Raw genomic sequence first — 57,671 nt, forward strand, 5'->3', positions numbered from 1 at the left:
GGTATCATCCCACTGATCTTATTCGCAATCTCGTTGTACATTTCATTTAGTTTTTCTTCGAAAGTCATGTTATCGCCCCTATATTTTCAAAATAGATATTAGTTTCATTTCCGTTAAATAAAAAGCACTAAACAACACCTCTACGTCGCTTAATGCTTCTTCAAATTAATATTACTCATTTCATACCTAAATTCACTAATGGAACTAAAATAACTGCAACTATTGTTACGATAACTGGAATTCCAAATAATTTCGAGTCTTTTTTAGTATTATATTATTTGTAAATAATAACCATAAAACTCCTGCTCATTATTTTGTCTTTCAATTTATTTAACTATTTATAATTATAGTAAAAAAGATATTAATAGTATATACTTTTTTACCATTTCGTAAATAAAAATTTACCAACACCTATATGTAATACAATTATAATAATCTTGATAAAATCATATTCAGAATAAATAACCAACAACTGAAAAACATTAGATTTATTACAACAAAAGCAAACGTTCCTTTTCTAATTCTAATAATCAAATCCCATTAATATCAATCCACTCAAATTCTTTCACATCATTGAGTAAAAAATAATGTGTTGAAGTTGATTTTTTATATAAGTATACTCCAACAGTAATTTATAAAATTATTTAGTCATCATCTTCAGTGTTTAATTCAAAAATATAGAATCTACTGTATTGCATAATAAATTGAAAGGCTACAAATTGTGTACAAGCAATAATAATGATACTTACCATTATGACAAACTTGGATTCTACGACATTGGGAACCAATATATATTCGATAATTCTTTCAATATATATAAATGCGCTCAACGCGGTTAATAATAAACCGAAATGTGTTTTAGTTTTACCACCCCAACGTTTTGTTACTTTAGGTAATTTTAATAACGTGAACATTCCGCCAATTACTAATAACAAATAGCTAATTATGATTGAAATAGTACCCATTAACCAATAATTAAATAAATCATAATGATTTTGCACAGCAACAAAATAGTAAAGATTACATGTTGCAAATACTGCGGTGATAGTAGTTAGCACATTTATAACAACTAAAAATCGGGCATATATTTTTTTATATTTCTGTGCGCTTTCCTTTTCGAAATCTATAAATCTAATCCATTGAAGTAAACTAATTACAATAATTATTAATTCTATAATTGTCGTTATCTTTAAATAATTTGGAAACCTTTCATAATCTAAACCAAAAAAGAAAGTTAGACATGAAAAAAGTATCATAAATAATGATGCTAAACTTAAGGCTTGTCCACCTGGCTTTCGAAGAATGTCTATATTTTCCTTAGTAGTCATATTTACCTATCTCCTATACATTGATTTTGTAATAGCATATTAAGTATTTAAAGCTATAAACTTAGATTCTTTTCGATTAAAAGTATGAAAACCTAAAATTATCTTTATATTATTATTTGATGAGCATCAACTTTACGGTCTCTATTGCTTTTTACTTAACCGCTAAAAAAGACTAAACAAAGCTTTATTGTTTAGTCTTACATTAAGATAGTTTATTCTTCCTGTTCTTTAACATATTGCTCGATTTGTTTAACCTCCTCCATTTCATATTCCGTTTCTGGTAAAACACCAAATTTTTTGTACATATAATAATTTTCACGGCCTAATTGATCAAACTCTGTATTTATCCAATCAATATAATCAAATGAAACTTTTAATTTACCTTCGCTCGTAAAATCAAATTCACATGATGTCCATGGTTCAAGACCTTCTTCTATAAATACTTCTCTTAGTTCCTCAAATTGATCATGCAACTCATATACTGAATCCATAAAGCTTGATTTCAATAAATTATACTTCTTTATCACACTTGTATAGTAAAATAATTCATCACTTCTTGGTTCAGTATAATTGTAAAACACTTCTCCACATTCTTCATCGATATATGCCATTGCATATACTTTTTCCCACTCTACCGGTATCATGCTACTAATCTTATTCGCAATCTCGCTATACATTCCACTTAATTTTTCTTCGAAAGTCATGTTATCTCCCCTATTGTTCAGCTTCTTCTTGCTCTATAATATATTGTTCGATTTCTTTAACTTTATTAATTTCATATTCCGTTTCAGGTACAATTCCAAATTTTTTGTACATATAATAATTTTCTTTTGCTATTTGTCCAAATTCTGAATTCATCCAATCTATATAATCAAAAGATACGTTTAATTTACCGTCGCTTGTAAAGTCAAATTCACATGATGTCCATGGTTCAAGACTTTCTTCTTTAAATATATTTCTTAATTTTTTAAATGATCTATAAAGTTCCATCCATAAATCATCAAAGACTTCTTCTAAAACATTATAATCTTCAACGATACTCGAATAATAATACAGCTCATCATTTCCGGGCTTGGTATAATAAAATATAACTTGCCCACCTCCATCGTCCACATATGCAATTACATATACCTTTTCCCACTCTACCGGTATCATTCCATTGATCTCATTCGCAATCTCGTTGTACTTTTGACTTAGTTTTTCTTCGAAAGTCATGTTATCTCCCCTATATTTTCATTACCGTTAAATAAAAAGCATTAAACAACACCCAAATGTCGCTTAATGCTTCTTCAAATTCGTTTTACTTATCTTAAACCTAAATATGCTAATAAATTTAAAACAAAAGCAATTATTGTTACGATAATTGCAATTTGCAATAACTTCGAACCTTTTTCAGCATCGTATTTTTTGTAATTAATACTACAAACAATACTTCCAATACCAAATAACGGTGTAACTATTGTTAATACAATAAATACCCATGTTGCAATTTTTAAGCCATTGCCTTGATTTTGGTTTTCCATCTCATTAACTCCTACTCATTATTTTGTCTTTCAATTTATTTAACTATTTATAATTATAGTAAAAAAGATATTAATAGTATATACTTTTTTACCATTTCATAAATAAAATTCACGCATACCTATATGTAATATCATTATAATAATCTCGATAAAATCATATTCAGAATAAATAACCAACAACTGAATAATATTGGCCTTATTACAACAAAAGCAAACGCTCCTTTTCTAACTCTAATAATTAAATCCCAAACAGCAAATATAACAATGATAAATAAGCTGAGTATGAAAAATGAGATACTTAAGTCACGTGTTTCCGCAGTAATTTGAGGTGTTGACTTTAATGTCATTAATACCGTTAGTACTATAGCTACTATCAAAGAAATAATCCCTTTATACTTAGCTATTTCAATATTTATACGTAAGCTTTCAACTGAATTGTATTCAGATTTATTAACTATTCCACTTGAACTATCTGTAATATTCTTATATTTTAATAATAATGGTCTGTTCCAAAGATTTCTAAAAGCCATCCATGCATAAAACAAACTCCCCATATACAAAATCACATTGAAATTTGTTAATTGATCATAGCTGTCGCCTATAAAGATATAAGTGATACCAATTATTACAAACACAATGGCATAGATGATTATAGGCAATACTACTATTTTTTCAGAATACATCACAGCAGTTAAATATATAATATAATACAGTCCGGCTACGACAATTAATAATAAGAACTCCATATTCGCACCTCAATATTCCATAACTTTTACTTTAATATCAATCCACTTAAATCCATTCACATCATTGAGTATAAAATAATATGGTGATATACGTTGAAGTTGATTTTCTTATATAAGTATACTTCACAGAATTTACAAAATCATTTAGTCATCATCTTCTGTATTTAATTCAAAAATATAGAATCTACTGTATTGCATAATAAATTGAAATGCCACAAATTGTGCTCCAGCGATAACCAACATGCTCACAATAATTATAAACTTGGATTCTACGACATTAGGAATCAATATATATTCGATAATTTTTTCAATATATATAAATGAGCTCAACGCAGTTAATAATAAACCGAAATGTGTTTTAGTTTTACCACCCCAGCGTTTTGTTACTTTAGGTAATTTTAACAACGTAAACATTCCGCCAATTACTAATAATAAATAGCTAATTATGATTGAAATCGTACCCATTAACCAATAATTGAATAAATCATAATGGTTTTGTACAGCTGCAAAATAATAAAGGTTACACAGTGCAAATACTACAGTGATCGTAGTTAACACATTTATAATAACTAAAAATCGAGCATATATTTTTTTATATTTCTGTGCACTTTCTTTTTCGAAATCTATAAACCTAATCCATTGAAGTAAACTAATTACAATAATTATTAATTCTATAATTGTCGTTATCTTTAAATAGTTTGGAAACCTTTCATAATCTAAACCAAAAAAGAAAGTTAGACATGAAAAAAGTATCAAAAACAATGATATTAAACTTAAGGCTTGTGCACCTGGCTTTCGAAGAATGTCTATATTTTCCTTAGTAGTCATATCTATCTCCTATACATTATTTTTTAAATAGCATATTACGTATTTAAAGCTATAAACTTAGATTCTTTTCGATTAAAAGTTTAAAAACCTAAAATTATCTTTATATTATTATTTGATGAGCATCAACTTTACGGTATCTATTGCTTTTTACTTAAACGCTAAAAAGACTAAACAAAGCTTTATTGTTTAGTCTCTCATGAAGATTGTCTATTCTTCTTGCTCTTTAATATATTGCTCGATTTGTTTAACCTCCTCCATTTCATATTCCATTTCTGGTATAACCCCAAATTTTTTGTACATATAATAATTTTCACGGCCCAATTGATCAAACTCTGTATTTATCCAATCTATATAATCAAATGATACTTTCAATTTACCCTCTCTTGTAAAATCAAATTCACATGATGTCCATGGCTCAAGACCTTCTTCTTTAAATAAATTCCTTAAATTCTTAAACAAGTAATACAGATTCATCCATAAATCATCAAATATTTCCTCTGAAACATTATAATCTTTAGATATATTCGTGTAATAATTCAATTCATCGCTACCTGGTTTAGTATAATTAAAGAATACTTCACCTCCTCCATCATCTATATAAGCCATTGTATATACTTTTTCCCACTCTACCGGTATCATACTGCTAATCTCATTCGCAATTTCATTGTATATTTTGCTAAGCTTCTCTTCAAATGTCATACTAACACCTCTATATATTTTCTATTGTTTTAACTTTTCGTTCATTATTAATCTCATATCCAACCTTAAATATAGTTGGCCTTTGACTATTACCTTTATATTTAACTTCTATTTTAATATTTTCTATTGGTTTTCCAGACTTGATTGCCTTTTCCCATAGTTTTTCCAACTTGTACCAATCACCATTTTCCTTAAATGAACGGTTGATATATTTACTTTGTGCTACAAGGTTATCTATGTCTTTTGACCCACCAAACATTCTAGCGATTAAGTGACCTCCATCATCGTCTGGTAATCTATCCTCTCCCCCCACAGTTCTTTGTGCATGGTTATTACGACCGCCATCTTTTAGAGAAAGATTGTCTACATAAACTTCTTTTATGCGCCCTTTATGATCGGTCCGATATATGTGACCAGTTGGTGTTGTATATTCTATATTTGCTTTTAGTTTCTTAGGTCTAAGTCTTGCATAGTGTTCTCCGAATTCAACCTTGGTGTAGTTTGGTGATTCAACATATTTTGATGAATTTATTTCATGGCTACTTACACTATGTTTACCTTCACTTCTCACCATACTATCTTTCGGACCATGTGTCACGTGATTTTGTGGTGTAACAGCACGTTTCATTTTTTGACCCATGTTTCTCAAAGTAGTTGTTTCAGCAAATTTTATACCACCCATTCCCGCTGGTGCAAGTTGTTGTTTAAATGGATGTGCTATTTCTTTATCAAGTCCATTATTCACTATTCGCTTGACGTTTTGTGCTTGTTGTCCAATCCAATTTCTACTTTGTTGAACAGTATGAGTTGCTTGACCACGCATGTTACTCAGCATTTGTCCAACATGAGTATTTTGAGCAAAGTTACGAGATTGATTCAACACACTGTTTTTCATCATTCCCATTTTAGGTGAAATACGACTAACTGCTTGTTGCATTGTCTTTTGCAATCCTGTTTTAACTGCAAATTTTTCTCCGCCTTTGAAGCCTAATTTCATTAAACTTTTCCCAGCACCTTTGAGGAAGCCCATACCTGGCAATGGAATAAGCGAAAGTCCTTCCATGATTCGTTCTTCTTTAGATAGCTTTCTTCCAGTTACAATATTTTTTCCTGTGGCTGCATTTGCTGCTGAATAGGCGGAATAAGCACCAATAGCTACTGCTCCAGCAACAGGATTAATACAAGATAAAACTACCATACCAGCTAGTGCTGCAATCTCTATAGCTTCTTCTTTTTTCTTTTGCTCCTCTAGCTCTTCCGCTTCAGCTACTGTCATGTAATCACAAGAAGCGCCCTGAGTCATCATTTTTTCAAAATCACTCTTAGATAATTTCTTATCTTCTTTTTTCATTTCTTTGTAATGCTGATCAATTACTTTTACAAATTCTTGATCCGATTTTAATATTTCATCGATGCTATAAACATCGCTGTCACTTTTCTTGGCATCTCCCTTTGCAATTTTCCCAGAAGCCCCATAGGTATCTCTACCATGACCACCGCCATTTTTTATTAATATATTTTCCAATTTAACATTCGTTATACCTTTGAATGCTTTATCTATATCTTCTATAAATGGCGTGTCAATAATTTCTTTCATTTTCGAATCTAATTGAGATGCATAATCATATAGCTCATTTTGATAATAACCCATTAATTTAGATCCTTGTGGACCTACTACACTACTTGTTAATGATATTGCGCCATCTTCGTCTAAAGAACTGACATCGCTTACCGCATCATCCATTGTTGTATCTACATCTAAGAAGTCTTGCCCCTCTATTGCATCTATTACACTTTGGATAGATGACTTTTCATTGTCATAATCAGCTGTTAGATATTCAATATCTTTTGTCATGTCATGCACCTATCCCTCAATATTATAGTAAAGCTTGGCAAATTCCGTACCCCAATGTTCATCTGCTTCAAAGAACTTTTGTGCTGAATTCATGACGCCACCACCGAGTGTGCTCAGTGGACCTTTGAGACCACTAATGACTGTTGCAGCACTACTATAGCCATTTTCCATAGAATGTGCAGCTTTTTCACTACTGTAATAATTTAATTGCGCTATTTTTCCAAAGTTTTGAGCTATTTCATCATACTTTTGACTAATGCTTTCTAATTCTTTTACAACATGTGCAATCGTTTCAGCTTTAACACTAATTTTCCCACTCAACGTCATTACTCCTCTGTCTTATTAATATGATTTTCATCAGTATTGAATCCAAATAATTCTCGTATAAATGTATTAATGACACCAATATGAACATTCAGTACTTTATCTTTTAATGGGTATCGAATGAGTAGCAAATCATTTTGTTCATAAATGTTATATAAACTTTGTTGAGGGTCACCTTGATGATTGTAGATTTCAATTTCTAACACACGCTCAATCGTATCGATACTTTCATTATTTAAGTTCTCCAATGTTTCATCGTCAATTTGTTTAAAGTCCCAATCATTGGACTTTTCTTGTCTCATTAATAAAGGATATGATTGTACAATCGACCACCATGCAATGTCTTTACTTATAATTCGTATTTGAAATCCATTATTTTTAAACCGGCTTAACAAAATATATTCATCTATTTCATAGCTAAATGGTGCAAAATACATATCATTAATTCGAATATTTACAATGGCGCTAATATACTCTCTTACTAATGTCGCCACTTTAAAACCTGCATCAGTTAACTTGTCATTCTCTGTTACTAATTCCTTTTCAATTAAAGCAGCTTTAGCTTCTTCAAAATTTGATGGATCAAACAATTCAAAATTTACGAGAGGCAATTTACTACCACCTAAAATTGTTAATTCTTCGTAAGAAAAATAATCTATTCGCTTAACATCTTTCATCATGGGTTCACCCTATCAAGCCCTTGCTTAATTGATAATGTATCGTATTTCGCTAGATTTTGACTTAAGTTATCAATTGCTTTTTGATGGTCAGCCATCGGTTGTACTAATTCTTCTTGAAACTTTGCCATAATGAGTAACACATCTTTCACCTTATTGGCGAACTGTCCTTCCCAATCACTACCTTCGATATACTCAGCGAGCTGTTGCGTTTGCTTTTGACATACTTCAATATCTTTAGCTGTTTTTGCCGCTAATTGTTTCGCTTGATCAACCTTGCCACCATCTGCTTTAATACCTTTATATCCACCCATATCTTCACCTCAATATTAATTCATTGCTTTATTAAAATATTCACTTGCCTTTTCGCCAGCAATTTCCTTAGCTTTTTGGAGGGATTCTTTATTTTTATCGATATCTTCACCCAACATTTCAAGCTTTTGTTTCATCAAATTTCTTTTTTCAATATATAACGTATTGGGCGCCTTTCCCTTAACAGTTACACTGTCCTTATTAGCACTAGATTTTGCAGTTTGTACGTCCTTTGCTGTGCTTTCAATATCATCTAGTGCAAAACTCAAATTAAATTCTAATCGCTTATATTGTTCAGCTTTTCTTAAATATCCAGAACGAACTTCAATTTCATGCGCAATCTCTTCAGCATGCTTTTTAATATCTTTAAATTTCGACTTAACCATTGTTTCAATATCATTAAAATTCATAACATACCTCCCTCCTATTTAATTCATTGCTATTTAAACCATCTAATCTTTTGATAAGCTTGGTTTGCGACCATATATGCTTCATTTTCTTTAATAACAGGTTCTCGTTGAATAAATCTAAATTTAAAGAATTGTTGGTCTGAAATACGAATACCTATACTAAATTGGTTAATCATTTTACGTGCAACATCAATCTGTTTATCATAAGCATCTATTAATTCTTTATGAATGCCGACAAATAAAATGTTCAAGCCAAGTTCTGGTCCTTTTGTAATAAGTTTTTTAACATCATCTTCCGGAATATACGTGCAATCAATAAATGTTTTAAAATCATTGATAATATAAAGTGAATCTTTTTCAAATGGGCCGTCCACTTCTCTTTGTTTTAAGTCTTCAATCATTAGTTGATGAATCGCTTTAATGTCTTCTCTTTCTTCGGCAAAGTTAGCCACTTGATGCCTATAAGCTTTAAACTCTCCACTTGAGTCTGCGATACAAATCGCATATTTTTCATTTAATATGTCAATTTCTTTCATCATAATTTCAGCAATATGCGCAATTTCTCTCGGATTTTCTGATGAAATCATTGCTGGTTCAGTTAATTTAATTTTTTGTAGTGTAACACCTTCATAATCTAATCCAATTGGTAAAGCACCATTTGCAACTATATCCGGTAAGCTTAATGATTCTCTGTAATCTTCATATTTAATTTCATCTGGCATCATAGGAATATCACTTGGTGTTTCACCTTTATAAAATTCTGTCATCGCCGATACTTCATCATTAATTTGATCATTATATGATTTGGTCTCATCATGTTTAAATGGTTGGCCAATATGGAATGATACGTTGTCATCGCTACTTAACAATGCTCGACCCACTACATCTTTAACCGCAAATTTTTGCTGTCCTACTACGTTCGACACCTCTGATTTATCATATAAAAACATGGCGATACGCGTTTTCATATTAATGTACATTGGTGTTTTCATAGCGTTAGCTCTTGAGGCAGTTAAGGTTACTTGCATGTCTAATGCTAGCCCTTCACGTGTCATTTTAATCATCATATTTTCAAAAACTTCTTGGAAAGGTGAATCTTTTACTGCGTCAAAGTTATCAATAAGAATAAAGACATGCGGAATTGTTTCACCAGTTAATTTTCGATATTCAGAAATACTAGTGACACGATACTGACTTAAAATCTTCTTACGACGATCAATTTCATCATTAAATATACGTATCGCCTTCGCAATCTTGTCTTCTTGATCTACTGTAAAGTAATCAGCGACATGTGGTATGTCTGTGACTGGCATCAAACCATTAGTTCCGAAATCGAACAAGTACATGTGTGCTTGATCAGGACGATGGTGTCTTGCAACATCGAAAATAATGTTGTGTAAGAACGTTGTTCTACCATATCCTGGACTTCCGATTAACGCGATGTGACCAGCTTTTTTCAATTGCAATACCATCGGCCCTTGATATTGTTCTTCTGGTACGTCTTTAAGTCCTAATGTTAATTCCACTTCTTTTGCATCATCTGACCATAATTTTCTAAAATCTGTTTCTACTAAATCTTCTTGATATACATTTTCTGGTAATGGTGGTAACCATGGACGCTTAACTTCTTCAATTTCTAATCGTGTTGTAATAGATTCGATATGATCGATAACCGCTTCTAACTCAGTTTGGTTTTCTTTCGTTTCTTCATCTTCAAGTCCACTCAAGTCTTTGTTGATCGCTTGCAGTTGACCATAGTCATTAATCATGTAAATCGTCTTATCTTCAACTTCTAATTTATCGCCTTCGATGTCATATGTTGCTCCACTCCATGCAGATTGGAACAATTCATAAATTTCATTATTACCAACTTGTAAATACGCACGACCTGGTAATGTAATGTCTGCTGCATCTGGTGTTTTTAAAATTTCATTACTGTCTTGTCTATCTTGTACTTTTAATGCCAACTTAAATTTAGAGTTAGACCAAATTTGGTCATCAACAACACCCGATGGTTTTTGTGTCGCAAGTATTAAATGAATACCTAACGAACGTCCAATACGTGCCGTTGATACAAGTTCTTTCATAAAATCAGGTTGTTCTGATTTTAATTCGGCAAACTCATCGGAAATAATGAATAAATGTGGCATTGGTTCTGTCGCAACACCTTCTTTAAATAACTTATGGTATTGATTAATATGGTTAACATCATGCTCTCCGAATAAACGTTGACGTTTTCTCAATTCGGCTTTGATTGATGTTAAGGCACGCATCGCTTCATCGCCATCTAAGTTTGTAATCGTACCAACTAGATGGACTAAATCTTTAAATAAGTTCGCCATACCCCCACCTTTATAGTCAATCAATAGGAATGCAACTTCATGAGGGTGAAAATTAATAGCTAAAGATAAAATGTATGATTGGATAATCTCAGATTTCCCTGAACCAGTGGTACCAGCAACTAAACCATGTGGCCCGTGTGCTTTTTCATGTAAGTTCAATGATAAAATATCATCTTTACCTCTTACGCCTAAAGGTACTGCCATCGTTTTGTATGTTTCGTTTTGTCTCCATCGATTAACTACATCAAGCTGATCTACTTCTTTCACGTTATACATCTCTAAAAATGTAATACTATCAGGAATTGCATTTTTCAAATGTTCGACGTGTATCAAATTCGCCAAACGTCGCGCGATATATTCTTTATCGACGTTATCAATATTTTCCGGTGTAAATTTCAATTGAACTAATTCTTTTTCTTTTGTAATCAGTTCGCCTTCAGTACGAGACTTGATATCAATAATGGTATCTACATGCTCTGGCAAACTTTCAATCACATCTTCAACAAAGATTAATGAAATACCATATTCTGATAAATCTTGGTTTACATATTCTAAAATGACGTGATCAATAATTAATGACATATCTGTAATGACAAACACTAATTGCGGTGTGAAAATAATTTGCTCATTACTTCTGCTGCGTTCACGCACAGCTTGGATACGTTCTTTGATCATGCTATAGATTGACGTTAAAATTTGGTCACGTGTTCGTTGATTGTAAACAAATCCTCTAATGTTTTGCCCTCTCAATGTCATATGTGGCAACCAACGTGCCCATTTCAATGTTTCAACTTCATCTTCACGTGTCACAAATAGAAACTCTAAATCATGATAACTATGGAATGTTGACAATTGGATTAGCATTTTCTCCAATTCTTCTAAAATGAGATGTCGTGCACCAATATATGCAATTGGTCCATGATTTAAATCATTGATTAATGGTGCTTGTTCTACATCTGTGTAAAATTCATACAATTCTTTAGCATCGTCGAATAGTTCATCACGACGTTGGTTAAATTCTTCTTCTTGGTAATCTAATTTGAATGACTTTTCTACATTCGCAATACCTAACTTATAATGTAAGAAATCGTGATGATGCGATGTTTTTTCATATATTCTTGGTGCTTTCGTTTCAACGATATCTTTAATTTCAGCAACCGTTGGATAATGGTAATTCAAACTAAAACGTTGTGCTTTAATCGCTTTATTAATTTCTTTAGATTTATTATCCAAATAAGCTTTGTAATCTTTCTCTCGTTTTTCAACATCTTTGTTATACTTTTTCTTTTCAGAGAAATACGTTGTAATACCAAATACTATCGTTACTGTACTCATACCAATCATCATTAAAATATAAATACCAATTGGTCTCACTAAAAAGATGACAACAGTTAAAGCAATCATTACTAATGGCGGTATAATGGAACGCCATATCACTGTATTGTTCTTCTGTATTGGCTGTGGTGGTCTTTCAATCTTAATATCATCGGTCGGTTCACGGTGAATAATCCTTGGCGAACGATGGTACGTATTGTAATCATCTGCCTGTGCATGTGGCATCTCTTGTGTTAAGCGAATTAATGACGATGCCACTGTATTCTGACTCAATACATTTAAACCATCAGCTTGTACTTCGAGCCATATCCCTTCAACATAAATATGATCACCAATGTAAGCTTTGTTCGTTAGTTGCTCTTGTAGTTCATAGTTAATATACACATCTGTATTTTTATCGTGCACAATGCGTACGTATTGTGATTCTTGTATTGATTGAAAATCTTTAATAATGATGGCATTCATCAAGCTTTGAATAACCATATCATCATACGCATTTGGCCCAATTGTCATCGTATCTTGAATTGAAGGATAAGCAAATGATGCATAATCAGCTTCTGTATAAAGCTGTAATGTAATGTCATCAAGGTCACCTTTTCTAACAAGCACCTTATTAATAGAAGTATGATTCGCTTGCCAAGTACCTTGATTATTTTGTTCTAAATGAATGACTTCGCCTAACGATTTCAACGTAATATCTGCACGCTCGTCTTCGCTAATAGTATATGTCTTACCATCTCGCAAATTGAGCATCTTCAATTGTTTGTTATATTTTATAATCAATTTATGCATTGTCTTTGCCTCAGTCCTATACTATTTTTTTCTTTCAGCCTCTTGACGTTTTTCTTTATCTTTTTGTGCTTGTTCTTTTTGTTTCTTTTCGTTCTCTTCTTGTTGCTTTAATTTCTCATCTTTTGCTTTTGCTTTCTCTTCTTCAGATTTCGCTTTTTCATCTTTAACTTGTTTTTCTTTGTCTAAAATATCTTGCAATTTATCGTTATACTTTTTCGTTTCTTCAGAACGTTTATCATTCGATAAATCTCCGTTATTTTTAATCTCATTTAATTTATTAATCAACGCTAACTTTGTAATATCGTTATCATCTAAATAAGTGGCAATATTAATCGCTTCATCAAGATGTCCTTGTCCTAATTCCATCCAATATAATAAGTAGTCTTTGTTTGAATTTGGTGTCACGTTATTAAGTAAATTTTCTTTCTTATCTTTTTCTAAACCTTGTTTATTTGTTTGGATATAACTTTTGGCATAAATGTAAAGTGCCTCTTTATCTAATTTTTTACCATCTAAATCATCATACGTATTTAGTACTTGCGTATAATCATCCTTTACAAATGCTTGGTATCCTTTTTCAATGCGCTCATTATGCTTCATTACTGAAAAATATAAAAAGGCTAAGAATGCAATTAATAAAACACTTAACGTTGTCATACCGATAGCAACCCATTTGAAAACGGTATGCCCTACTTTGCGTACATATGCATAATTTTGACTATAATCTTGTTCTTGTTTCTGATACTGTTCATCTAAAAATGCCGTTAGTAAATCTAACGTTGCCGCTTCAATAACTTTAGTTTCAAATGGCGTTCCTTTATGTAGTTCTAAGTTTCCTTCAACTAAAGCATCAAATGATTGTTTCTCATTGAATGCACAGATAACCAGTGCTTTATATCTTGTTAAAAATTCAGCTTCTGACACCGGTAATGGATCAACAACATTTTGTAAACCTCTTGTTTTAGCAATTGGTAATCCATCTCTTGTGAAAAATAACTCATCTGGTGCCAAAACAAATGTGTAACGTGTACGATTTACTTCTTCTAAATTTTTGATATTGAGTAAGTATCGTAATTTTTCATTTTTAGTAAATGATTTAATATTATCAAAAGGTGTATGATTGTCATTAATGTCATAATGTATTTGGAAACTGTCACGTAGTTCAGTTAATTCAGCATCTATAAAATATGGAGAATGTTGTTCTAATAAGTACATTAAATGAAAATGTTCTGGTTTAATTGAAGACTTAGGAATCTCTCTCATATCTAAGCGTAATTTTGTTTTAGCTGCTTCTTCAGCATCTAAAGGCGTTAACATATCTTGCATTTCATTTTTAGGGTTATGATTTTTAACCATCTATTTTTCCTCCTATAGTAACTTCAAAATATCTCCATCAGCGATTTGATAATCAATGAGTCGATCATTTTCAACAAGTAATTGACCTTTCGTCATCACTTTAATTTGTGTATTGACATCAAATATTGAAATGTCCAAACTATCCAATACTAAAGCTATTAAATTTTTTATCGGTAAATATGCTGGTACTGCTAAGTCATATGTGCCGTAATTATAATTAGTAAAATCAAATGTTACTTTTACGTGCTGATTCATTTTTCGTTCGTCTCCCTTTATGAATTGAAAAAATGACAAATCCTAAAGTCAAAAAAGCCCCTACAGACATCAAAATGTACGGGAATATTTTTTTCTCCTGCTTGTTTTGAATATAGGGGCTTTTATCACTCTCCGAAGTCTTTTCTAAGTTAGATTTGGAAAATAACACTTTTTTAGTTTCATTCAAGCGAGTCGAGTGACTCGCTTGATTTTGAAACATATCATTTTTTATTTGTTGTTGTCGTTCTTTTTTCTGCTTAGCAATCGCGTCGTTGACTTCTTTACTATCTTTATTAAATAGCGTTGTATCATATTGATTTAAATCATTATTGATTCGCTTTTCCTCTTCTTGTTGCACATCAATATTAAGTCCGCCATTATTGCTAGATGCTGTTAAAAAAGTTAAAGCAATCACGCTATTCATCAACATTAGATTAATCTCTCTTTCTTAAAGTGTTTTATAAACATGTTCAGTACAAAACCAATAATCACAAGTACTGTTAATATTACTAGTGCCAAGCCTATAGGATGCTCTGCATTTAAATAATTGAAGAACATGTTATCGATATAAGACAATGGTGAAATTTTATTAGTCACACCTTGTCCAGCCGCTTTCAAATTATTCATAGCTACAAAGTATAGACCCAATGCAGCAATCATTAAGAACATACCGATAGATTTTACCTGTCTTAGTAAATACGTATTAATAAGTACAAAGACCATCATAGTTAAAATCACCATTAAGATGAATTTCGCTCTATAGCCAGCTAATACATGGAACTTATTCATTGCAATTAAACCGACAATTAATCCCTCTACCAAACCAGTTGTACCAATAACACCTGACGTAATGACATTATTCCAAAGATGGTTTTTACTACTATAATCATCTTTAATGAAATTCATTTGACCTTTGGCACGTTCATAACTATAGAAAATATATGCTGTAATCATTGATAGTAAATACATCAATAATACGAATAATGTCGGTGAAATCACCTCTGTATTACCATTATTAGCTAAAACATTTTCTAAGTTTTTCTTTTGAACCGGATTACTCATAAATGCTTTTAATGCTTGGTTTTGTCTGTCGCCATCTTTAGAATTTTGTAATACTTTTTTAAACTCTTTAGCGAATAACTCATTATCTTTATCGTTTTTAGCCATTTGACGGTTCAAATCATTCGCTCTTACGCCTAATGCTCGACCTGTCGCATGTAGTTTATTCACATTATTATCTAATTGATTTAATTGTCCACTAACTGAATCTGCAATTGTTTTTGATTCTTGTGTATCAGATAGCAATTGCGTGCTCTTTTCAGAAATTCTGCTAATTTCTTTATCTAAGTTAGAAGACATTGTGTTGAATTCATCATTTTTGCCTTTGTCAATTTTTGGTTCTTGTGGTTCTTCAGCAAAAGTCTTTTTAACGTTTTCTAACTGATCAATCAGCTTAGAAATATCTTCTTTATTTTTTGTTGTATTCTTTTTGTTATTTAAAATGTCATCAATCAGTTTGTCTGAGTTTTCTTCCATTGAATCAATTTGATGTAACACAGCTACTTTATCGTCTTTGAAACTTTCCATGTCATTGATAACTTGGTCAACCATCATATCAATTAAACGTTTGTTATCGAATGGTTTATCTTCTCTGCCTTTTGTATCTGTGTACATTTTATAATGTGCATCAAACCTAGATAATGCACTCAATTGCTGGCTTAATGCATCTTTCGATAAGCGACCATCAAGGTTATGATTCAATGTTACATCCACAACACTCGTTGCTTTCTTATCATTTGGTTCATCTTGACGATTTGCTTGTCCAAATAACAATTGTAAATGCATTGTTTTATCTTTTAAGAAATCTTTCTCAGCATCCTTTTTCAATTTAGCAACGCCATTGACTTCAACTTTATATTCCTTGTTAGATGTATCGAGTTGAACACTTTGATCCTTAATGTCATATTTTTTACCATTAATTTTAATGTCGCCTTCAAAGTTAAAATGAGGATCTGTTGCAACAGTTAATTGATTAATATCATTACTTTTAATCGTTTCAGTACGTTGCACTTTGACACCATCATTAATCAAACTACTTGTGTCTTGCGCAACTTGGTTATCGTAATCTGTTAAATTAATGTGTTCTGCTAACGGTTTTTTCAAATTATATTCGTTTTTATAACGTTTTGCTTCTTTGACAATTGCTTCGTATTTATTAGCTTCATCCTCATTTAAACCTGCAGCTATAAAGTCTTGTTTAGACATGTTATAGATAAATGTTGTATCTGTATCAGGTTCTTTGACAATATCATCATGAAGTTGTTTTTCTAAGTTTTCAGCGAATTGAGCATTGTTCATTTTAATGCTATTTAGCGCATCTTGTAAGTCTTTGTTATTTGCAAGCTCATCTTGCAGTGATTCTGTTAATTGCTTACGGTAGTCTTCAATCATACCTTTTGAAAATGGTGACTCTTGTGATTGAATGATTTCTCTTAATTTATCTAAGTTTTCTTTAACAGTTTGTTTATATTCTTCTTTACCTGTATCTTGCATACTTGATTGTTGATCAATTTGGCTGTCCATCTGTTTTAATGCATTGATATAGTTATCAAGTTCCACACTATCTTTTTGCGATTTATAATCTTGTAACATTTTATCCATCGCTGTATTGTGCTCGTCAAATAATGAATTTTGTTTTTCAATTAAAGTCGAAACATTATAATCTGTGTTCACCCTGAACGTATCTGAATTCGCACTCAATAATGATTTATTGTATGTTTGGAACCATTTTGTAATGTCTTTGTTTGCAGAAATTGAATTTACAAGCGTATCTGTAAATAATTCCGGGAAGTCGTTAATTGGATTTAATAAGTAATTCGAGAATTTACTATTCACACCATGTTCACGCGTCATAATAGCGCCAACATTTTTTTGTGCATTATGTAAATTATCAATGATGCTTGTTAAATAAATTTCGACTAAGTTTTTGTTAAAGTCGTTAAGTACATTACTTACAACTTTTTCTGTGTTTTTAGCTACTTCTTCTTTTTGTCCTACAGCTGTTTTATACTGTAGCGATATTTTCGATGGTGTTTTAGCGTCTAATTGCATTGCCAATTTTGAAAAGTTTTCTGGGATAACAATCATGACTTGGTATCCACCATTTTTCAAACCAGACTCAGCAACGTTTCTTGTTACTGTTTCAAATTTATAGTTTTTCTCATTTGCTAACCTTTTAATAAATGCTTGACCCAGCTCAACTTTTTTACCATTATATGTCGTTGGTTGATCCTCGTTAACAATTGCGATATGTATTTTATTATTTTTATTACTTACACTTTGGGATCCTTTTTCTGATTGATCTCCATATTTTGTTTGAACAAAAAATATCATACTAACTATGGCAATTATAATAATTAAAGTGACAATTAATGCATAAATCCAATTTTTCTTTTTCATGCTTATTTCCTTTCAGTTGTTTTCTTAAAAAATGATAAGCAAAGCCACATTAGAAAATGTGACTTTGCCAATTTCAGAATGCTTATTGCAAACCGAAATTATTAGAAAGTTGTTGGTCTTGTTCTTGAACGGCATCAGCAGTGCTATTCAATTGTTGTTTAATTTCTTCTAATAATTGTGCAAATTTTTCTACTTTAGGACTAAGTTGTTGGAATTGCTCTTCGAAACGGCTGAAAGCTTGACCTTCCCAGTTCGCTGCAATTTCACCTTGTGCACGTGTTAAATCAGATAAAATTTGACGGATTTGGTCTGAACCTTGCCCGTAAGATTGCGATTTTGCTCTGATTTCCTCTGGACTCATCTTAATCATTGCCATAACTAGAAACCTCCTGAATATTTTAAGTTTATCAAAACTTTTTAGGGACACTATTTTTTTGAAAAAGTGTTCCTTACTCAAATAATATATAAATTATTAGTATATGTATATAGTTTTTTAAGTATTTTTAGCTTTTTTTAAATAAATATATTGAATATACCCATATATTTTTAATTAACCATTCATTTTTGTAATATAAATGTGTATACTAAAATTAAATTAAATACATAAAGGATTAAATGGTTATTATGAAGAAAACAATTTTACTGACGATGACAACTCTTACTTTATTTAGTATGTCGCCTAACTCGGCTCAAGCATATACGAATGATAGCAAAACATTAGAAGAAGCAAAGAGAGCACACCCAAACGCACAGTTCAAAGTGAATAAAGACACCGGCGCGTATACTTATACATATGACAAAAACAACACGCCAAACAACAATCATCAAAACCAGTCACGTACAAACGACAATCATCAACACGCAAATCAACGTGATTTTAACAACAATCAGTACCATTCTTCATTAAGTGGTCAGTATACGCACATTAATGACGCAATTGATTCACACACACCGCCTCAAACGTCACCAAGCAATCCTTTGACACCAGCAATACCGAATGTCGAAGACAATGACGATGAATTAAATAACGCTTTTTCAAAAGATAACAAAGGGCTTATTACAGGCATCGATTTAGACGAATTGTATGACGAATTACAAATCGCCGAATTTAATGACAAAGCAAAGACTGCTGACGGTAAACCTTTAGCATTAGGTAACGGTAAAATCATTGATCAGCCTCTTATCACAAGTAAGAACAACTTATATACTGCTGGACAATGTACATGGTATGTCTTTGATAAACGTGCCAAAGATGGACACACGATTAGTACATTTTGGGGAGATGCTAAAAACTGGGCAGGCCAAGCTTCAAGCAATGGCTTCAAAGTAGATAGACACCCAACACGAGGATCAATTTTACAAACAGTAAATGGTCCATTTGGTCATGTAGCCTACGTTGAAAAAGTTAATATTGATGGAAGTATTCTAATTTCAGAAATGAACTGGATTGGTGAATATATCGTTTCATCAAGAACCATCTCTGCTTCAGAAGTTTCATCATATAATTACATCCATTAAATTAATCATGACATCAATAAAAAGCGACCAGTTCGCAGTTTACAATTCGTAACACTGCAAAATTGGTCGCTTTATTTTGTATGTTATTCGATTATTAAATATGATGTTTACCTTCAAAATTGCAATAACTTGTCACCTTTAAGTTAACCGACATTTTCAAGAATCATTATGTAATCAAACTATTTTTTGTAGTTTATTAGATTTTCAATAACTTATTAAACATTATTATAACTAAAATTCTATTAATTTAAACAAAATTTAAAATAAACCATTTAATAAAATGTATTGTTCTGATATGATTAACTCATAAATAATTGGGAGGAAGCAAAATGTCTAAAAAGTTAAAAATTATAATTCCTATTATTATTGTCTTATTATTAATAGGTGGAATCGCATGGGGAGTTTATGCATTTTTTGCAAACACACCGAAAAATACATACTTAAAAAGCGAACAACAAACTGCAAAAATGTATAAAGATTATTTTAATGACCGTTTTGAAAACGAAGTGAAGTTCCAAGAAAAGATGAAAGATAATTCATTTTTATCTTCATTAGAATTAAGCGCAGATGCATCAGATGAAATTGTTAAGGGGCTTGGTATTCCTAAATCTGTTGTTAATGCTTCGAAAATTAAAATGTCATATGGACATGATCCTAAAAAAGAGAAATCAATGATTAATCTTGAACCAACAATAGCAGACTCTGAATTAGGGAAATTCCAGTTAGCTGCAGATAAAGATAAGCATTATTTCGAATCACCATTATTTAAAGGGAAATATAGTGTTAATAATTCTGATTTATTATCAACTTATTCAAAACTTACAGGTGAAGATGAAGAAACAGCAAAAGAAAATGGTATTACAAACCAACAACTAAATTTAAATACTCTTTTTAGTAATGCTCAAGCACAACAAAGTGACTACAGCAAAATTGCCGAAAAATATTCCGAACTTATTGTCGACAAATTAGATGACGATAATTTTGATAAAGGTAAAAAAGAAGAAATTAAGGTTAATGGTGAAAAGTACAAAGTTAGACCTGTCACGTTAACACTTAGCAGAGCTGACACTAAAAAAATTACATTAGCTGTATTAGAAGAAGCTAAAAAGGATAAAGACCTTAAAAAATTAATGGAAGAACAAGGTGCTACAAAAGACTTTGAAAAAGACATCAAAAAAGCAATTGACGATGTCAAAGAAACTAAAAAGGATGAATTTGCTAAAATTCAATCTAAAATTTATACCGAAAAACATACGATTGTAAAACGAGAAATTACTATTACAGACAAAGAAAATAATAAAACTAAAATCAAAGGTACTAATACTTTAGAAGACGATAAGTTAAAACTAGATTACGCACTTGATTTCGATCAAGATAAATACACGTATGCTGAAGCGAAATATACAATTAAAGGCGTATCTTCTAAGGAAAAAGACAATAAATACAGTGATAAATACGAATTTGGTAAAAAGACAGAATATGATGAATCAAAAATCAAATTAGATAACCAAGAAAAAGTAGATGGCACAAAACGTCAAGATAAAGGTAAAATTACTGTCGCATTAGATAAATATAGCGACGAAAATGAATTCACTTTTGAAAATAATATAGATTCTGACGTAAAAAATAACACTCAGAAATCTACGTTAAATATCGGCATCAAATATGCTGAAGAACCAATTAATTTCATTTTAAAATCTAGCACAAAATTGAAAGCAGATATTGATTTTGATGATAGTGGTGCGAAAGATTTCAATAGTCTATCTTCAAAAGACCGTGAAAAACTTGAAAAAGAAATCGAAAAAAATGGCGGCAAAATGTTTGAATCAATTTTAAAAAAGGCATCTAAATAACTAAAATATAAAAATAAGATTGGAAGGTCATCTTGCCTTTCAATCTTATCATTGGAGGAGTGGTTAAATGAAAACAATACATTTGTTTCGCATCTACCACTCTTTTTTATTGAAAAAGTGGTATTTGATTATCTATTTACTATTTATATTAGCGGCACTCGTTATTACATTAACGACGATCCAACATGTAACAGAAGATGACAATCATTTTAATATAGGTGTCGTAGATAAAGATCAATCAAGTGAAACGAAATTAATCTTAAACTCTATTGGTAAAGGGAGTAACCTAGGAAAAAACGTGAGCATTAAGGCATATGATGATAAGCAAGCACATACTTTGTTAAAAAAACATAAACTTCAAGGCTATTTTGTTTTTGATAAAGGTATGACCAAGGCATTTTATAAACAAGGCGAACTACCAATTTCAGTATATACATATGATCAACAATCCATGAAAAGTGTCGTGCTATCTCAGCTAACAGATTCTGTTTACCAACGTCTTATGCGATCAATGGGTGGCATCTTAGCTTTTCAAGACTTAGCACCGAAAGCATCACATTCTGACAGTATCAATGTTATGACTGATTTGCTGATTACAGGATTAAACCGTTCAGGTGCATTTAACTTAGAACCGATTCATTTATACGATACGGGCAGTTATTATGCAATTACAGGATTTTTAGCAACGGTTTTCATCTTTGCACTATCTTTATTTACAGTTTTGAAAATGAATCAAGATACTGTATTGAAAGCGCGATTGAAAATGTTTCATTTTTCTAAAGAGCGTTTATTAATCATTCGTGCGTTGATTACATGGTTTTATACTATGTTATGGAGTATCGTTGGTGTAGTTTGGATTGTGTTCAGTATTCCGAATACCTTTGAATTATATAATTGGCCAACGTTAGCCATTCATTTAAGCTATTATGTTACCTTTTTAATACTGTGGTTATTACTCATCGAACTTTTAACAACAGGCTTGTTGAATAGTATTAGTAAAGTCATATTAGCTATTGTCATCCTGGTGTTATCTGGTTTAACAATACCTACGATTTTTTTACAACATATAGCAAATGGCGTTTTCAATATTCAACCGTTCGCAGTTGTAACAAATCAATTGTTAGAAATTATTTTAAACAACTACATTTTAGAACTACACCCTAGTTTCTATCTTAGCTTCATCGCACTTTTGATAATTAATTTAGCTGTATTGGTTTGGAGGTATCGTCAATGAAGCCTTATATACAACTTGTTGTGTTCAAGCAATGGTTACAATACATCTTGCTCGTAACAACCATTGTCATCGCACTCGTACTTATTGGTATCGGTTACCGTGTAGCACATGACAACTTCAAAATACCGATTACCATTCAAGATTTAGACCAAACCACTGCATCAAAATCATTCGTCAATAAAATTAAACAATCTGACTATGTAACTATTAAAAAAGTCGATGAAGATGAAAGCTATATTGAAGATGATGTTACTAAAAAGGAAGCTATTTTAAGTATGCAAATTCCTAAAGGTTTCTCTCAAAAATTAAAAGAGAACCGTTTAAAAGAAACGATACAGTTATATGGTAGAGATGACTTTATAGGTGGTATTGCTGTAGAAATTGTTAGTAGTTCATTATATGAACAGCAAATTCCTAACATTATTTATGAACACTTTGAGGATATGAAACAGCATCAATCCATCGATGCTATCAACAAGTCCTATCATAAACATACACCTGAATCTAAAATCAAATTTGTGTCGCTTACTAAACAAGCACAACACTCTATTTCAATTAGCTTAATCTTTGCGGTGATTTTATTTGTTAGCGCTGTTCAAGTAGTACTTCATTATCGTTTAAACCAACAAGCAGCATTGCAACGATTATCACAATATCATTTAAGCCGTTTCAAACTATATAGTACTTATGTAATGACACATACGATCTTGTTATTGTTGGTACTATTGGCAGTTAGTCTATATTTGTCTCAACCACTCAGCTTAATATTTTACTTAAAATCACTGTTACTTATATTGATTTATGAGATAGGTATCGTCTTTATCTTATTCCATATTCAAACAATAAGTCATCGATTATTCATGACATTTATATATGCACTTGCTATGGGTATCGTATACTTGATTATTTTCATGTAAAGGAGCGTAACTGATGATAGAAATTAATAACCTTTCAAAGCGTTACCGTAACAAACAGATTTTCAATCATTTAACCATGTCCTTTGATAGTAATCGTTTAACCGTATTACTTGGCGATAATGGCGCTGGAAAATCAACATTACTTCGTATGATTGCTGGTATTGAAAAAGCTAATGATGGAACTATCAACTATTTCGACGAAAAATGGAATCAAAGACAAATACAAAATCACATCGGTTATGTGCCACAAGACATTGCGTTATTTGAACACATGACAGTGGCTGAAAACATTAAATTTTTTAAATCACTTTGTAAAAATCCAATTAACGATACAACTATCAACGAATATTTACAGCAATTAAATTTTGATGATACGTCTGCCAAAGTATCTACATTGTCCGGTGGGAATAAACGTAAAATTAATATATTAGTAGGTTTACTAGGTCAACCTCGAATTCTCATTTTAGATGAACCGACAGTTGGTATTGATTTAAAATCTAGACATGACATCCACCAACTACTTAACATCATGAAATCTAAATGTTTAATTATATTAACTACCCATCATTTAGATGAAGTTGAAGCACTTGCAGATGATATCAAGTTAATTGGCCAAGATCCTTTTTATCAACATGTCTTAGAGGACAAGCAATGGGCTTATACCTATTATTAAAACGAAAAAATCCCAAGTTGCGTATGATATCGTAACTTGGGATTTACTGTATTATCTACTTTGCAAGTATGACGTTGGGTCTACTGCATATTGATTACCGATGCCACCAGACATACGTTGGAAGTGTACGTGAGGTGCTGTTGAATTACCCGTACTACCTGAATATGCAATTTGGTCACCAGCTTTGACTTTATCACCAGCTGAAACAGTTAAACGATTATTATGCATATACCATTGGTAGTTATTACTGTTCGCTTCTTTAATCGTTACTTGATTACCACCACCATAGTTACTCCAACCTGCTTGTACTACTGTACCATCAGTTAATGAGTAAACTGGTGAATTTTCAGGCATTGCATAGTCGACACCGTAATGCGCACCACCACCGTGATATTGTCCATATGGTTGTAGTTGTTTACGACTTGTTAACCAGCTTGCGTCTTTCGCATGACCACTAGCTGTCGCTTTACTTGCTGATCCGCCATTTTGATTAGACGTGCCATTAGGGGAATTGACCTTTCCATTACCATCATGGCTGTTATACGCTTGGTTGTTGTTACTATGTGAATAATAGCTCGCGTCTGGACCTACATTTGATTGATAGCCATATTGATTAATATGCTGTTGGCTTTGACTCGCTGTGTAGTCATTGTTATCTCCTGCTGTTGCTGGATTCACATATGTTTGGCCGCTTCCATTGGCATTTGCATTTTTTGGATAACAGTTATAAAAATAATGCGTATGTCCTTGAGCATCTACGAATGTATAGCTATATTCTTTATTATCAAACATTGCTTGATTCCAGTTACCATCAGGTGTGTGATGATAATCCCCATTAGAATCAATTGTATAATAAGTACCATAAGATACGTCTTGTGATTGTGTTGACATTTGTGTATGTGCTTGTTGGGTGTTTGTCGTTTCTGCTGCATCTGCTTGATGCGCCATTGTAAATGTAGCGAAGCCCATCGTTGCAATCGCTGCTGCTGTTAATTTTTTCATGTATAAAACATCCTCCATTAAAGTTAAAGTTAGTTTTCAATTAAACTGTACTGCACATACTAAAAGAATTAGACAACTGAGTAAAGGATTTAATTCTCATTTTCCAACTATTTAATATTCCCGAAATGTTTTACTAAACTCATTACATTGTCATTACAAAATAGCCATACATTGATATTAAAATGACATCTCTCACTGCATTCGTTTAACCTTTTATAAATTTTCAAAACTAACAACTAATCATTCGTCCATGTTCGCGCTTCAACGCTAATGTATGATAGTAATCATCCATCAAATCATATCAACCAAATTCCATTATCAATCGCTATTGATTGTCATTCAACTTTCTAATAATGATATGCTTCTCAGGCTTAAAAATCGTCATATCTTTTCTATTAATTAAATCATCTGTGAGCTTTAATGCTACTAATTCATTGCTGCCATAATACTTAATATATAACGTTCTTGTAGTTAAATTTATTACGGTCTGATACATCGTATAGTGATTGTCAGCATCATGCGGACGTACAATTCCAATCGGTATATTTACCGCATCTAATAAATAAAATGCATTCATTAAATCCATTTCTTTATCATTGTTTTGAGCAATGTTTGCTTTCATAAATGCCATTCTCACAAAGCGCTCAGTTGAAGTAAATCCACCTGGCAATCCAAATGTACCTGCTTCATTGCCTAAAGGTTCAATCGTTACACCTTCCAATAAATTTGCTGTTGCTGGATAAGGAGAAATATTGATATATTGTCTTAAATTACTATAATGCCAATTTAAGTCTGGATGATTTGTTAAGACACCAATAGGATTATCTTTTATAACCACTTCACCCTCTTTAAATGAAACTTCGACTGTATGTCCAGTTGCATCGGAAACATGATAATGCAATGGCGGAACTTCACCGATGTCATTTAAATATACAGCTACAACATGTATTTGGGATGCTTGTTGTTTCATATCTTCAATGCTTGTTGTATATCCCAAAATCCATGTCACAATTTCATTTTGCGTAATATTCATCGCGTCCGCTTTGTGTGTTGATCCATATGAACTATAACCTCGGAAATATTGTGTTGAAATGGCAACGCCATGTTCATTAACACCATCACCATAAATAAAACCTTCCATATCTGTTCCTGTGCCAATAAAGCCATATTGCGTTTGGCCTGTCGTGCCAGTGCGAGATTTCCAACGATAATTTCTAGGCGTCACTGCTGGCGAACCATCTAATGGATAATCATAATCCATCGTGCGTCCAAGAAGTACTTGATTATTTAAAGTTTGTATTGTGAATCCTGTGCACATTGTTCTCACTCCTCTGTACCTTCATTTACTTTAATCACTTTCAAATAAAGCTGTTTCACTTAAACATACTATAAAAAATCAATTATACAAGCAATTAATTGATATTCATTCTCAATAACTGTGGTATGATATGTAAGGAAATCATGACTTATGTGTGAGTGAACGATCATCTATACATCCGTTCACTTCATCTCATGACTTTCTATATTTAATTTTTACAAGGAGTGACATCTGTGAATAACACACAATCTTCACCACGCAGTAATATTATTATTGCGATTATGTTGTCTGCATTAACATATTGGTTGTTTGCACAATCATTTATTAATATAGGACCTCTCGTTGGTCAAACGTATCAAACCTCTCCTGCCGTGTTAAATTTATCTATTAGTTTAACTTCCTTCGCCACAGGTATCTTCATGGTGGCTGCAGGTGATATTGCTGATAAAATAGGACAACTGAGAATGACATACATGGGTCTCATAATCAGTATGTTTGCATCTCTTCTATTAATTATATCGGACATCACTGCACTGCTCATCATCGGTAGAATTTTACAAGGTCTATCAGCAGCTATCTTGTTACCTTCAACAGTTGGCGTGTTAAATAATCAATTTAAAGGAGAACATTTAAGACGAGCGATTAGTTATCTAATGATTAGTACTGTTGGTGGCATCGGCCTAGCTGGTGTTATCGGCGGTTTAATTGCCTCAAATTTCGGATGGCAAACGAATTTCATCATTAGTATAGTCATTGCTTTCATTGCCATATTGCTTCTAAAAGGCACACCTGAAAAAGTAAGTCAACATAGCCACCGTCATCCATTCGATTACAAAGGTATGTCGATTTTCGCTGTTATGATTGGTAGCTTTACATTATTGTTAACACAAGGATTCGAACAAGGTTGGTTTAGTACATTTTCAATCATTTGTCTGAGCATTTTTATCATCACTACGTTGATATTCATCATCATCGAACGTCGACATGAAGTACCTTTTATTGATTTCTCAGTATTACGCAACCGTCCGTTCATTGGTGCATTTTTAAATAACTTTGTTTTAAATAGCGGTCTAGGCGTAACAGTGGTCTTTTTCATATATGCTCAAACACACCTTGGTTTATCAGCTGCGCAATCTGGACTTGTTACATTGCCATATGCCATTGTGGCAGTTGCGATGATTCGTTTAGGTGAAAAAGCAACATTACGTTTCGGTGGCAAATTGATGCTCATCATTGGTCCGTTGTTCCCTGTCATCGGCATCACTATTATTAGCATGACATCACTTCAACCATCACAATATATCATTGCTGTTGTTATTGGGTTTGTCATTTGCGCAATTGGAAATGGTTTAGTCGCAACACCCGGCCTTACAATTGCAATTTTCAGTATGCCAAATGAAAAAGTTGGTTTAGCTACAGGATTATATAAAATGAGTGGTACATTAGGTGGCGCCTTTGGTATAGCACTAAGTACTACAGTTTTCAGTATATTACAACTAAACTATGCACCAAGTGTAGCGGCAACTGTAACATTTATCGTCAGCATTGTATTAATGATACTCGGCTCATTGTCTGCATACATGATCATTCCAAAAACGGTTAAATCTTAAATATAATAGAAGAATTATGTTTCGAAATATCTATATCACTTTAAAATGATATACAAGAAATTCAAGAAAAATAAGCGAACTGAATAAATAAAGATTCAATTAACGCATCAGTATTAGGATTCACTCTAAAACGATTAATAGTTTTATAAGAAGGTGTTTGATCTTGAGCTAACCACATCATTCGAATACTGTCATGAAGTAATTTCTCTATTCTACGACCAGAAAATACAGATTGAGTATATGCATATAAGATGATTTTTAACATCATCTTTGGATGATAGGATGTTGCGCCACGATGATGTCTGAATTCATCGAATTTGCTATCAGGTATCGTTTCAACAATTTCATTAACATGTCGCGAAATATCATTTTGAGGAATTCTAACAGAAGTTTCTATTGGTAGTGTAAGTTGGGCAAAGTGTCTTATTTTTTAAAAGTATTTCAAAGTAAAATTACATGTTAATACGTAGTATTAATGGCGAGACTCCTGAGGGAGCAGTGCCAGTCGAAGACCGAGGCTGAGACGGCACCCTAGGAAAGCGAAGCCATTCAATACGAAGTATTGTATAAATAGAGAACAGCAGTAAGATATTTTCTAATTGAAAATTATCTTACTGCTGTTTTTTAGGGATTTATGTCCCAGCCTCTTACTCTAATTATATTCACTATCAATTAGACAAAATGGCCATTTTCAAATATCACGCGTTGTTTCTGACCTTGAATATATTTATTATAATTGTCCTTTTGAAAATCAGTTAACATTAATTTAGAAGTACCGTATTTTAACACTTTTTGCATTGTTTCTATTCTCATTTTTCTAAATAACCATCCATCTTTTAACACAATACGATTAACAGCATCATATGATAATTCTACTGTTTCTTTAATTTCAAATGTTTTGAATGAAATAATCGTGCACATTAAAAACGTATCACCAAAGTAATAAACATCTAAATCATCACGTTTATGTTGTCCAACTAACAAACGACCATATTCGAACTCTTTTTCTGGATATTTCAATTCTAAAAAACTAATAATCTCTTCTTCTTTTAATTTGAATTGCATTTAAAAACATCCTCTCTTAATTTTTAACAAGCCTTAATTAAAAATTTTTTCAATCACATAGTTCAATATACATCATTTCGTTATGTTTTTTAATACTTTTTTCAAAAACAAATATTTTATTCTTTAAAATAATGACTTTTGTATTTTTCATCACAATAAACATTTTAAAATTCTTGTTATCATAATCATTAAAAGTTATTTAACCTTAATAATATATTCTCTCGCCTCAACCTTAATCGCATACTATAGGCGTCTGTTTGTAGACAATAAAAGTCATGCACGTCTTCATATGTCATCCAATGTTTATCATGATATGATGAATATAATAATCGGGTATATAACTGTATGATTAATTACACAATAAAGAGAAGGAATATAATATGAAAAAAGTGTCAATTAAAGATGTTGCTAGAGAAGCTGGTGTATCAGTTACAACTGTGTCACATATTTTAAATCATAATGATAGTCGTTTTTCCGCAACAACGATAAAAAACGTACATGCTGTTTCAGAACGTTTAGGCTATGCCCCTAATAAACATGCAAAACAATTGCGCGGCAGTAAAATTCAAACTATTGGCGTCATTTTACCTAGCTTAACAAATCCGTTTTTCTCAGCACTGATGCAAAGTATTCATGACCATAAACCATCTGATGTTGATTTATGCTTTTTAACATCTACAGCAACTGATTTGTATGACAATATTAAACATTTAATTGATCGAGGTATTGACGGATTAATTATCGCACAATACATATCATCCCCGGACGCCCTAAATAACTATCTAAAGAAACATCATGTACCTTATGTCGTACTGGATCAAAATGACCATCAAGGCTATACAGATTTTGTTCGGACAAATGAATATCAAGGTGGACAACTTGCAGCACAACATTTAATAGAACTCGGTCACAACAATATGATAATTGTTGCACCATATGACATGATGGCGAATATGTCGACTCGTGTCGCTGGATTTGTCGATACTTTGCGCGCGAATCAATTGCCAGAACCACAAATCGTCCATACTGAATTATCTAAGCGCGGTGGGCTAACCATTGTTGATGACATCATGGTTCAATCTGCCACTGCAATCTTCGCTATTAACGATGAACTCGCTATTGGCATTTTACGAGGACTAATTGAACATGGCATCAGTATTCCGAAAGATATCTCATTAATAGGTTATGACGACATTGATTATGCAGCGTACGTCTCGCCACCTTTAACTACTGTGGCACAACCTATAACTGATATTGGCAAAACATCTTTAACCTTATTACTTCAACGATTACAGCACTTAGATAAATCCATTGATATGATTGAATTACCAACGACTTTAAAAATTCGTGCAACAACTGGCTATCATCTTTCAAACTAACTACGTATCTTCCGAAATATACTCATCATTGTTAGGCCCTTAGCGTTGCTTTAATGCTGAGGGTTTTTAATCATAATTATTTCACTAAGAAATTAAAATAATAATGTATGAATTTTTAAATATGATTTAAACGTTTTCAGTTTTTATGAAAACGCATGCATTTTGCAAATAAAAATGGTACGATGGCATTGGTAAAACGTTTTACTAAAAACAAATCGTGAGGTGTATAACATGAGCATTGTTGCATTACTTATCGGGTTAGGCCCCTTAATTGGCTGGGGCTTCTTCCCAACAGTCGCTTCAAAGTTTGGTGGTAAACCTGTACATCAAATTATCGGTGCTACTGTAGGTACGTTAATCTTCGCTATTATATTAGCCGTAGTCACATCAAGTGGCTTCCCTACTGGAACCAATTTGCTATTCGCCTTATTATCAGGTGCAGGATGGGGATTCGGACAAATCATTACATTTAAAGCGTTCGAATTAGTCGGCTCATCTCGTGCCATGCCAGTCACAACAGCATTCCAATTATTAGGCGCATCTTTATGGGGTGTCTTTGCATTAGGAAATTGGCCAGGCATTGGTCATAAAATCATTGGATTTACAGCTTTAGTCGTTATTCTAATTGGAGCGCGTATGACAGTTTGGAGTGAACGCAAAGAAGCAAGTAACGCCAAAAATTTACGTCGTGCAGTGGTACTTCTGTTAATTGGTGAATTTGGATACTGGTTATATTCAGCTGCACCGCAAGCAACTTCTATTGATGGCCTAACTGCCTTTTTACCTCAAGCAATGGGTATGGTAATTGTTGCAGTCATTTATGGCTTTATGAATATGAAAGCAGAGAATCCATTCCGTAATAAAATTACGTGGTTACAAATTATTTCAGGTTTCTTCTTTGCATTTGGTGCTTTAACATATCTTATTTCAGCACAACCTAATATGAATGGTTTAGCAACTGGATTTATTCTTTCTCAAACATCCGTTGTGCTTGCTACATTAACTGGTATTTATTTCTTAAAACAACATAAAACGTCAAAAGAAATGGTTATTACAATCATCGGCTTAGTACTCATTTTAGTAGCCGCTTCTGTTACAGTATTTATAAAATAAGGAGTGTAGATGTCATGAAAAAATCAGCTGTTTTAAATGAACATATTTCAAAAGCAATCGCGACAATTGGTCATTTTGATTTATTAACGATTAATGACGCTGGCATGCCAATTCCAAATGATCATCGTCGTATCGACCTAGCTGTAACTAAAAACTTACCACGCTTTATTGATGTCTTAGCTACAGTGTTAGAAGAAATGGAAATCCAAAAAATATACTTAGCAGAAGAAATAAAAGAACATAACCCTACACAATTGCAACAAATTAAACAATTGATTTCATCGGAAATAGAAATCATTTTCATTCCTCACGAAGAAATGAAAAGTAACTTAGCTCACACATTAAATAAAGGTAATATTCGTACTGGTGAAACAACGCCCTACTCTAATATTGCATTAGAATCGAATGTTACTTTTTAAAAGTTATAACTTGAAAGGAGCGTACACATGACCAACAAAGTTGTTATTTTAGGTTCAACGAATGTCGATCAATTTTTAACAGTTGAAAGATATGCACAACCAGGCGAAACATTACATGTTGAAGAAGCACAAAAAGCATTCGGCGGAGGTAAAGGTGCCAACCAGGCTATTGCCACTGCACGCATGCAAGCAGACACAACATTTATTACTAAAATTGGCACTGATGGCGTTGCTGATTTCATCTTAGAAGATTTTAAAGCAGCTCATATTGATACATCATATATTATCAAAACAGCTGAAGCAAAAACGGGCCAAGCCTTTATCACTGTGAATGCAGAAGGACAAAACACCATCTATGTTTATGGTGGTGCGAATATGACGATGACACCTGAAGATGTTATTAACGCAAAAGACGCTATAATCAATGCAGACTTTGTCGTTGCACAATTAGAAGTACCCATCCCGGCTATTATATCTGCATTTGAAATTGCCAAGGCACATGGTGTGACGACAGTATTAAATCCTGCACCAGCGAAAGCATTACCTAATGAATTATTATCATTAATCGATATTATTGTGCCAAACGAAACAGAAGCCGAATTGTTATCTGGGATTAAAGTAACTAATGAACAATCTATGAAAGACAATGCCAATTACTTTTTATCTATAGGCATTAAGACTGTTTTGATTACGCTAGGTAAGCAAGGTACATATTTTGCTACTAAAAATCAAAGCCAACACATCGAAGCTTATAAAGTAAATGCGATTGATACAACTGCTGCAGGCGACACATTTATTGGTGCATTTGTCAGTCGCTTAAACAAGTCGCAAGATAACTTAGCAGATGCTATTGATTTTGGTAATAAAGCGAGCTCACTCACTGTACAAAAACACGGCGCGCAAGCATCTATTCCTCTACTAGAAGAAGTAAATCAAGTTTAAATGAATCAAACACAGCTATGATATGAAGGTTTAGCATATAACTTGCAACATTCGTATATCATGGCTGTGCTTTTTTATCTTTATAAAACATCATCTATTAGAAATAATTTTCCACTAAACCTATGCTTGATGACTCATGTTTAGTTATAAATGAAGTGACAATTTTTTGTAATCTTTTTAACTTCCAAATTATCGCATATAAATATGCTATATTAATGATAATAATTATCAATTACAAGGAGGTTATGCTATGTCTAAAGAAGCTGGTCATACATTTTTAGCTAAATTAGGAAAAACTCGTCTACGCCCCGGTGGTAAAGAAGCAACAGATTGGTTAATACAACAAGGGGCATTTTCACAAGATAAACAAGTGTTAGAAGTGGCATGTAATATGTGCACAACATCTATTTATCTAGCTCATACATATGGCTGTCACATTCAAGGCGTTGATATAAATAAGAAAGCATTAGAAAAAGCACAGGAAAATATTTCAGCAGCAGGTCTTGAATCATATATTCAAGTTCAACAAGCGAATGCTGTTAAATTGCCCTTTGATGACAATCAATTCGATATCGTTTTAAATGAAGCAATGTTAACAATGTTACCCATCGCCATAAAGGAAAAAGCATTACGCGAGTACTACCGAGTCTTAAAGCCTGGGGGTATCTTGTTAACACATGATATTGTCATCGTTAATGAATCACATGCCACACATGTAGTTAAATCATTATCTGCAGCTATTAATGTCAATGTCTCACCGCAGACGAAACTTGGCTGGTTAGATTTATATAATCAAGCTGGTTTTAATCATGTGCATTATCATACTGGTCCAATGAGTTTAATGACACCAAAAGGTTTAATTTATGACGAAGGTATTGTTGGAACTATAAAGATTATCAACAATGCTTTAAAAAAAGAAAATCGATCAATGTTTTGTAAAATGTTTAAAACGATGACTAAATTGCGTAAAGATATGAATTATATTACTTTTGTCGCTAAAAAAGAGGACTAAATATAATGCCACTAACTGTACTTTGTATCTATGTTTGACTATCACTTTAATTTCTTTGTGACACTAATCATCTACTTAACAATATCGTTATCGTTGATTAGTAAGTCATCAATTTTGGTTAAAGACTTTCATAAACACTCAAACATTAACACTATACATACTTAGTTAGTGGCATTATTTTTTTCTTAAAATTTTAACATCACGGGATTAGGACAGAAATGATAAAGGGAGTAAGACAAAAATGATATTTTCGAAAAATTTATTTCTGTCCCTCCCCAACTTGCATTGCCTGTAGAATTTCTTTTCGAAATTCTCTGTGTTGGGGCCCCGCCAACTTGCATTGTCTGTAGAAATTGCTGTTCCAATTTCTCTATGTTGGGAGCCCGCCAATATAACACTGTAGGGCCTGAGATATTAATTTATGTCTCGGGCTCTAACCCTAAAATATTTATAATATACCTTTATAATTTATCTCCATTTGATGCTATCACTTGTTGATACCAATAGAACGAATCTTTTTTCAAGCGTTCCATCGTGCCATGACCATCATTATCTCGATCAACATATATTAAACCATAGCGTTTCTTCATTTCACCGGTTGTAAATGAAACAATATCAATAATTCCCCATGGCGTATAACCGATTAAATCTACACCATCTTGATCAACTGCTTCCATCGCTGCTGTAATATGTGCTTTTAAATATTCAATGCGATAATCATCATGAATATGTCCATCTACCACTTCATCAACTGCACCAAAACCATTTTCCACAATAAAAAGTGGCAACTGATAACGATCATATAACACATTCAATGTATATCTTAAGCCATCTGGATCAATCGCCCAACCCCAATCACTCGTTGCGATATGCGGATTCTCCACAGAATGATTCAAACCACCGTTGACGATGTTGTTTTCAACTGTAGTATCAACATCATGTTTTACAGCCGTAGACATGTAATAACTAAAGCCAATATAATCAACCGTGCCCTGCTGTAAAATACTGTCGTCCCCTTCTTGCCATCCAACATCATATCCTTTTCGTGCCAACATTTTTTTAGCATAGCTTGGATAATAACCTCTTACTTGAACATCCGGGAAAAAGAAACGTAAGCGATTCGCAATTTGTGCTTCCATCATATCTTTCGGATGACACGAATATGGATAAATGGGTACATGTGAAATCATTGTTCCAATCTTAAACTTCGGATTGATCTCTTTACCAAGACGAACCGCTAAAGCACTGGCTAAAAGTTCATGATGTGCTACTTGATACAAGACTTCTTCGGGATTATCATTTTCTGTCAATGCTACTCCAGAATTCGTCCATAAAAAGATAGGATTTGATGTGTCCATCTGATTATTAATTTCATTAAACGTCATCCAATATGTCACTTTATCTTTATATCTTTCAAATACAACACGCGCAAAATGCACAAAATAATCGACAACTTCTCTATTTCTAAATCCACCATAATGTTTCGCTAAATGAAGTGGCATCTCAAAATGTGATAACGTCACAACAGGTTCAATACCTTGTGCAATTAATTCATCAAAGATACGATCATAAAAGGCGAGTCCTTCTTCATTTGGCACATCTTCATCCCCATTCGGAAAGATACGTGTCCACGCAATCGACGTACGTAAACATTTCAATCCCATTTCTTTAAACAAGGCAATATCTTCCTTATAACGATGATAAAAATCAATACCTTCATGATTTGGATAATAGTGATTGGGATCTATAGATTCTGTAATCTGACGTGCTTTGCCATGTGCACCACTCGTCATAACATCAATTACACTTAATCCTTTGCCACCTTTATCATATCCACCTTCAAATTGATTTGCGGCAAGAGCGCCACCCCACATAAAATTTTGCGGTAATTTGGTCATTATTACAACACACTCCTAGTTTTTAAATATTTTAAAAATAACATCTTCAGTCGTAATGATTTCATTCATTGTCAGTTCTACTTTTCCTAAATCGGCAGAGTTGCTAATAACGACAATAACGTCAGCATTGTAGCCTTGTTGTTGTATATATTGCTGGTCGAATTGTAACAACGTTTGCCCTGCTTCAACACGATCATTTTGCTTTACAAAGCACTTAAACCCTTTACCTTCCAAGTCAACTGTATTCACGCCAATATGAATGACTATGTCCACACCGTCTTCTGATTGAATACCAACTGCATGCTTAGTTGGTACAATCATAGATATTAAACCATTGACCGGTGCGATTACTTTGGATTCTTCATGAGCTTTGATTGCCAAGCCTTCACCTACCATTTTCTCTCTAAAAATTGAATCTCTTACTTCTTTAAGTAAAATACGACGACCAGCGATTGGTGCTTTCACTAAAATTGGTGTTGTTACTTTTACTTGAGGTGTATAACTTGTATCTTGGCTATTAATATTGTCAGTATTCGTACCATCTTCAACATTAGCATTCTTAATTAATCGCTGTAATTGCTGATACACTTCATCGACATTTCCATTTAATTTTATGACTAACTGCGCATCATTTTCTGCTACAGATGTCACATCAACTATTTGTTTCACTTCATTTGCTGTAGAAGGAATTGTATGTTGCATATGAATTGTAATGCACTTCGTATCATACGTTGCATCAACAATGTTTTCGACACCACCTACAGCTGTAAGAATGTCTTGGGCTTGTTCTTTATATTTATTGCTCATAAATATTACCCCCTCAACTTGATAGTAGAATGAAAATGTATTTACTTACCTCCAATTATAATTGTACCGGTTCAATTTGTAAACGCCGATACAATTATAATATTTTGTGCTATAATAATTACAGACAAAGTGAAACGAGGACAGAATATTGTTAAAGTATGAACATATTGCTAAGCAACTTAATGCGTTTATACATCAATCTAATTTCAAACCCGGTGATAAATTGCCAAGCGTGACGCAATTAAAAGAACGTTATCAAGTAAGTAAGAGTACTATCATTAAAGCATTAGGCTTATTGGAACAAGATGGTTTGATCTATCAAGCACAAGGCAGTGGTATTTATGTGAGAAATATTGCTGATGCCAATCGTATCAACGTCTTTAAGACTAATGGTTTCTCTAAAAGTTTAGGTGAACACCGAATGACAAGTAAGGTACTTGTTTTTAAGGAGATTGCAACGCCACCTAAATCTGTACAAGATGAGCTCCAATTAAATGCAGATGATACCGTCTACTATTTAGAGCGATTAAGATTCGTGGACGATGATGTTTTATGTATCGAATATTCTTATTATCATAAAGAAATCGTGAAATATTTAAATGATGATATTGCTAAGGGCTCTATCTTCGATTATTTAGAATCAAACATGAAACTTCGTATTGGTTTTTCAGATATTTTCTTTAATGTAGATAAACTCACTTCAAGTGAAGCTTCATTACTACAATTGTCTACAGGTGAACCATGTTTACGTTACCACCAGACTTTTTATACAATGACTGGCAAACCCTTTGATTCGTCTGACATCGTATTTCATTATCGTCATGCACAGTTTTATATTCCTAGTAAAAAGTAATAAATACATAAAAACGTCTATATCCCAGTTATAAACTGGAGTATAGACGTTTTTTTACGATAATAACAATGGCTCAAATTGCTATTATCTTGCTTAGGTTTTTCGTTTTAGAAGAATATTGCTACAAAGACAGGCACAACTGCTACAACAACTACACCAACTAACACTAAAGCTATACTTGCCATTGATTCTTCTACAGGTCCTAATTCTTTGGCTGGTGCTACACCTAATGTGTGACCACTTGTTCCAAGTGCTAATCCTCGGGCAATAGGGTTAGTAATTCGGAAAAGCTTCAAGAATTTATTACCTAGTGCATAAATAATGACACCATTTAAAATAACTGCTAATGATGTTAATTCTTTTATACCACCGATACCAGCTGATACTGGTAACGCAATCGCTGTAGTTGCTGCTTGAGGTAACATTGATAAAATAACATCATTGGCAAATTGTGCTAACTTCGCAAAAGTTAAAATAATTAATAACGCTACAACTGTACCGATACCAATACCTCCGATGATACGATGCCAATGTTTAACAAGCACTTCACGCTTTTTATATAACGGAATCGCAAAACAGATTGTTGCCGGTTCTAAGAAGAAGTAAATAATGTCTCCACCTATTTTGTAAGTCTTATACGGAATGCCTGTTAAATAGAGGAAGGCCACACCAAATACCATACTGACAAATAGCGGTGCGAATAAGAAGAAACGATTTGTTTTTTCAAATAATATGGTCGCTAAGAAAAATGGTATAACGGATAACAGTATTCCGAAGTAAGGTGTGTTTAGTGCTAAGTGGTTAATCATGAGCTTGTGCCTCCTCTATTTTGATCTTTTTTGTGACTTTGTCACCTTTAGATCTCGAAGTAACTTTCATAATAATTTGTGTGACATAGCCAGTACAAATAAGTAATAGTATTGTTGAGACGATTATTAGTCCAATGATTAAAAATGGTGCTTGGCTAATGACACCTAAAGAGTTAACAACTGAGATACCGGCTGGTACGAAGAGTAAGCCAATGTTATTTGTTAGTGTCGTTCCTACTTTTTCGACTTCGCCTAACTTAACAGCACCAGTACATAATAATACAAATAATAATACTAAACCGATTACTGATGCAGGCATAGGAATTGGCATAAATGATTCAATTATTTTCGATACAAAGAGTACTAAAGCAATTACAATGACTTGGTGAAAAAAGTGTGCTGGTTTTGATGCGTCTTTTTGTTGTTTCACGACCATTGCCTCCTACGTTTGATTTAACTAAAGTATAGATGGCTCACTTCGATTTGCGTGATTTTTAGTCCGAAATACAAAATATCATAGGTAAAATGCATAAAAAAAAGGATTACTGTTAAAGTAATCCTATCGACGCTTTAAAATCTTTCATAAATGAACGTCCAACTTGCATCTTGACACCATTTGTCAATATTACCATATAAGTGTAGTTAAACCATTGTTGCACTTCTTTAATGTGTTTCGTGTTAATAATATATGAACGATGAATACGTATAAAATAAGTGGGATTCAATCGTTTTTCATAACGATTCAATGGCTCTGTTGTTTCGTATTTATGATTCGTTGTATGTATGGTTGTAATACCATTATGTGTGCCAATCCCAATAATATTTTGTTGCTTTAACATGTGAATTTTATCGTCAATTTCAACAGGTAAGCTTTGATCAAAATTCGCCGACATATCATTCGCAATTGCACTTGCGTTATTATCATCTTTGGCTTTAATCGCACGCACTTTATTGACTGCTTGTTCAATACGTTTTTGACCAAACGGTTTCAAAATATAGTCTGTCGCATTTAATTCAAATGCCTGTACTGCGTATTGGTCATGTGCAGTTGCAAAAATAATCGCAGGTGGCTCTTTCATCTTTTGAATCTTAGCTCCTAATTCGATCCCATTTTCATCCATTAAATTGACATCTAAAAATATAATGTCATATTGATTGATCAGTAGTGCTTCCAATGTTTCTTTTACATTTTCTGCCTCATTAATTTCTTCAAAACCACCAATTTCATTTAATAAATATGTTAATTCATTACGTGCTAATGGCTCATCATCTATGATTAATGCTTTCATATTTATTCCTCCTCTTGTCTTTCATAAGGAAGTACACACCAAAAAGTGGTACCGCTCGATGTCGATTCAAATTGTAATGCTGCGGATTTTCCAAATAATCCTTTTAGGCGTAAGTTTAAATTTTCTAAAGCACTACCAGTTCCAGACTCTGATTCTACAGATGTTTCTCCCAACAAATGCATTTTATCTTTAGAAATACCCTGACCATTATCTTGTACAATAATACGTACATGTGTTGCAGTTTCTTTAATCACTGACACGTCAATATCGTTACCTTGCTTTCGATTCGTAAACGCATGTTTGATGGCATTTTCAACTAAAATTTGAATTAAAAATGGTGGTACAAGCACATCGCGATATTTGTCTTCAACATTAATATTGATATTAAATCTTCCTGGATAACGTGCTTGTTCGAGTGATAAGTATGCACGCACTTGACTTAACTCTTTATCTAAAGTAATCGTATGTTGCTTAGAGCCTTGTAAATTCGCTCTGAAAAAATAACTCAATTCTAATAGTAACTCTCGTGCCTTTTCGCTATTTATTCTAACTAAAGCTGAGATCGTGTTAATTGAATTGAAGAAAAAATGTGGACTCACTTGTGCCTGTAATGACTTAATCTCAGCATCTTTCAATAACTTACTTTGCGTTTCGGCTTCACCAAGTTCAATTTGGCTACTAAAAATATTTGCCAATCCTTCTGCAAGTTGACGTTCCACAAAAGTTAAATCATTAGGGTTTGTAAAATACATCTTCAATGTACCGACGATAGAACCATGCATCTCAAGTGGTATCACGATAGCTGCTCTAAGCGGGCAATTCGGATGACTACAACCAATCTCTTCTTTAGTATGAACTTCTTTCAACTTCCCTGATTTCAATACATCTTTAGACAGACTTGTTAATATTTCATTTGTTGGTATGTGATGATCACTACCTGCACCTACATGCGATAAGATTTCATTTTTGCTTGTAATTGCTACGGCAGATACTTTCATTAAATTTTTAATAATCATCGCAATTTGCTGTGCCGATTCTCTATTCAATCCTTCTTTAAAATACGGCAATGTCTGGTTCATCAATTGCAGTACGTCGTGTGTTTGAACCGCCTTCATTTGCTCTTCTTGCTTTAATGTTGAAATGATAATAGACATAAAAATCGCCGTACCGACGCTATTAACAATAATCATTGGTAGTGCAATTAATGATATGAGGTCAACCGCATATGCTTTGTCGTGGGAAAATGTTAAAATGCTCAACATTTGAATCATTTCCATAACAATTCCAATCATGGCACTTTTCGCAATACTCGGGTAACGCTTGCGTCTTTGAGCTTGTAAGCCAAAATAACCAGCAATTATACCGATAAATATAGATGAGATAAGATAAACTTGTGCATCCGCCCCACCCATATACACTCTGAAAATACCTGAAATAACGCCAACAAATAGACCTACAAAAGGGCCACCAACTAATCCTGCGACACCTATCGTTAATACACGTGTGTTAGCTAAAGATACATCATCATCTAAACGGAAGTACACACTTCCTGACAAACTATGTTGATGATCGATGACGATACCAGTTAAATTAGACATTAAGGCAAACAAACTGAAAATAATACATAATTGCCAACGTGCTTTCCATGTACGTCGACGATTCATTAAGTTTTTAAAATATGGAATATTCATCAACACATAGGCCAAAATAATAATTAAACCTACACGCTCAAGTAATAACATTGTTAGCGATAGCACGATAGCACCTCAGTGAATTATAATTATGTTTATTTTATCATAATAGTGCATGTAAAATTCATGAATAAATTATTAAAAAAACACGCTACTATTTAATTATCTATACCATTAAATTTTCATATCAATTTTTATGCTAAGTTGACCATTTTTCTTTTCAAATAATGCTGTTCATATCACTAAATTTCTGTTAAGTATAGCGAAAAACTGCTGACATTACTTTGCCAACAGTTTCTAATCGCGTTATTTATGATACTTTTTTAAATAAAACATGATTCTCTAAATGAACATGCTCATGTGTTAACACTTCAAGTGCTTTTAATCTCTGATAAACGAGTCGCCACGTACCACATGCCTCTATCGGTGGTTCATAGCTAGATGTTAAATCGCTCATTTTCACTAACAATTGTCCCGTTGCAATGTGATCAGATACTAAATCATCAATCACTGTATTAATATCGTTTACTACTTCACCTTGTTCATATTTAATTAGTTTTGGAAAATCAACATCATCTTCTTTTTGCATATGCTCTAACATGCCATTTTTAAATGTATCATATGTTTCTTTTAACTCGACTAAATATGGATGGTTAGGTCCATGTACTTTCGATAATTTCGTCACATAAGGTGTTAAATTTTTAAATTCTTCTCTAAGAGGTTCATGATATGCTGCTTGAATATATTGAATAAGTGACGAAACATTTAAAAATTTAGGGTTAAGCGAACCTGGTGTATTCGTTTGTTCAACGTCATTGAGACGCTGTAATAATTCGTTCAAATCTACATTTTTCTTTTCTAAGGATGCTGCTTCTATACTTACTTGTCCACCGCAACAAAAGTCTATACCTACGCTTCTAAAAATATCTGCTGCTTTCGGATAATCTGTTACTATATCTGCTACTATGTCATTTTTATTTATCATTATAGACGACCTCCTCATTTTCAGTGTATACAATTTAATGTATATGAAAATGAAAATCAGGGAAATGTCATAATCATTTCATAAATAGCAAAATAAAACCCTCAAATCATGTTAGTTCACATAGATTTGAGGGCATTTATTATTTATTTTAGCGAGTAAGTCATATGTACAGTGTTTAACTTAACAATATTTTTGAAGTCTCGCTTCTTAATATCTTTACTAAGTAAGATTTCCACTTCGTTTTCTGACGTTTGGCTTAACATCCCCATAATCATGTCGTCTTTTAGCACGACACTAGCCATACCTTCTTCAAATACATAACCACGATCCAGACCAGTTAAAATGATTTTGTTCTTACCTTTTAACTTCATTGAGATTGAATCCGTTAATGTAATAGCTGTAAAGTATAACGAAATGTTATTAAAGTCTTTTGTGAAATACGGTGTTAATCTATAAAAATCATTATTCAAATGAATTAATGCACTTGTTTCTGCAGTATATGCATATTTATTACGTTGATTACCAACACGCACTTCAAATACTTCCGTACCTATTTGGACTTCTAAGAAAACATCCCAAATTTTTTCTTTAGGTAAATACGCTTTAATATCTTCTAACATAATGTTAAAACGATATTGTTTATTCGCATTGACACTTAAAGGTACATACATTGTGTGCTTCTTGTTTCGTGAATGTAATTTAAGTCTGACATCATAATGTCCTTCGCCAATCATAAATTCATTTAACGTTAGCTCTGTAACAATTTTATGATTATCAAATTTAAATGCTGTCATTTTCACTTTTGGCTTAGCGATATCAATGCCTTCAAAGTATGGTTCGCCTTCATTGAATTGAATGTTTAATTTACCATCTACAATATCAAAACGGTAGTATTGACCTTGACGGTAACTTTCTTCTACAGTTCTATAGTTGTCTATATCTTTCGCTCTCGCGTAGTGCAACAATGGTCGTAATTTACTCATCACCAATGCATCTACACGTTCTGGAACTGCTTGTATAAAGTCTCCTAGAGCATTAATCCATTGCGGTTGATCTTCTAGTTTAACTTTAAGTGAGAAGCCATTCGTACGAGAAAAACTAAAATGACGATTTAAAAATTCTGCTAAGATTTGATCTTTATGGGCTTCTTCTAAATCTGCATTTAATATTTCTACAGCAATCAATCTCATGACTTCGTAAAAGTCTTCAGGTGAAACATACGCACTACTCATATGTTCACCTTCACGCTTTGTAGCATAATAATACGCTTTATCACTTAACACACTGATTCGATTTGCATTCAAATATGCTTTCATTGTAAATAATTGATCTTCTGCACTCTTTAATTCTTCTGGAAAATAAATGTCATTATCTTTTAGTAATGCTGTTCTATAGATTTTAGTTGGGCTTAAAGTATAGATAATTCTTGAATTTAACAAAGTAACTTCAGGTGCTGTTTCTTTAAACATAGATTGTGGTACACCACGACCATTAACACCTTTCATTTTAATCAACAAGACATCTGAGTGATGTTCATCAATAAATGCTGCTGCATCCTTTAAAGTCTCTTTGTTTATATAGTCATCGGAGTCCACAAATAATACAAATTCACCTTCTGCTTGTTTTAAAGCCACATTTCTAGGTTTACCTGGACCACCAGAATTTGTTTCGAGTTGACTTACTTTCAAGTTCAATTTATTACGATACTTTTCAACTATTTGTAACGTTTGATCTGTTGAACAGTCATCAACTACAACCACTTCAAATTCAGTTTTCGGAAAATCTTGTTTCGCAAGGCTATTAAGTAATTCTGTTATATACTTTTCTGAATTGTATGTTGGAACTATTACTGAAAATTTCATCATTATACCTCTCCCACTTTGACTACTATATAAACTTAGCTACCAAATAAATTTCTGACTAAACGCTCACTTGATCGGCCATCTTGATATTTAAAATGTTTATCTAAGAATGGAATGACTTTTTCTCCTTCATAATCTTCATTGTCCAAGGCGTCCATTAATGCGTCAAATGATTGCACAATTTTACCTGGAACAAATGATTCATATGGTTCATAAAAATCACGCGTCGTAATATAATCTTCTAAATCAAATGCATAGAAAATCATTGGCTTTTTAAATACTGCATATTCATATATTAAAGATGAATAGTCACTAATTAATAAATCTGTTATGAACAGTATATCATTAACTTCTCTAAAGTCAGAAACGTCAACAAAATATTGTTTATGTTTGTCTGCAATATTAAGTCTATTTTTCACAAATGGATGCATTTTAAATAATACAACCGCGTTATTTTTTTCGCAATATCTTGCTAAACGTTCGAAATCAATTTTGAAAAATGGGTAATGTGCTGTACCATGACCACTACCTCTAAATGTTGGTGCGAAAAGAATGACTTTCTTACCTTTAATAATTGGTAATTCATCTTCCATCTCTTGTTTGATCTGTGTCGCATAATCTTCATCAAATAGTACATCAGTACGTGGAACACCTGTAGGCACTACATTTTTCTCTTTAATACCAAATGCTTCAGCGTAGAATGGAATATCGGTTTCAGATGATACATAAGCTTTTGTATAGCTACGATGATTTAATGAATCAATAAATGGTCCACCCTTTTTACCAGTACGACTAAAGCCAACTGTTTTAAAGGCACCAACGGCATGCCATACTTGAATAACTTCTTGAGAACGTCTAAAACGCACTGTATAAATCAATGGGTGAAAGTCATCAACAAAAATGTAGTCTGCCTTCCCAAGTAAATATGGCAATCTAAACTTGTCGATGATGCCACGTCTATCTGTAATATTCGCTTTAAAAACAGTGTGAATATCATACTTTTTATCTAAATTTTGACGTAACATTTCGTTATAGATGTATTCAAAGTTTCCAGACATCGTTGGTCTAGAGTCTGATGTGAACAACACCGTATTTCCTTTTTTCAAGTGGAAAAATTTCGTCGTATTAAATATCGCTTTAAAAATAAATTGTCTTGTATTAAATGATTGTTTGCGAAAATACTTACGTAATTCTTTATATTTACGAACGATATAAATACTTTTAACTTCCGGAGTCGTTACAACAACATCAAGGACAAATTCATTAACATCGCTAGAAATTTCAGGTGTAACAGTATAAACCGTTTTCTTCGAAATGCCACCTTTTCTAAACTCTTTTAGGTAAGTCTGCAATAAGAAATTGATTTTACCATTTTGTGTTTCTAATTCGTTGTATTCTTCTTCTTGTTCTGGCTTTAGATTTTGATATGCATCATTAATCACATCTGGGTTTAACTGTGCAATATAATCAAGTTCTTGCTCATTCACTAATAAGTACTTATCTTCAGGTAAGTAATAACCATTATCTAAGATAGCTACATTGAAACGACAAACGAATTGATTCCCATCTATTTTGACATCATTCGCCTTCATTGTACGTGTCTCAGTTAAATTTCTTAATACAAAATTACTATCTTCTAAATCTAGGTTTTCACTATGTCCTTCAACGAATAACTGAACACGTTCCCAATAGATTTTATCTATATATATCTTACTTTTAACCAACGTTAATTCATCCTTTTCTATTTACATAATCCATTTTAATACTGTTTTACCCCAAGATGTAGACAGGTCTGCTTCAAAAGCTTCTGTAAGATCATTAATTGTTGCAATTTCAAATTCTTGACCTTTTAACAGCGCTAATTTATCTACAATATCTGGGTATTGAATGTATAAGTCTACAACATCTTGGAAATCTTTTGAACCACTTCGACTACTACCAATCAACGTTAGTCCTTTTTCCAATACTAGACGTGTATTAACTTCTACTGGGAACTCACTTACACCTAACAGTGCAATGCTTCCTTCTGGTGAAATGTAATCGATCATTTGATTTATGGCTGATTGACTACCGCGACCACCCACACACTCAAATGCATGATCAAATGTTAAGCCTTCAGGTATTTTATTAATAAAGAAGACATCATCAACAAATGAGAAGTGACTCAATTTATAATCTGTTTTACCAAAAACATATATTTTAGACTCTGGATATAATTTACGTAATAAAATGGCTGTAATGTAACCTAAGTTACCATCACCCCAAATACCAAATGTATTTTTATTTGAAATAGATTTCTTTTCAAAACGACGAATAGCATGCAAACTTACTGTTACAAGCTCTGTATATGAAATAATACTTAAATCAATATCATCAGGTAGTGGTACAGCTCTATCATGATTTAGCAACACAAAATCTTGCATAAACCCATCATGTCCACTTGATCTGAAGTAGCTCGATTTTAAATAGTTTTCAGCAATGACATCGTCTTTTTCTGTCGGCGTATTCGGTACCATAACTACTTTTGTACCTTTATTAAACACACCTTTACTGTCAAATACGACCTCACCAACACCTTCATGAATTAAAGACATTGGCAATTTCTGAGATAAGACATTCTCATCACGGCTACCAGTATAATATCTTTGATCGGCAGCACAAATTGACATATATAAAGGACGTACAATGACATAGTCACTGTAAATATCTACGTTGTTATACGTAACTTCAAATTGTCTAGGTGCAACTAATTGATATACTTGATTAATCATCGGCAATACCACCTCGAATAATAGCATTCGCTACTTTTAAATCGTAAGGTGTTGTTACTTTAATGTTATATAACTCACCTTTTACAAGTCGAACCGGTTTGTTTGTTTCTACAATAATCTTACAAGCATCAGATAAAATACTCTTTTGCTCATCACTCAACTGTGCATAGCTTTCTTTTAATAAATTAATATTAAACGATTGAGGTGTTTGACCTTGGTACATTTCATTACGCACTGGAATTGCATCAATCGTTTGATTATCTTTAGATGTAACAATCGTATCTATAGCATCAATCACTGTGTCTACTGCACCGTACTCTAAAGCAGCTTGAATATTTTCTTTAATAATACGATGTGTTAAAAATGGTCTAACTGCATCATGTGTCACAATAACATCGTCATCGTTAATACCATTTGTTGATTCAATATGTTTAACGATATTCATAATTGTATCGTTACGATCGCTACCACCTTGAATGACTTCAATTCTTTCATCAGAAATTTTGAATTTTCTAAGTGTATCTTTCGTATGCGTCATCCATTGTTGTGGCGTCGCGATAATAATTTTTTCAAAATCATTAATTAAAATAAATTTTTCTAATGTATGGATTAAAATCGGTTTGTTGTCTAAATCTAAAAATTGTTTAGGTAAAGGTACGTTACCCATTCTTGAGCCTATACCTCCAGCTAGAATACCAGCGTATTTCATAAAATACTTCCTCCATTCAACTATATCTATATTTAATTATTTAAATTTCGTTGCATTTTCCAATTGAAAACTCATTTTAAAATCAAAACTCTAAATGTCTGTGTATTACTTAAAATTATACATATTTTGCTTATATTTTAGCATATTTTGTTTAAACCTATATTACATTATATCAGACGTTTTCATACACAAATAATAACATACAAGCAAACATTTCGTTTATTATTTATATCACTTAACTAATTAATTTATAATTTTTTATTGTTTTTAAGTTATCACTTAAAAATCGTTTGGCAAATTCGTTGTGACGCGTGTCCATCTTCTAATGAACAGAATTTTTGATAAAATACCGTTCGTGCTTCAGTATACTCATTTGCAGTCTCATCGATTTGTTTTAATGCATCAATGAGTGCTGTTTGATTTTCAACAATTGGTCCTGGCAACTCTTTTTTATAATCCATGTAAAAACCTCTAAGCTCATCGCCATATTTATCTAAGTCATACGCATAGAAAATTTGCGGACGCTTTAATACACCGAAGTCGAACATGACAGATGAGTAGTCGGTAACTAACGCATCGCTGATTAAGTATAAATCCGAAATGTCTTCATAATCTGAAACGTCTTTCACAAAATCATCATGTTCATCAATACGTGTCACAACTAAATAATGCATGCGTAATAAAATAACATAATCATCATCCAGCGCTTGACGCAAAGCTTCTATATCAAAGTTAACATTAAATTGATATGAACCTTCTCGAATCGCTTCATCGTCACGCCAAGTTGGCGCGTACATAATCACTTTTTTATCTAATGGAATATTTAATCTTGTCTTAATACCGTTAATATATTCAGTATCATTGCGTTTATGTGATAATTTATCATTTCTTGGATAACCTGTTTCCAAAATCTTATCTCGACTAACATGAAATGCATGTTGAAATATCGATGTCGAATATGGATTAGGTGACACTAGATAATCCCAACGTTGGCTTTCTTTTTTAAAACCATCTTGGTAATTTTGAGTATTTGTTCCTAGCATTTTAACGTTACTAATATCCAAACCAATCTTTTTCAATGGCGTGCCATGCCATGTTTGTAAGTACGTCGTTCGCGGTGATTTATATAACCAATCTGGTGTACGTGTGTTAATCATCCACGCTTTCGCTCTTGGCATCGCTAAAAACCATTTCATTGAAAACTTTGTAACATATGGTACATTGTGCTGTTGGAATATGTGTTCATATCCTTTTTTCACACCCCATATTAATTGGGCATCGCTATGTTCAGTTAAGTATTCATATAATGCTTTGGGGTTGTCGCTGTATTGTTTACCATGAAAGCTTTCAAAATAAATTAGATTCTTGTTTGGCAATTTTGATAGTAATTTAAATGTCATATATATACTGTGTTCTATCAATTTTTTAATTGTAGTTTTAATCATGTCGTACCTCCGACGTGTTTTTGTAATTATATTAATATATATGAGCAAGCTCATTGTAACCATGCCTATTATAGCATTTCATCATAAAATACATTTAACCATTACACTTGTCGTTAATTATCATACGAAATACATGATTAATGTACCACTTTAACATAACAAAAAATCGTTATCCATTCATAACGTATGTGTTTACACATTTATGAATTAGATAACGATTGGATTGATTATTTTATTTTACAAAATGACAATTCAGTTGGAACAGGCTGGGACATAAATCAATGTTCTATGCTCTACGAAGTTATATTGACAGTAGTTGACTGAACGAAAATGCGCTTGTAACAAGCTTTTTTCAATTCTAGTCAGGGGCCCCAACACAGAAGCTGACGAAAAGTCAGCTTACAATAATGTGCAAGTTGGGGAGGGGCCCCAACACAGAAAATTCATTTTATTGAATTTTACATTTATGTGCAAGTTGGGCAAAGCATCTTATTTTTCAAAGTATTTAAAAGTAAAATTACATGTTAATACGTAGTATTAATGGCAAGACTCCTGAGGGAGCAGTGCCAGTCGAAGACAGGGGCCCCAACACAGAAGCTGACGAAAAGTCAGCTTACAATAATGTGCAAGTTGGGGTGGCTGAGACGGCACCCTAGGAAGGGACCCGTCATCAAAAATTCTATTTATAGAATTTTACAGTAATGTGCCAGACGGGCAAAGCGAAGCCATTCAATACGAAGTATTGTATAAATAGAGAACAGCAGTAAGATAATTTTCAATTAGAAAATATCTTACTGCTGTTTTTTAGGGATTTATGTCCCAGCCTCTTATGCATGAAAAATCAAAAGGTTATTCTCATTGTATAGTCCTGCTTCTCATCATGACATGTTGCTCACTTCATTGTCAGAACCCTTCTTGAAAACTATGCCTTATGACTCATTTGCATGGCAAGTAATATATGCCAACATTAGCGTCTAAACAAATCTTTGACTAAACGTTCACTTGAGCGACCATCTTGATATTTAAAATGTTTATCTAAAAATGGCACAACTTTTTCAACCTCATAATCTTCATTGTCCAAAGCATCCATTAATGCATCAAAGGATTGTACAATTTTACCTGGAACAAATGATTCATATGGTTCATAGAAATCACGCGTCGTAATATAATCTTCTAAGTCAAATGCATAGAAAATCATTGGCTTTTTAAATACTGCATATTCATATATTAAAGATGAATAATCACTAATCAACAAGTCTGTAACAAAGAGAATATCGTTAACTTCACGATGATCTGACACATCGATAAAGTATTGTCTATGTTCACGTGAAATATTAAGTCTATTTTTTACGAACGGATGCATTTTGAATAACACAACTGCATTATGCTTCTCGCAGTATCTTGCTAAACGTTCAAAATCAATTTTAAAAAATGGATAATGTGCCGTACCGTGACCATTACCTCTAAATGTCGGTGCGAATAGAATAACTTTCTTACCTTTTATAATTGGCAATTCATCTTCCATCTCTTGTTTAATTTGTGTTGCATAAGCTTCATCAAATAGTACATCAGTACGTGGTACACCTGTTGGTACAACATTTTCTTCTCTAATTCCAAATGCTTCAGCATAAAATGGAATATCGGTTTCTGATGAAACATATGCTTTCGTGTAACTACGATGGTTTAATGAATCGATAAACGGACCACCTTTTTTACCTGTACGACTAAAGCCAACTGTTTTAAAAGCACCAACGGCATGCCACACTTGAATAATTTCTTGTGATGGTCTAAAGCGAACCGTATAAATTAATGGATGGAAATCATCAACAAAAATATAATCTGCCTTACCAAGTAAATATGGCAATCTAAACTTGTCTCTCCATTTACGTCTATCCGTAATATTCGCCTTAAATACCGTTTTAATATCATAATCAAAATCTACTTTTTGGCGTAGTAACTCATCATATACATACTTGAAATTCCCTGATAAATTCGGACGCGAATCTGATGTGAATAATATTGTTTTGCTTCTTTTAATATGTAGTAACTTTGTAATATTAAAAATAGCTTTAAATAAGAAACTTCTACTTTCAAATGAAGCTTTATGACCTTGTTTATGAAGCCAGTGTGCACTTGTCGCAATGACCCCTGATTTCTCTTGAGGTAAGGTGATTTCAATATCAAATACAAATTCGTTAACGTCACTTGCTATTTCCGGAGTAATGGTATAGACCGTATGTTGTGATACGCCACCTTTGCGGAAAACTTTAGCTTCGTTGGCTAACACATAGTTTGCTTTTCCATTTTGTGTAGTCAGCTCATTGTATTCTTCAATTTGCTCTTCATTTAATGCCGCATAAGCTTGATTAATAATATTTGGATTAAGTTGTCCAATATACTCTAACTGGTCATGATAAACAAATAAATATTTATCCATTGGTAAATAATACCCATCGTCTAATATTGCGACGTTGAATCTACATATAAATGTATTACCGTCTATTTTCATTTCATTTGCTTCTAATGTTTTTGTTTCGGTTAAATTCCTCAGAACAAATTGTCCTGATGTTAAATCGACACCTTCACTATGTCCTTCAATATATAACTGAACACGTTCCCAGTATATGTTATCAATATGTATTGCTTGTTTCGTTTTTGTCATTGTTATTCCCCCATCGGTTTATTAAATCGTCCATTTCAATACTGTTTTTCCCCAAGATGTCGATAAATCCATTTCAAACGCTTGGACGATATCTTGCATCGTACATACATTAATTTCATGTCCTTTTAATAATGCTAACTTTTCAACAATGTCTGGGTACTTACGATATAAATCAACAACTTGCTCAAAATCTTTAGAGCCGCTTCGACTACTACCAATCAACGTTAATCCTTTTTCAAGTACTAATCGTGTATTCACTTCCACGGGTAATTCACTTACGCCTAACAAAGCAATACTGCCTTCTGGTGAAATATGTTCAACTATTTGTTGAAGTGCAACTTGACTTCCTTTACCTCCAACACATTCAAATGCATGATCAATTTTAAGATCATCTGGTATTTGATTTACTGTAAAGATGTCATCTACAAATGAAAAATGACTTAATTTATAGTCTGTCTTACCAAATACATAAATTTTAGCTTCTGGGTACAACTTACGTAGCAAAATAGCAGTAATATAACCTAAGTTACCATCACCCCAAATACCAAAGCTGTTTTTCAAAGGTATAGATTTACGTTCAAATCGTTGTATAGCATGATAACTTACTGACACTAACTCTGTGTATGAAATCGTACTCAAATCAATGTCATTAGGCAGCGGAACGATACGATCATGTGCCATCACAACGTAGTCTTGCATAAAACCATCATAACCACTAGATCTAAAATAACTAGAGGCTAAGTAATTCTCCGCGATAATATGATGTTGCTCTGTAGGTGTATTCGGCACCATTACTACTTTCGTACCTTTTTCAAATACTCCTTTACTATCGAATACAACTTCACCAACAGCTTCATGAACTAATGACATTGGCAATTTTTTGCGCAGTACATTTTCATCTCTTCGACCTGTGTAATACCTTTGATCAGCTGCACAAATAGACAAGTATAAAGGTCTTACGATGACATGATTACCATAAATATCAACATTATTATATGTGACGTCGAACTGTCTCGGTGCAACGAGTTGATATACTTGATTAATCATCGGCAATATCACCTTGAATAATGGCATTTGCTACTTTTAAATCATACGGTGTTGTCACTTTAATGTTGTATAGTTCTCCACGTACCAATTTAACTGCATGTCCAGATTCGACAATGATTTTACATGCATCTGATAAGATTTCTTTTTGTTCACTACTTAAGGCGCGATAACTATCTTGTAATAATTTAATATTAAATGATTGTGGTGTTTGGCCTTGATACATTTCATTCCTTACAGGGATACTGTGTATGTTCTGTTTATCTTTAGACATTACAATCGTATCAATTGCTTCAATGACTGTATCTACTGCACCATATTTTGCCGCTACTTCAATGTTCTCTTTAATAATACGTTGAGTTAAAAATGGTCTTACGGCATCATGAGTTACAATCACATCATCATTATTAATTCCATTTACATTGCGAATATGGTCGATAATGTTCATAATTGTTTCGTTTCGATCCGTACCACCTGCAACTACTTTGACACGTTGATCTGTAATGTTATATTTTTTTAAAATATCCTGTGTATGGGAAATCCACTGTGCTGGTGTTGCGATAATAATCTCATTAAATTCACTCACTAAAATGAACTTCTCAATTGTATGAATTAAAATCGGTTTATTATCAATATCTAAAAATTGTTTTGGTAATGGCACGTTCCCCATTCTCGAACCAATACCTCCTGCTAAAATACCTGCATAAATCATGTTGTCCTCCATTCTGTCATTACATCATTTCCATTTATACATTACTGACCTATGCCCGAACATAAGCCTAACCTATTGCTCACTTGCCTCTTTTATTAAGTCAAAGGTAGTTGTCGCAATAGTGTGATAATTTTTTATAAAAATGTATTTTTGTAACTGACCTTTCTAAGTTGTTTTGCCATGCAGTTAATCATTAACACTGACGATATTAAATTGTTAAAGGTATTAATGTTTACTCTTTTTCAAATTCATTATTACTGCCATCATTTTACCATATATTATAATAAATTTATCTTATTAAGTGGCTGTACTTGATTTTCACTTTAAAAATTATCAAATATTGTCATCTCATTTTAAGTATACAAAATGCAAAACAACCGATTCACAAGCATATTTCACACAAGTAAACCGGCTATTTAGCAACGTATATTCGAAGATGAATTATTTCGATAGTATCTGTAGACCAGACGGCATTCGCACTTTCATAGCTATAACTATACCAGCGTTTTCGTCCTCAAAGGTGCATACTAATAAATCGTAAACATGACTTTATCAAATCGTTCTTTCTTGTTAACTAATTTATCAAATGTCTCCGGGCCTTTTTCTAACGGTAAAAAATGAGAAATAATAGGCTTTACATTAATATCTTTCGTCTTCATATAATGTAAGGTTGCCGTCCACTCTTTGCCCGGAAAATTACTGGACAAACAGTTCCAAGAGCCACATATTGTCAACTCGTTACGCAGAATTTTTTCAAAATGAACGCGATCAATCTCAATATCATCATATGGTATTCCGAGTAATACCACCTCGCCACCTTTTTTCGGTAGCGTCAATATTTGACCAATCGTAACTTTAGCACCTGATGATTCTATAGCTAAATCGATTTGATTGGCGTAATGATTTTCGATGAATTTCTCAAGATTTTCTTCTTTTGAATTAATTGTTTGATGTGCGCCCAATGATGTTGCAATATCTAGTTTATGCGCATCTATATCTATAGCGATGATATGCGCAGCACCAAATATTCGTGCCCATTGAATAGCTAACAATCCTATACTGCCACACCCCATTACTGCAACAGTCATACCAGGTTGTATATTCGATTTATAAAACCCATGCGCAACAACGGCTGATGGCTCAACCATTGCTGCTTCAATGTAATCAACATTGTCTGGTACCTTTAAAACATTTTGCGCTGGCAATTTGACATATTCCGCGAACGATCCAGGTTCATATGAGCCAATGACGAACAACTTTTCACATCGTGCATATTCATCTTTTAAACAATACTCGCATTGATAACAAGGTATTGCTGGGCAACCTGTCACTTTGTCGCCTACATTAACATGCGTAACATCACTTCCAATGGCATCTACAACACCTGAAAATTCATGACCAAATGGCATACCTTTAATGTATGGCCCCATTTTTTTGTATCGTGACGTGTCTGAACCACATATGCCAGTCGCTCGTACTTTAACAATAACGTCATTCACACTTTCAATGACTGGCTTTTCATTATCCTCATACCGTAAATCTTCCACGCCATATAATTTCAATGCTTTCACTTGTAAATCACCTCAAATTTGATTTAATTCACAACTTTTTTCTTTTTAAAAATACCTGTCGCAAAATAACCTGCAATGACAATGGAATTACTTACGAGTAAATGTTCCATATAAAAATCAGTGATTTGTCTTAATGGCCCAAGCATAAAAGTTAGCATTGATTCTACCATATTAATTCTCTCCTTCATTTTCATCTAAATCGAGCGGCTTAAGTAATGCTTTAATACCTTCGCCAGATTTTAAATGTTGATACGCCTCGTCCCATTTCGAAATATCATATATTTTTGTCACCAAAGCTTCAGCATTTACTAAACCATCCGCCATAAGTTGCAATGAAGGTTCCCAATCTGCTGGCTTTTGACTTCTACTACCAACAACTGTTATTTCTTTTTGAATCACTTTTTCCATATCAAATGGAATTTCAGCATCCTTAAAAATACCTATTTGACTGTAGTAACCTTTTTTGCGTAAAATATCCAAACCTTGTCGTGCTGCTGGAACTGCACCTGAACATTCAACAACAACATCTGCACCGTAACCGTCTGTAATTCCATTGATATACGTTTTTAAGTCTGTTTGTTGTAAATTGACTACATAATCCATGTGCAATGCTTCTGCTTTATCTAATCTGACTTTGTCATTGTCCAATCCAGTTACCACAACAGTTGCGCCTTTACTTTTTAACACTTGTGCTACAAGTAATCCGATTGGCCCAGGTCCCATTACAACTGCTACATCGCCAGAGTTCACTTGAATCTTAGAAACGCCATGATGTGCACATGCTAATGGTTCTGTCATAGCTGCAGACTGATACGATACTTCATCTGGAATATGATGCAAACTTTCTTCACGTGCAATGACATAATTAGTAAATGCGCCATCAACTTGTGTTCCAATACCTTTTCGATGGTTGCATAAATTATAGTCTTTTGATTCACAGTATTCACACTCATTACAAACATAGAATGTCGTTTCAGAAGTGACACGGTCACCAACTTTAAAATCTTTAACGTCTGCTCCAACTTCAACGATTTCACCAGAAAATTCATGACCTAATGTCACTGGAAAATTAACTTTATAATGACCTTCATAAGTATGAATATCTGTGCCACAAATTCCTGCATAATGAACTTTAATCTTTACTTTATCATCTAGCGGTGTTGCAACTTCTTTATCAAGAAGTTCTAAGTTGCCATGTCCTTCTCTTGTTTTTACTAAAGCTTTCACCACAAACACCTCGATTTTTAATTGAATAGACTAAATAGTTTAAAGATAAGATAGTTAACGATATTACCACCTTGATCAATACTTGAAATTTCAGATGAACCTTTTGGCATTTGTACATTCGTACCTTTCGCCATATCTGTGAAAATAGGTGCTACGTCTGTTGCAATATATAGTGAAATTGCAATCATAATCGTACCCACAATGACAGAATGAATAATGTTTCCTCTTGCTGCACCAACAATAAACGCGACAACAAATGGTATCGTTGCTAAGTCACCAAAAGGTAGTACTTGGTTTCCTGGTAAAATAACAGCTAATAAAACAGTGATAGGTACTAAAATTAATGCTGTCGAAATAACCGCTGGATGACCTAATGCTACAGCCGCATCCAATCCAATATAAATTTCACGTTCGCCAAAACGTTTATTTAGCCATGTTCTTGCAGACTCTGAAACTGGCATTAAACCTTCCATTAAGATTTTTACCATTCTAGGCATTAATACCATTACTGCAGCCATTGACATTCCTAAATTAATGATGTCTCCAGGTTTGTAACCTGCTAACACACCAATACCTAAACCTAAAATTAAGCCGACAAAGATAGACTCTCCAAATGCGCCAAAACGTTTTTGAATTGTTTCAGGATCAGCATCTAACTTATTCAGACCGGGTACTTTTTGTAACAATTTAACTAAGTAAATACCTGGTGCATAAGAAATTGTGCTTCCTGTCGCAATCGATACACCTGGTAAATCAAAGAACTCACTCATCATCGGTGCTGTCCAATCTGCTACTTTCAAACAGATAACTTGGAAAATAACTGCTGCTAATAACGCTTGCCAAATACTGCCTGATACGGCATAAACCATTGCTGCTGTAAACGTATAATGCCAAAAATTCCAAATATCTACATTCATCGTCTTTGTCACTTTAGTTACTAGCAATACAACGTTAACTATGATTCCGAGTGGAATAATAAATGCTGCGACAGATGATGCCCAAGCGATAGATGATGTTGCTGGCCAACCTACATCAATCAC

General features: G+C 33.0%; 54 protein-coding genes and 3 pseudogenes (2 of these 57 running past the window's edge). 12 read left to right on the plus strand and 45 right to left on the minus strand.

Going from position 1 to position 57,671, the window contains the following annotated elements:
- From IDG64_RS02585 to esxA, 20 genes and pseudogenes are all read right to left on the minus strand, one after another.
- Nucleotides 1–68 carry the beginning of a TIGR01741 family protein gene (locus IDG64_RS02585; RefSeq protein ID WP_000141961.1) on the minus strand. The gene continues 421 nt to the left of window position 1, outside the view, so the window shows 68 of its 489 coding nt (coding positions 1–68); its start codon is at nt 66–68; its stop codon lies off the left edge, out of view.
- Between the two features lie 358 nt (nt 69–426).
- Nucleotides 427–540, minus strand: a pseudogene (locus IDG64_RS02590) (DUF5080 family protein); the annotation flags it as partial.
- A gap of 104 nt (nt 541–644) precedes the next feature.
- Nucleotides 645–1,328 carry a DUF5079 family protein gene (locus tag IDG64_RS02595; protein WP_000208403.1) on the minus strand — a complete coding sequence of 228 codons (684 nt, stop codon included), beginning with the start codon at nt 1,326–1,328 and terminating at the stop codon, nt 645–647.
- Between the two features lie 212 nt (nt 1,329–1,540).
- Nucleotides 1,541–2,032: a TIGR01741 family protein gene (locus tag IDG64_RS02600; RefSeq protein WP_000142039.1), complete on the minus strand. Its 492-nt coding sequence runs from the start codon at nt 2,030–2,032 to the stop codon at nt 1,541–1,543.
- A gap of 10 nt (nt 2,033–2,042) precedes the next feature.
- Complete coding sequence (locus IDG64_RS02605) at nt 2,043–2,543, minus strand: TIGR01741 family protein (RefSeq protein ID WP_000142054.1); 501 nt, start codon at nt 2,541–2,543, stop codon at nt 2,043–2,045.
- A gap of 89 nt (nt 2,544–2,632) precedes the next feature.
- Nucleotides 2,633–2,851: a hypothetical protein gene (locus tag IDG64_RS02610; RefSeq protein WP_000431355.1), complete on the minus strand. Its 219-nt coding sequence runs from the start codon at nt 2,849–2,851 to the stop codon at nt 2,633–2,635.
- Between the two features lie 134 nt (nt 2,852–2,985).
- Nucleotides 2,986–3,597: a DUF5080 family protein gene (locus IDG64_RS02615; RefSeq protein ID WP_000394913.1), complete on the minus strand. Its 612-nt coding sequence runs from the start codon at nt 3,595–3,597 to the stop codon at nt 2,986–2,988.
- A 144-nt stretch (nt 3,598–3,741) separates the two neighbouring features.
- Nucleotides 3,742–4,425, minus strand: a complete 684-nt coding sequence (locus IDG64_RS02620; protein WP_000208400.1) for a DUF5079 family protein — start codon at nt 4,423–4,425, stop codon at nt 3,742–3,744.
- Nucleotides 4,426–4,632: 207 nt separating this feature from the next.
- Nucleotides 4,633–5,124, minus strand: a complete 492-nt coding sequence (locus IDG64_RS02625; RefSeq protein WP_000142053.1) for a TIGR01741 family protein — start codon at nt 5,122–5,124, stop codon at nt 4,633–4,635.
- Nucleotides 5,125–5,134: 10 nt separating this feature from the next.
- A complete protein-coding gene (locus IDG64_RS02630; RefSeq protein WP_000159024.1) occupies nt 5,135–6,979 on the minus strand; it encodes a DNA/RNA non-specific endonuclease in 1,845 nt (614 codons plus the stop codon).
- Nucleotides 6,980–6,988: 9 nt separating this feature from the next.
- A complete protein-coding gene (gene esxD, locus IDG64_RS02635; RefSeq protein WP_000175722.1) occupies nt 6,989–7,306 on the minus strand; it encodes a type VII secretion system extracellular protein EsxD in 318 nt (105 codons plus the stop codon).
- Entirely contained in the window at nt 7,306–7,980 is a 675-nt protein-coding gene (locus IDG64_RS02640; protein WP_000655873.1) for a DUF5081 family protein, read from the minus strand. The genes esxD and IDG64_RS02640 overlap by 1 nt, the downstream gene beginning before the upstream one ends.
- Nucleotides 7,980–8,294 carry a WXG100 family type VII secretion effector EsxB gene (gene esxB, locus IDG64_RS02645; RefSeq protein WP_000509670.1) on the minus strand — a complete coding sequence of 105 codons (315 nt, stop codon included), beginning with the start codon at nt 8,292–8,294 and terminating at the stop codon, nt 7,980–7,982. The genes IDG64_RS02640 and esxB overlap by 1 nt, the downstream gene beginning before the upstream one ends.
- A gap of 15 nt (nt 8,295–8,309) precedes the next feature.
- Nucleotides 8,310–8,702, minus strand: a complete 393-nt coding sequence (gene esaC / locus IDG64_RS02650; RefSeq protein ID WP_001010289.1) for a type VII secretion substrate EsaC — start codon at nt 8,700–8,702, stop codon at nt 8,310–8,312.
- Nucleotides 8,703–8,731: 29 nt separating this feature from the next.
- Nucleotides 8,732–13,171 (minus strand): type VII secretion protein EssC, encoded by a 4,440-nt coding sequence (essC, locus tag IDG64_RS02655; protein WP_000549285.1) that lies wholly within the window; start codon nt 13,169–13,171, stop codon nt 8,732–8,734.
- Between the two features lie 21 nt (nt 13,172–13,192).
- On the minus strand, nt 13,193–14,527 hold the full coding sequence (gene essB / locus IDG64_RS02660; protein WP_000240338.1) for a type VII secretion protein EssB: 1,335 nt from the start codon (nt 14,525–14,527) through the stop codon (nt 13,193–13,195).
- 12 nt (nt 14,528–14,539) lie between these two features.
- Entirely contained in the window at nt 14,540–14,782 is a 243-nt protein-coding gene (gene esaB / locus IDG64_RS02665; RefSeq protein ID WP_001071606.1) for a type VII secretion protein EsaB, read from the minus strand.
- Nucleotides 14,754–15,212, minus strand: coding sequence for a type VII secretion protein EssA (essA, locus tag IDG64_RS02670; protein WP_000928938.1), 459 nt, complete (start codon nt 15,210–15,212; stop codon nt 14,754–14,756). Before essA ends, esaB begins: the two co-directional genes overlap by 29 nt.
- Nucleotides 15,212–18,241: a type VII secretion protein EsaA gene (esaA, locus tag IDG64_RS02675; RefSeq protein WP_000728953.1), complete on the minus strand. Its 3,030-nt coding sequence runs from the start codon at nt 18,239–18,241 to the stop codon at nt 15,212–15,214. The genes essA and esaA overlap by 1 nt, the downstream gene beginning before the upstream one ends.
- 82 nt (nt 18,242–18,323) lie before the next feature.
- Complete coding sequence (esxA, locus tag IDG64_RS02680) at nt 18,324–18,617, minus strand: WXG100 family type VII secretion effector EsxA (RefSeq protein WP_001240826.1); 294 nt, start codon at nt 18,615–18,617, stop codon at nt 18,324–18,326.
- 248 nt (nt 18,618–18,865) lie between these two features.
- Between esxA and IDG64_RS02685 the strand changes: the two genes are divergently transcribed.
- From IDG64_RS02685 to IDG64_RS02705, 5 genes are all read left to right on the plus strand, one after another.
- Nucleotides 18,866–19,759 carry a CHAP domain-containing protein gene (locus IDG64_RS02685; protein WP_000751215.1) on the plus strand — a complete coding sequence of 298 codons (894 nt, stop codon included), beginning with the start codon at nt 18,866–18,868 and terminating at the stop codon, nt 19,757–19,759.
- A gap of 329 nt (nt 19,760–20,088) precedes the next feature.
- Complete coding sequence (locus tag IDG64_RS02690; RefSeq protein ID WP_000038537.1) at nt 20,089–21,612, plus strand: DUF6583 family protein; 1,524 nt, start codon at nt 20,089–20,091, stop codon at nt 21,610–21,612.
- A 67-nt stretch (nt 21,613–21,679) separates the two neighbouring features.
- Entirely contained in the window at nt 21,680–22,846 is a 1,167-nt protein-coding gene (locus IDG64_RS02695; protein ID WP_000848779.1) for an ABC transporter permease, read from the plus strand.
- A complete protein-coding gene (locus IDG64_RS02700) occupies nt 22,843–23,763 on the plus strand; it encodes an ABC transporter permease (protein ID WP_000806109.1) in 921 nt (306 codons plus the stop codon). The genes IDG64_RS02695 and IDG64_RS02700 overlap by 4 nt, the downstream gene beginning before the upstream one ends.
- Nucleotides 23,764–23,776: 13 nt before the next feature.
- The gene (locus tag IDG64_RS02705) at nt 23,777–24,436 is read left to right on the plus strand and encodes an ABC transporter ATP-binding protein (protein ID WP_000570065.1); all 660 of its coding nucleotides are present in this window, start codon (nt 23,777–23,779) and stop codon (nt 24,434–24,436) included.
- 51 nt (nt 24,437–24,487) lie between these two features.
- On the opposite strand, the gene lytM is transcribed toward IDG64_RS02705, so the two are convergent.
- Nucleotides 24,488–25,438: a glycine-glycine endopeptidase LytM gene (gene lytM / locus IDG64_RS02710; protein ID WP_000736795.1), complete on the minus strand. Its 951-nt coding sequence runs from the start codon at nt 25,436–25,438 to the stop codon at nt 24,488–24,490.
- 325 nt (nt 25,439–25,763) lie between these two features.
- Nucleotides 25,764–26,756, minus strand: a complete 993-nt coding sequence (locus tag IDG64_RS02715; RefSeq protein ID WP_000337363.1) for a choloylglycine hydrolase family protein — start codon at nt 26,754–26,756, stop codon at nt 25,764–25,766.
- A gap of 233 nt (nt 26,757–26,989) precedes the next feature.
- Between IDG64_RS02715 and IDG64_RS02720 the strand changes: the two genes are divergently transcribed.
- On the plus strand, nt 26,990–28,366 hold the full coding sequence (locus tag IDG64_RS02720) for an MFS transporter (RefSeq protein WP_001066547.1): 1,377 nt from the start codon (nt 26,990–26,992) through the stop codon (nt 28,364–28,366).
- Nucleotides 28,367–28,442: 76 nt separating this feature from the next.
- On the opposite strand, the pseudogene IDG64_RS02725 reads toward IDG64_RS02720, so the two are convergent.
- The 3 genes and pseudogenes from IDG64_RS02725 to IDG64_RS02735 form a co-directional block, all read right to left on the minus strand.
- A pseudogene (locus IDG64_RS02725) lies at nt 28,443–28,793 on the minus strand (IS1182 family transposase); the annotation flags it as partial.
- 245 nt (nt 28,794–29,038) lie between these two features.
- Nucleotides 29,039–29,431, minus strand: a complete 393-nt coding sequence (locus IDG64_RS02730; RefSeq protein ID WP_001159764.1) for a hypothetical protein — start codon at nt 29,429–29,431, stop codon at nt 29,039–29,041.
- A 49-nt stretch (nt 29,432–29,480) separates the two neighbouring features.
- Nucleotides 29,481–29,661: pseudogene (locus IDG64_RS02735) on the minus strand (NADH-quinone oxidoreductase subunit L).
- A gap of 150 nt (nt 29,662–29,811) precedes the next feature.
- Between IDG64_RS02735 and rbsR the strand changes: the two are divergent.
- The 4 genes from rbsR to rbsK all read left to right on the plus strand — a co-directional run bounded on the left by rbsR (nt 29,812) and on the right by rbsK (nt 33,284).
- Nucleotides 29,812–30,810 carry a ribose utilization transcriptional repressor RbsR gene (gene rbsR, locus IDG64_RS02740; RefSeq protein WP_000757881.1) on the plus strand — a complete coding sequence of 333 codons (999 nt, stop codon included), beginning with the start codon at nt 29,812–29,814 and terminating at the stop codon, nt 30,808–30,810.
- A gap of 231 nt (nt 30,811–31,041) precedes the next feature.
- Entirely contained in the window at nt 31,042–31,923 is an 882-nt protein-coding gene (rbsU, locus tag IDG64_RS02745) for a ribose/proton symporter RbsU (RefSeq protein WP_000029204.1), read from the plus strand.
- A 14-nt stretch (nt 31,924–31,937) separates the two neighbouring features.
- Nucleotides 31,938–32,342 (plus strand): D-ribose pyranase, encoded by a 405-nt coding sequence (gene rbsD, locus IDG64_RS02750; RefSeq protein ID WP_000747874.1) that lies wholly within the window; start codon nt 31,938–31,940, stop codon nt 32,340–32,342.
- 27 nt (nt 32,343–32,369) lie between these two features.
- Nucleotides 32,370–33,284 carry a ribokinase gene (rbsK, locus tag IDG64_RS02755; protein ID WP_000182741.1) on the plus strand — a complete coding sequence of 305 codons (915 nt, stop codon included), beginning with the start codon at nt 32,370–32,372 and terminating at the stop codon, nt 33,282–33,284.
- 97 nt (nt 33,285–33,381) lie between these two features.
- Here the strand turns inward: rbsK and IDG64_RS02760 are convergent, their stop codons facing one another.
- Entirely contained in the window at nt 33,382–33,516 is a 135-nt protein-coding gene (locus IDG64_RS02760) for a hypothetical protein (protein WP_001789470.1), read from the minus strand.
- 18 nt (nt 33,517–33,534) lie between these two features.
- Here IDG64_RS02760 and IDG64_RS02765 point away from each other — a divergent pair, with 18 nt between their 5' ends.
- Entirely contained in the window at nt 33,535–34,296 is a 762-nt protein-coding gene (locus IDG64_RS02765; RefSeq protein ID WP_000031269.1) for a class I SAM-dependent methyltransferase, read from the plus strand.
- A 461-nt stretch (nt 34,297–34,757) separates the two neighbouring features.
- Here IDG64_RS02765 and IDG64_RS02770 read toward each other — a convergent pair whose 3' ends face one another.
- Nucleotides 34,758–36,194 carry a 6-phospho-beta-glucosidase gene (locus IDG64_RS02770; RefSeq protein WP_000163989.1) on the minus strand — a complete coding sequence of 479 codons (1,437 nt, stop codon included), beginning with the start codon at nt 36,192–36,194 and terminating at the stop codon, nt 34,758–34,760.
- A 15-nt stretch (nt 36,195–36,209) separates the two neighbouring features.
- Nucleotides 36,210–37,001, minus strand: coding sequence for a PTS sugar transporter subunit IIAB (locus IDG64_RS02775; RefSeq protein WP_000066928.1), 792 nt, complete (start codon nt 36,999–37,001; stop codon nt 36,210–36,212).
- A 148-nt stretch (nt 37,002–37,149) separates the two neighbouring features.
- Here IDG64_RS02775 and IDG64_RS02780 point away from each other — a divergent pair, with 148 nt between their 5' ends.
- Nucleotides 37,150–37,854, plus strand: coding sequence for a GntR family transcriptional regulator (locus IDG64_RS02780; RefSeq protein ID WP_000922326.1), 705 nt, complete (start codon nt 37,150–37,152; stop codon nt 37,852–37,854).
- Between the two features lie 107 nt (nt 37,855–37,961).
- On the opposite strand, the gene lrgB is transcribed toward IDG64_RS02780, so the two are convergent.
- From lrgB to IDG64_RS02865, 17 genes are all read right to left on the minus strand, one after another.
- Nucleotides 37,962–38,663 (minus strand): antiholin-like protein LrgB, encoded by a 702-nt coding sequence (lrgB, locus tag IDG64_RS02785; protein WP_000607067.1) that lies wholly within the window; start codon nt 38,661–38,663, stop codon nt 37,962–37,964.
- Complete coding sequence (gene lrgA, locus IDG64_RS02790) at nt 38,656–39,099, minus strand: antiholin-like murein hydrolase modulator LrgA (RefSeq protein ID WP_001792906.1); 444 nt, start codon at nt 39,097–39,099, stop codon at nt 38,656–38,658. Before lrgA ends, lrgB begins: the two co-directional genes overlap by 8 nt.
- Nucleotides 39,100–39,211: 112 nt before the next feature.
- Entirely contained in the window at nt 39,212–39,952 is a 741-nt protein-coding gene (locus IDG64_RS02795; protein ID WP_000645450.1) for a response regulator transcription factor LytR, read from the minus strand.
- Nucleotides 39,953–39,954: 2 nt separating this feature from the next.
- Nucleotides 39,955–41,709 carry a sensor histidine kinase gene (locus IDG64_RS02800; protein WP_000950281.1) on the minus strand — a complete coding sequence of 585 codons (1,755 nt, stop codon included), beginning with the start codon at nt 41,707–41,709 and terminating at the stop codon, nt 39,955–39,957.
- A gap of 244 nt (nt 41,710–41,953) precedes the next feature.
- Nucleotides 41,954–42,628 carry an iron-sulfur cluster repair di-iron protein ScdA gene (gene scdA / locus IDG64_RS02805; protein WP_000608821.1) on the minus strand — a complete coding sequence of 225 codons (675 nt, stop codon included), beginning with the start codon at nt 42,626–42,628 and terminating at the stop codon, nt 41,954–41,956.
- A gap of 143 nt (nt 42,629–42,771) precedes the next feature.
- Nucleotides 42,772–44,493: a poly(ribitol-phosphate) beta-N-acetylglucosaminyltransferase gene (gene tarS / locus IDG64_RS02810; protein ID WP_000975346.1), complete on the minus strand. Its 1,722-nt coding sequence runs from the start codon at nt 44,491–44,493 to the stop codon at nt 42,772–42,774.
- Between the two features lie 32 nt (nt 44,494–44,525).
- The gene (gene tarL / locus IDG64_RS02815) at nt 44,526–46,214 is read right to left on the minus strand and encodes a teichoic acid ribitol-phosphate polymerase TarL (protein WP_000240922.1); all 1,689 of its coding nucleotides are present in this window, start codon (nt 46,212–46,214) and stop codon (nt 44,526–44,528) included.
- A 21-nt stretch (nt 46,215–46,235) separates the two neighbouring features.
- Nucleotides 46,236–47,261 carry a ribitol-5-phosphate dehydrogenase gene (locus IDG64_RS02820; RefSeq protein ID WP_000610203.1) on the minus strand — a complete coding sequence of 342 codons (1,026 nt, stop codon included), beginning with the start codon at nt 47,259–47,261 and terminating at the stop codon, nt 46,236–46,238.
- A complete protein-coding gene (locus tag IDG64_RS02825) occupies nt 47,254–47,970 on the minus strand; it encodes a D-ribitol-5-phosphate cytidylyltransferase (RefSeq protein WP_000872486.1) in 717 nt (238 codons plus the stop codon). The genes IDG64_RS02820 and IDG64_RS02825 overlap by 8 nt, the downstream gene beginning before the upstream one ends.
- 275 nt (nt 47,971–48,245) lie before the next feature.
- On the minus strand, nt 48,246–49,415 hold the full coding sequence (gene tarF / locus IDG64_RS02830; protein WP_000598251.1) for a teichoic acid glycerol-phosphate transferase TarF: 1,170 nt from the start codon (nt 49,413–49,415) through the stop codon (nt 48,246–48,248).
- Between the two features lie 967 nt (nt 49,416–50,382).
- On the minus strand, nt 50,383–52,077 hold the full coding sequence (gene tarK, locus IDG64_RS02835; RefSeq protein WP_000167991.1) for a teichoic acid ribitol-phosphate polymerase TarK: 1,695 nt from the start codon (nt 52,075–52,077) through the stop codon (nt 50,383–50,385).
- A 21-nt stretch (nt 52,078–52,098) separates the two neighbouring features.
- Nucleotides 52,099–53,124, minus strand: coding sequence for an alcohol dehydrogenase catalytic domain-containing protein (locus IDG64_RS02840; protein WP_000610180.1), 1,026 nt, complete (start codon nt 53,122–53,124; stop codon nt 52,099–52,101).
- Nucleotides 53,117–53,833, minus strand: coding sequence for a 2-C-methyl-D-erythritol 4-phosphate cytidylyltransferase (locus IDG64_RS02845; RefSeq protein ID WP_000638475.1), 717 nt, complete (start codon nt 53,831–53,833; stop codon nt 53,117–53,119). Before IDG64_RS02845 ends, IDG64_RS02840 begins: the two co-directional genes overlap by 8 nt.
- Nucleotides 53,834–54,360: 527 nt before the next feature.
- Nucleotides 54,361–55,404 (minus strand): galactitol-1-phosphate 5-dehydrogenase, encoded by a 1,044-nt coding sequence (locus IDG64_RS02850; RefSeq protein WP_000645613.1) that lies wholly within the window; start codon nt 55,402–55,404, stop codon nt 54,361–54,363.
- A gap of 23 nt (nt 55,405–55,427) precedes the next feature.
- Complete coding sequence (locus tag IDG64_RS02855; protein WP_000230358.1) at nt 55,428–55,574, minus strand: hypothetical protein; 147 nt, start codon at nt 55,572–55,574, stop codon at nt 55,428–55,430.
- Between the two features lies 1 nt (nt 55,575).
- A complete protein-coding gene (locus tag IDG64_RS02860; protein WP_000646195.1) occupies nt 55,576–56,631 on the minus strand; it encodes a zinc-binding dehydrogenase in 1,056 nt (351 codons plus the stop codon).
- 17 nt (nt 56,632–56,648) lie between these two features.
- Nucleotides 56,649–57,671: the 3' portion of a PTS galactitol transporter subunit IIC gene (locus IDG64_RS02865; protein WP_000120109.1), read on the minus strand. The gene runs 237 nt beyond the window's last position; only the last 1,023 of its 1,260 coding nucleotides appear in the window; the start codon falls outside the window, past its right edge — the gene reads right to left on this strand; it ends in the stop codon at nt 56,649–56,651.

It is taken from the genome of Staphylococcus sp. EG-SA-15 (assembly GCF_017151895.1).
In the GTDB taxonomy this organism is placed as follows: domain Bacteria; phylum Bacillota; class Bacilli; order Staphylococcales; family Staphylococcaceae; genus Staphylococcus; species Staphylococcus aureus.

Bases quoted from the DNA above. Each gene is read 5' to 3' on its own strand.
- IDG64_RS02595 (WP_000208403.1), bottom strand. From the start codon at position 1,328: ATGACTACTAAGGAAAATATAGACATTCTTCGAAAGCCAGGTGGACAA.
- IDG64_RS02600 (WP_000142039.1), bottom strand. From the start codon at position 2,032: ATGACTTTCGAAGAAAAATTAAGTGGAATGTATAGCGAGATTGCGAAT.
- IDG64_RS02605 (WP_000142054.1), bottom strand. From the start codon at position 2,543: ATGACTTTCGAAGAAAAACTAAGTCAAAAGTACAACGAGATTGCGAAT.
- IDG64_RS02610 (WP_000431355.1), bottom strand. From the start codon at position 2,851: ATGGAAAACCAAAATCAAGGCAATGGCTTAAAAATTGCAACATGGGTA.
- IDG64_RS02615 (WP_000394913.1), bottom strand. From the start codon at position 3,597: ATGGAGTTCTTATTATTAATTGTCGTAGCCGGACTGTATTATATTATA.
- IDG64_RS02620 (WP_000208400.1), bottom strand. From the start codon at position 4,425: ATGACTACTAAGGAAAATATAGACATTCTTCGAAAGCCAGGTGCACAA.
- IDG64_RS02625 (WP_000142053.1), bottom strand. From the start codon at position 5,124: ATGACATTTGAAGAGAAGCTTAGCAAAATATACAATGAAATTGCGAAT.
- IDG64_RS02630 (WP_000159024.1), bottom strand. From the start codon at position 6,979: ATGACAAAAGATATTGAATATCTAACAGCTGATTATGACAATGAAAAG.
- esxD (WP_000175722.1), bottom strand. From the start codon at position 7,306: ATGACGTTGAGTGGGAAAATTAGTGTTAAAGCTGAAACGATTGCACAT.
- IDG64_RS02640 (WP_000655873.1), bottom strand. From the start codon at position 7,980: ATGAAAGATGTTAAGCGAATAGATTATTTTTCTTACGAAGAATTAACA.
- esxB (WP_000509670.1), bottom strand. From the start codon at position 8,294: ATGGGTGGATATAAAGGTATTAAAGCAGATGGTGGCAAGGTTGATCAA.
- esaC (WP_001010289.1), bottom strand. From the start codon at position 8,702: ATGAATTTTAATGATATTGAAACAATGGTTAAGTCGAAATTTAAAGAT.
- essC (WP_000549285.1), bottom strand. From the start codon at position 13,171: ATGCATAAATTGATTATAAAATATAACAAACAATTGAAGATGCTCAAT.
- essB (WP_000240338.1), bottom strand. From the start codon at position 14,527: ATGGTTAAAAATCATAACCCTAAAAATGAAATGCAAGATATGTTAACG.
- esaB (WP_001071606.1), bottom strand. From the start codon at position 14,782: ATGAATCAGCACGTAAAAGTAACATTTGATTTTACTAATTATAATTAC.
- essA (WP_000928938.1), bottom strand. From the start codon at position 15,212: ATGTTGATGAATAGCGTGATTGCTTTAACTTTTTTAACAGCATCTAGC.
- esaA (WP_000728953.1), bottom strand. From the start codon at position 18,241: ATGAAAAAGAAAAATTGGATTTATGCATTAATTGTCACTTTAATTATT.
- esxA (WP_001240826.1), bottom strand. From the start codon at position 18,617: ATGGCAATGATTAAGATGAGTCCAGAGGAAATCAGAGCAAAATCGCAA.
- IDG64_RS02685 (WP_000751215.1), top strand. From the start codon at position 18,866: ATGAAGAAAACAATTTTACTGACGATGACAACTCTTACTTTATTTAGT.
- IDG64_RS02690 (WP_000038537.1), top strand. From the start codon at position 20,089: ATGTCTAAAAAGTTAAAAATTATAATTCCTATTATTATTGTCTTATTA.
- IDG64_RS02695 (WP_000848779.1), top strand. From the start codon at position 21,680: ATGAAAACAATACATTTGTTTCGCATCTACCACTCTTTTTTATTGAAA.
- IDG64_RS02700 (WP_000806109.1), top strand. From the start codon at position 22,843: ATGAAGCCTTATATACAACTTGTTGTGTTCAAGCAATGGTTACAATAC.
- IDG64_RS02705 (WP_000570065.1), top strand. From the start codon at position 23,777: ATGATAGAAATTAATAACCTTTCAAAGCGTTACCGTAACAAACAGATT.
- lytM (WP_000736795.1), bottom strand. From the start codon at position 25,438: ATGAAAAAATTAACAGCAGCAGCGATTGCAACGATGGGCTTCGCTACA.
- IDG64_RS02715 (WP_000337363.1), bottom strand. From the start codon at position 26,756: ATGTGCACAGGATTCACAATACAAACTTTAAATAATCAAGTACTTCTT.
- IDG64_RS02730 (WP_001159764.1), bottom strand. From the start codon at position 29,431: ATGCAATTCAAATTAAAAGAAGAAGAGATTATTAGTTTTTTAGAATTG.
- rbsR (WP_000757881.1), top strand. From the start codon at position 29,812: ATGAAAAAAGTGTCAATTAAAGATGTTGCTAGAGAAGCTGGTGTATCA.
- rbsU (WP_000029204.1), top strand. From the start codon at position 31,042: ATGAGCATTGTTGCATTACTTATCGGGTTAGGCCCCTTAATTGGCTGG.
- rbsD (WP_000747874.1), top strand. From the start codon at position 31,938: ATGAAAAAATCAGCTGTTTTAAATGAACATATTTCAAAAGCAATCGCG.
- rbsK (WP_000182741.1), top strand. From the start codon at position 32,370: ATGACCAACAAAGTTGTTATTTTAGGTTCAACGAATGTCGATCAATTT.
- IDG64_RS02765 (WP_000031269.1), top strand. From the start codon at position 33,535: ATGTCTAAAGAAGCTGGTCATACATTTTTAGCTAAATTAGGAAAAACT.
- IDG64_RS02770 (WP_000163989.1), bottom strand. From the start codon at position 36,194: ATGACCAAATTACCGCAAAATTTTATGTGGGGTGGCGCTCTTGCCGCA.
- IDG64_RS02775 (WP_000066928.1), bottom strand. From the start codon at position 37,001: ATGAGCAATAAATATAAAGAACAAGCCCAAGACATTCTTACAGCTGTA.
- lrgB (WP_000607067.1), bottom strand. From the start codon at position 38,663: ATGATTAACCACTTAGCACTAAACACACCTTACTTCGGAATACTGTTA.
- lrgA (WP_001792906.1), bottom strand. From the start codon at position 39,099: ATGGTCGTGAAACAACAAAAAGACGCATCAAAACCAGCACACTTTTTT.
- IDG64_RS02795 (WP_000645450.1), bottom strand. From the start codon at position 39,952: ATGAAAGCATTAATCATAGATGATGAGCCATTAGCACGTAATGAATTA.
- scdA (WP_000608821.1), bottom strand. From the start codon at position 42,628: ATGATAAATAAAAATGACATAGTAGCAGATATAGTAACAGATTATCCG.
- tarS (WP_000975346.1), bottom strand. From the start codon at position 44,493: ATGATGAAATTTTCAGTAATAGTTCCAACATACAATTCAGAAAAGTAT.
- IDG64_RS02820 (WP_000610203.1), bottom strand. From the start codon at position 47,261: ATGATTAATCAAGTATATCAATTAGTTGCACCTAGACAATTTGAAGTT.
- IDG64_RS02825 (WP_000872486.1), bottom strand. From the start codon at position 47,970: ATGAAATACGCTGGTATTCTAGCTGGAGGTATAGGCTCAAGAATGGGT.
- tarF (WP_000598251.1), bottom strand. From the start codon at position 49,415: ATGATTAAAACTACAATTAAAAAATTGATAGAACACAGTATATATATG.
- tarK (WP_000167991.1), bottom strand. From the start codon at position 52,077: ATGACAAAAACGAAACAAGCAATACATATTGATAACATATACTGGGAA.
- IDG64_RS02840 (WP_000610180.1), bottom strand. From the start codon at position 53,124: ATGATTAATCAAGTATATCAACTCGTTGCACCGAGACAGTTCGACGTC.
- IDG64_RS02845 (WP_000638475.1), bottom strand. From the start codon at position 53,833: ATGATTTATGCAGGTATTTTAGCAGGAGGTATTGGTTCGAGAATGGGG.
- IDG64_RS02855 (WP_000230358.1), bottom strand. From the start codon at position 55,574: ATGGTAGAATCAATGCTAACTTTTATGCTTGGGCCATTAAGACAAATC.